The following is a 52,906-nucleotide window of genomic DNA, read 5'->3' as shown; positions in this document are numbered from 1 at the left end:
TTTTTCTCTTTCTCAATCACCGTTTCCGGCTTTCTCCATCCCCTCGTTTCGGGTTGCAAAGGTAATAACCTTTTCGCATTTTCCAAAACTTATTTGAGGTTTTTTTCAAGACCTCTTTTTGGATCCCAAACCGCCATTTTCATGATTTGTTTGGGGTTGCAAAGATGTGAATCTTTTTCCATTTTATCAAGTGATATTTTCACTTTTCTAAAGTTTATTTTATTCACTAAGTTTTCAAAAAACAACGCCCTTTTTCCTTGAGCGGCCACAAATGTACGCACAAAAAGAGTTACGTTCCAAAGGAAATCTGCAAATAATTAAAACAATTTCACAAGTGCCTGTAAACTACCCTTAAAATTGGTGTTGCAACTTACTATTATACCGCAAACAATAGCATTTTTGGATTTCGTATATTTGAATTGTATATGAACGAGCAACAGTTTCCACATAATTTCCTTTCGCTTTTAAGCGCGGAAAACGGATTTGATGAAGAAAGTTTTATAAAAGCGCATCAATTAAATGATGCGCCCACCGCTATTAGAGTTAATCCGTTTAAGCCATCGGCCCAAAAAACCGACCAGCAAGTGCCCTGGTGTGCCGATGGTTTTTATTTAAATACCCGCCCATCCTTCACTTTCGACCCGCTTTTTCATGCTGGTTGCTATTATGTACAGGAGGCATCGTCAATGTTTATCGATCATATATTTAAAAATATAAGGCAAAACGATGCCGAACCGGTAAAAGTGCTTGACCTTTGCGCTGCCCCTGGCGGCAAAAGCACACTACTTAATTCGGCAATTGGCCCCGCCGATCTGCTGCTGGCTAACGAAATCATTAAAACCCGCGTGCCCGTGTTAACCGATAACCTGAGCAGATGGGGACAGGCCAATGTTATTGTGAGCAATAACGACCCGAAAGATATCGGTCGACTTAAAAGCTTTTTTGATATTATGCTGGTTGACGCGCCTTGTTCTGGCTCGGGTATGTTCAGGAAAGATCCGCAGGCAATGAACGAATGGTCAGAAGCCAACGTAGAACTTTGTCACCAGCGACAGGAACGTATACTGGCCGATGTGTTGCCCGCCTTAAAAGAAGATGGATACCTTATATATAGTACATGTTCTTATTCGCAACAGGAAAACGAGGATATTTTAGATTGGCTTTGCCAGGAATTTGAAATGGAAAGCATCCGCATGCCTATATATAAGGAGTGGGGCATCGTTGAAACCAAATCGCCTTTGCAAAAAGCATGGGGTTACCGCTTTTATCCGGGACAGGTAAAAGGCGAAGGCTTATTTGCCGCCTGCCTTAAAAAGAAAACCAATACCGGCGAACTGGGCACCTTTAAAAACAACATGCAGCAAAAAATAAGTAGCAAGGAGATTGACCAGGTAAAGACTTACATTAATAACCCCGACAATTTTTACTATTTTAAAGTAAACGACGATTGGTTGGCCATTAACCGAGAGCATAAGGAAACCCTGAATATTTTACAACGACACTTATACCTCAAAAAATCGGGCGTGCGGGTTGGGAAGCTGATGGGCAAAGATCTTATCCCCGATCATGAACTGGCCCTGAGTACCATTATTAATAAGGATGCCGTTTTACAAACCGAGTTAAACCACGACCAGGCCATTCAATACCTGCGCCGTGATAACATCGACATAAATACTACCGAAAAAGGCTGGAGCCTGATGAATTTTGAAGGCCATGCTTTAGGATGGGCTAAGCTGCTGCCTAATCGGATAAATAACTATTATCCTAAAGAGATAAGGATATTTTCACAGGCACCGGGCAAGGATTAGCGACGGACTTATAATAACTTATGCTTTCAATTTATTTAATTGACTAATAATTAGTTAAGCGCATTATATTTGTTAAAGCCAAAAGATGTAGCCATGCTTAGATTTTATTATGAAATAACCAGCGCTTTTACAAAACGCGCCATTTACATCATACTATCTACCTTAATTATTGTAAACTTTATAAACACAGCGGCAAATCAAAAAACAACTCTCATACCAATAATTTGGTTGGTTATTGAGTTGGGCTTGCTCATCCCGCTCTATCAGCTGGCTAAATTCCTGAACAAAAAAATAATGAATCGTATTTATTTAAACGATGATTATTTTGATTTTATAGTCAAACACCAGGGTCAGCCAGCAATGGCGACAGTTAATAAGCTGGATAAAATGATGGTTGAACCTGCCAGGAATTATCCGGGATCTGTTAATGATCTAAAAGTTGGATTCATTCAGCACCAGATAAACGACGAGATGAAAATTGGTGTTATAGAACGTATTAAAACTGAAATTGCTTTTGATGGAAATTTGCTACAGCATAACGCCACCTCAAGCATTCCTGAAGAGATTCATCTCTCAAAAAAAATGAAAGCAAAGCTATTATCTACAGATGGTTTCTTTGAGATAATTTCACTAAATAGTGAAACACAGGTTGTATTAAATAACGATAAAACTAGCTGGAACTGGGATGTTAAGCCTTTAAAGAGCGGAAATAGTGTTCTGGAACTGGTATTAAGTGTTGCCATAAATGTAAAAGGTATAGGCCTTGAAATGAAAGACCTTGATACATATAGCAAAAAGGTGCTTATCCACGTTAACCCCGTTTATACCGTTAAGCATTTTTTAACAAAAAACTACCAATGGATCATTGGCACTGTATGTGGCTCTGGAATATTATTTGCGCTGCTTAAGGCATTCAAAGTGATAACATAAATATATTACACCACTAATACTTCTTTATAGAGTATCTACCTAAACTTCTTTTCCGTTTATAGCAGCCTGATTTTCTGTTTCAATTGTTTTTGAATTGGCCCGCGGTTTAAAAAGAAAATAGGACATTACGCCATATAAAACCCCACTTATAGCGCCTTTTATAATACCCGCTTTTAGGTTATCAGTATAAATATTGTAAAGCCCCATAAATACGCCAAATATCAACCCTGATATTACAGCTGTTCTTATACGGTTGTTGCGTTGTATATTTTCCATTTTTAATAATCCCCTATACTCAACAGCACCAGCGTACAGGCATACTCTGTTTCAATCCCTTTTTCGTTGGCCATGCGGCGCAGTTCTGAATTTTCGGTACCGGGATTAAATATAATTCGTTTGGGATTAGTATCCAATATATAATTATATAAAGGTGGCTGATTTTGCGGACCTATATATAAGGTAACGGTATCAATATCGTTATGGATGGTTTCGGCCTTTTCAATTGGCACGCCGGCGGCTTCACCGGTTTTTATGCCTACATTAACTATGGTATGCCCGCGGCCAACTAAACGATTGGCGGCAAGGTTTGCATACCTGCTGGCATCGGGTGTTGCCCCTAATATTAATGTTTTCTTGTTCATACATTTATAATTTGCGCCGATTCCAGGATTTCCTTAATCGCGCTGATAAACAGATGAAATCATCCTTATCAGTGAAATCCCAAAATCCTGTTCAGTAAAGCTATTTGCCCCGAGTGATAAATATGGTGTTGTATTAAGCCATTTATCAGTTCTTCGAAGGTTACTCCGGTTCCGAGTTCGCGGTTTCGCTCATCTGCTGTTGGCTCATTCCATTGTTCTTCGGGGAAGTTTTGGATAATACCAATCAAATTTACGTTAACCAGCTTCAGATCTTCAACATAGTTTTGCCATTTTTGTTCGTCGGGTGCGCCGGTTAGTGGCCAGTCGCCACTGGTGGGAATGCCCGATGGCAGGCCGTTCATCCTGTCCATTACTTCTTCCGTCCACGCTATCATATGCAGTACAATTTCGGCTATATTATGTACAGAATTTTGTGGCTTTTCATAGGCAGCCTCAAAACTGATGCCTTCAATAATGGTATAAACCGGCGAACCATACCAGGCATCGCCAGCTAAAATTTTTTGTAATTGGGTGCTTAATTTTTCGGAAGTACTCATGATAATATTTTTAAGGCTGCCACTGCGCAGTTAACACCATCAATAGCAGCAGAAATAATGCCACCCGCGTAACCAGCGCCTTCTCCGCATGGAAATAAGCCCTGTACCTGCGGATGCTGCAGTGTTTCTTTATCGCGCGGAATTTTTACGGGCGATGAGGTGCGCGATTCCACCCCTACCAATATGGCCTCGTTAGTATAATAGCCTTTCATTTTTTTACCGAATACCGGCAGTGCTTTACGCAGGCGCTCATTTATCCAACCGGGCAATACTTCCTTTAGCTCGATGCTTTTGGTGCCGGGTAAATAGGAGTTTACCGGCAGATCATTAGATAGCTTACCTTCCACAAAATCAACCATTCGCTGGCCGGGAGCTACAAGACTGCCGCCGCCCGCATTAAATGCCGCGCGCTCCACCTGCTGCTGAAAATGCAGCATCTTAAACGGATCGTTATCGTCGCCGGCAACATCTTCCATATTTATTTGTACCACCGTGCCCGAGTTGGCAAAGGGGTTGTTACGTTTAGACGGGCTCCAGCCGTTCACCACAATTTCATTGGCTTCGGTTGCACAGGGGGCAATGATACCACCGGGGCACATGCAAAATGAAAACACCCCCCTATCCGCCACCTGCTCAACCAGGTTATAGTAGGATGGCGGCAAATCCGGACCACGATACTCACAATGGTATTGGGCACGATCTATAATTTCCTGCGGATGCTCAATGCGCACGCCCAGCGCAAAGGGTTTGGCTTCAATTAATATATTTTGGTGATGCAGTATTTCAAACACATCGCGCGCCGAGTGACCTGTCGCCAGGATCACGGCATCGGCGGTCATTTTTTCGCCATTGGCCAGTTTCACACCTTTTATTTTACCAAACTCAACCAATAGTTCAGTAACCTTTGCATCAAATATAAATTCGCCGCCGGCATTCAAAATGGTTTCGCGCATGGCGGTAATAATCTGCGGGAGTTTGTTGGTACCAATATGCGGACGGGCATCTATCAAAATATCTTCGGCAGCACCATGGGCCACAAACATTTTCAACACTTGGTTAACATCGCCGCGCTTAGTTGAGCGGGTGTAAAGTTTGCCATCTGAATAAGTACCCGCGCCACCTTCACCAAAGCAATAGTTCGATTCGGGGTTTACAAGGCCTTGTTTATTGATGTTCGCCAAATCGCGGCGGCGCTGTTTTACATCTTTACCGCGTTCAAGAATTATAGGTTTTAACCCCAATTGAATGCATTGAAGCGCTGCAAAGATACCGGCGGGGCCTGCGCCAACTATAATAACCGGTCGGCCAAATTGAATATCGGGATAGTTAACGTTGAAAATTTCGGGCTGATAGATTTCATCTATAAAAACCTGCACCATCATGCGGTAAACCACCCTGCGACCACGGGCATCTATTGATCTTTTTAAAATTTTTACTGCCGATACCTTTTGAGGCTGAATATTTAAGGAAGCGGCTGCTAATCTTTTTACAACGGCTTCGTCTTCCTGTTGCCCGGGAGGGCATACTATTTCAATTTCTTTTACCATGGTTACGCCGGGTTTTTATCCCGGATGAGGCAAAGGTAAAGAAAAAACGCCTCACCCCGGCCCTCTCCAAAGGAGAGGGAGTTAAAATAGATAGGTCTATAATACTTAATTAAAAACATGATGATAAAGCCCTCTCTTTTGGAGAGGGTTTGGGTGAGGCTTCTTCAAAAACCGTTCGCACGTGCACAATCACCGTCCGGTATCGAACAGTTTATTTTGCTCGATAAATTTTATTTATTTAGTAATCAACAACTTACACATTGGCACTTGTATTGGCATGGGCATCATATATAAATACAACACACAATGACTACCGCCGACGAACGTTTACAGACTATTTGGGAAGGATGCTTAAGCAACGACCGTAAATGCCAGGAACAACTGTACAGATTATTAGCACCAAGAATGCTGGCTGTTTGCATGCGCTATGCAACCGATAAAGATGAAGCACAGGATATACTGCAGGAAGGCTTTATAAAAATGTTCAGAAACATGAAAAATTACCGTGGCGAGGGAAGCCTTGAAGGCTGGATCCGTCGTATCATGGTGCATTGCGCTATATCACGCTACCGTAAATTAAAGCCAATGGTTTTGGTAGAAGATTTTTCGGCAGAAACTGAAATGCCTATAAGTAAATCATACAATGATAACGGACTTGAAGCCAAAGACCTTATGAAGCTGGTTCAAAAACTGCCAAAAACCTACCGGTCTGTATTTAATATGTATGCTATTGAAGGCTATTCGCACCAGGAAATTGGCTCATCACTTGGTATGAGCGAACTTTTATCACGCACTACCCTTCATCGTGCCCGTGCAATTTTAAAAGAAATGATAGGTAAGCTTACCATGCGCGAAGAGCATTGCCTGGCCGGATAATATTTGTACAGATAAGCAATATTAGCCCTCAAACAATATTGCTGTATAGCTTAAATGTTTTAATTACCTTTAGAGGTGTAATATTGCCATGTTGGCATAACTATTAAAGATTGTAACAACGGTACGCGTTTTGTAATCTAAACAGAAAAAACATCACTAAAGTAAAACAAATGAAAAAGCTATTATCTTTTATATTGATCGCGGTTGCGGCTATGTCGCTTAGTTCATGCAGTTATAACGGCATGGTTAAGCTGGATGAAAATGTAAAAACTCAATGGGCTGCTGTACAAAGCCAATACCAACGCCGCAGCGATTTGATACCCAATTTGGTAAATACCGTAAAAGGTGCTGCCAATTTTGAAAAGAGCACATTAACCGCCGTTGTTGAGGCGCGTGCCAAGGCTACAGCCGTACAGGTTGACCCTACCAAGCTAACTCCCGAATCTATCAAAGCTTTCCAGGCTGCACAGGGCGAACTAAGTTCGGCATTGGGCAGGTTATTGGTGGTTACCGAAAACTATCCCAACTTAAAAACCAACGAAAACTTCCTTGGCCTACAGGCACAAATTGAAGGCACCGAAAACCGGATACAGGTATCGCGCCAGGATTTTAACACTGCCGTACAGGAATTTAACACCAAGATCCGTTCGTTCCCGGCCAATATCACTGCAAAAATGTTCGGCTTTAGCGAAAAAGGCTACTTCACCGCCGAACCTGGATCAGATAAAGCACCAAAAGTTCAATTTTAATTTCAGGGAGATTACACCGGTTTAAGGTGATTACACTGATTCTATTTGTAATCATCTCAAATATCGGTGTAATCATCATAAATCAATTTAATCACAATTATGCCAGTATTTAACGAGGAAGAGCAGCAACGCATCCGCAAGGGGATTGAGGAAGCAGAAAACCGAAGTTCGGGCGAGATACGGGTTTGCATTGAAAAAAAATGCAGCGAAGAGGTACTGGACAGGGCAGCTAAATACTTCTTTCAGCTGAATATGCATAAAACTGCGTTAAGGCATGGCGTACTTATATATGTAGCTACCGTGGATCGTAAGTTTGCCATCATTGGCGATTCCGGGATAAACCAGGTAGTGCCTGCCGATTTTTGGGATAGCACCAAGGAAGATATGCTGAACCATTTTAAATATGGCGATATAGTAGAAGGAATTGTTACCGGCTTAAAAATTGCCGGCGAACAGCTGCAAAAATATTTTCCGCATACGGCTGGCAACGTAAATGAATTGCCCGATGATATCGCTTTTATGGATGGCGATTAACCTTTAAAATGATGTTCAAAAAAATCATATTATTATTCGGCCTTTTGCTTAGCACCTGCATGGTGTTTGCGCAGGAATTACCCGAAAGATCAACCACACTGGTTACCGATTATACCAATACCCTATCGGCTGCCGATAAGCAAAAGCTGGAAGATAAACTGGTTGCATTTAATGATTCAACCTCTACCCAAATAGCGGTAGTGATGATGAAATCGACGGGCAATTATGACATTAATGCTTATGGTGTGCAGTTGCTCCGTAAATGGGGCATCGGTCAAAAAGATAAGAACAACGGCATTTTGGTGCTGGTTGCCATGGGCGACCGTAAAATGTCTATACAAACAGGTTATGGCGCCGAAGGCCCTTTGCCTGATGTAATTACCCAGGAGATCATCCAAAAGGATATGAAGCCTCATTTTAAACAGGATGATTATTACGGCGGACTTGATGCAGCAACAACCAGCATTATAAAATATACCAAAGGCGAATATAAGGCCGATAAAAAACAGGCCAAACAGAGCAGCAGCAACGGCGGTAACGGCTTTGTGGTGATCATTATAATTGTAGTGATCCTCATCCTCATATTCCGTAACCGTGGCGGCGGTGGTGGCCGGCAAATCATTGGCGGCCGTGGCGGTGCAAGCCCCTTCTGGTGGTTTTTAGCAGGCAATATGCTCGGCGGAAGTGGCCGCAGCAGCGGATCTGACTGGGGAGGATTTTCCGGCGGTGGCGGAAGCGGCGGTGGTGGTTTTGGCGGCTTCGGCGGCGGAAGCGGTGGCGGCGGCGGATCAAGCGGCAGCTGGTAGGTTTCTCAATTTGTCTGAACCACGATTAAACCGATTAATGGATTTATGGAAGAAATCCGAAAGCAACTAATCCAGCGGAAAGTCAGGTTGCAGGAAAGAAAGACTCAAAATGGATATCTACTTCTAAAGGCGAAGCTACAGCATTGGGAAAGTACGGCAAAAATGGATATGTGAAAATTAAGTTGACTAAAATAAATTCTAAAATAGCAAACTTCAGCAAGGGGGTTGCTGGTGAATCTGCTCACATCTCTAACTATGCAAAAAAAGATGCGGAAGTTCTTATTGTAGTCATATTCCACAAGACGCAATAATCTCAGTTCACAATGAAACAACAAGAATATATTGAAGCATTAGACAAGGCTTGGGGTTTTAACGGCTTTCTCGGTACCTTGAGAGACGGTAAGTTTGACAAAAAATTATACGATGAATTGTACCACACTCTTAAAGAAATAGACATCCAAGACGACGAACAAATAGTCAGGGAGCTTATTCAGCTTCTTTGGTTTATTCCAATATTTATGTACAGACAAAAAGAATACATTCCCGATGTTCCGTCTAAAGAATACGATGCCTTGAGGGAAAATTTAGAAGAAGAACTCGCACGAATTTTAATCTATCCTTAAATAATTATTAAACTTTCATTTTTAACCGAGCCGTTTATTCCCTCGCCTCAAACGTTGGCTACACTGCTAATTTTGAATGGCTGAAAAAGAACACCACAGCTCATCCTTCGAAAACATTAGAAAACAAAATACTATCTATCAATTTTACAAAACAACCATGTCTAAAGATCTTACCTGGAAACTACTTTCATCTCATTATATCCATAAAGGCCCCTGGGCTACCCTGCGAATAGACAAATGTGAAATGCCCGATGGCCGCATTGTTGATGATTATTATGTACTTGAATACAGCAACTGGGTAAACGCAGTGGCTGTTACCGAGGATAATAAAATACTGATGGTTAAGCAATATCGTCATGCTGCGGGTATTATTTCACTCGAAATTCCGGGCGGTGTGGTTGATCCGGGCGAAGAACCTATCCATGCCATTCGTCGCGAATTGCTGGAAGAAACAGGTTACCAGTTTGATGAATTTGAATTGATCTGCACCGTTTACGGAAACCCATCAACCGCCAATAACCAAACTTTCACGTATTTAACCAAGGGTGGTAAAAAAGTACAAGGCCAGGAACTGGATGACCACGAAGAACTAATTGTTGAAGAATACACCTTCGAAGAAACAAAGCAGTTACTGCTGGATAATAAAATTGTGCAGGCCATGCACTGCTCGGGCTTGTTTTACGGTATGCTTAAACTTGGCGCATTGTAATTACTCAGGGCAGTTGCCTTTACGCCGGGTATCTACCACGTAAATGATCTTCCAGCCTGCGGGTGTACGCATCAATGTAAAAACATCTACACCGCAATGACTAAAGGTTTTGCCCAGGTAAAATTTATATGGCGCCCAAACGCTGGCCAGGTCGCCATCAATTTTTATATCGTTAAAAGTTACCTGCTCGTCCCATACTTCTTTATGCGGTGTACCAACCGCCTTTATAAAATCATTTGGGTTATCCGTATCCAACACTACCGATCCATCCTTTTTATTGGCCACTCCCTGAAAAGCGATATCCTTATGAAAAGTTGATCTTAACAGCGTGCTATCCCCCTTGCGCATAGCATCAAACATATTATTAACGGTTTGTTTTACCGCATCCTTATCGGCCTGCTGGGCAAAGGTTTTTATAGAAGCAAATACAATGAGGCTTAAAAAGAGTACTTTTTTCATGGGACTTATTTGTTATGACTTGCTAAGGGTTAATTTACAGTATAAAGCTGATTAAATTGTGTAACGATATTTTTCCAATCCTGACCGAACTCAATGAGCAGCATTTTACCCCCGGGCGATATCAGGATCTTGCGGGGATAGCCCCCGATCTTATACTGCTGTTCAATCACTCCGTTTGACATCACAACCGGCAAATCAATTTTATTGGCCGCGAAATAAGACTTCACCCTACTTTCTTCATCATTACAGGCAATGCTTAAAAAGTTTATGCCATCGTGTTTACCGGCCTTAAGTTCCTGGTTAAAAACATTCAGGCCCGGCATTTCCTCACGGCATGGAGAACACCAGGTTCCCCAGAAATCAATAACCAGCCATTTGTTTTTAAAGTTATCCAACGTTACTTCTTTTCCGTCCATACCCTTTAAGGTAAATGCCGGCGCTTGCTGCCATGTGGGGACAATATTGTTTACAAAAAAAGCTTTAAAACTTTTCCCCGGAAAATGCGATTCGTAAACCTTTTGCATCTCGTTAATGCTGGCCGGTTCCACATTAATATGCTGAATAAAAACCTTCAAACCCTGCTCCTCATTGCCGCTGCTAAAAAGCTTCTCAATAAACTCATCCCGGTAACTTTCTTTTGATTGAAGAAAAGCCCTGTCGTAAAAACTGGTGTAGGCTTTGTCTTTCTCCGTTTTAGGCGAGTAAAGAGCGGCTTTTGATAAGTATTGCAGGGCGTTTCCCGGGTCTGCTACTTTTGCGTCACTATACTTTAAATAATAAGCATATGCCAAAATGTTTTGATCGGCATAATGGTTTTTATTAAGCGTGTCGGCGGTGTATCGCTCCAGTACTTTTATGTTGTTTGTTAGTAAACCATCAGCTTCCTTTGTTTTTCCGGCATTTTTTAACAACTGATAGGTTAACATGGTGTACCTGCCGCCATTACCAAGCTGCATATATTTATCATCCATGTGCATAAAACTGTTGCCTGTCTGGGTTAAAAAACTAGGTTCGTTAAGATGTATTTTGGCATTTACCCACATGTATAAGGCATTAATACGATACTGTACAAGCGGATCTTTATCCTGATGGAATAACTCCAGCAATTTATAAGCGTTTGCTTTCCCTTGGTTTTCTCCATGCTCATCCCCGGCATTAAAACTAATAAAGCTTTGGGCAAATGATTCCTGCAGCCAGGAATCAAACTGCGGCGTGTTTCTCAGATATGTACTTACCTCATAGGCCGAATCGGGCGAGATATCCAGCACCGATCCGATTTTATTGAACAAGTGGGACGTGTGATCTTTAATAAAATGGGTGGGTGTACGCACCAGCACGCTATCATATATTTTATACCCATTTCTCATCATTGCCTGCTGTACCAGGTCAAGTCGTTTCACTAAGTAATAAGGGTCATTCTGAAATTGGGCATCATGCGCTTTAAAGTATTTATATACTTTTGCCGAATCATACTCCACGTTATTTTTCATTAATGCAGCGCTGAAATAGCAGGTTTTAGCCGCCATGTTTATCCAGGCTGTATCAACCGCATAGCTACGAGCACCATAACGGATGCTTTGCGAATAACTAAATTCCGGCAACAGCTTCTTTTTACCGGCAATAGTTATTTCAGTTTTTTTACTCCCTGTATTTTTTACATGCTCAAGCAAACCGGTTACCGTGTTAAAGGAACTAATGCCACTTATATCGATACCTGTTTTATCGTCAGGCGCCTTGTCAGACAATTTTATGGTAAGCAGGGCACCATTAATAGTGGTAACTTTATGAAACATGCCGTCGGCCGCTTTCCACACCGTTTCATAACCAATCTCCTTTTCGGGTAATCGTAAAAGCATATTTTGAATAGTTGCCAGCGGAAAGCTTTTCGCGTTTTGTTTCATCTGATCAACAAATTCGTCTTTCAACACCCATTTGGCTGCCGCATCGGCAATAGCCTCATCAATACCGGCAATTTTAAGCACTTCGCCTTTGGGGCTAATGGTAATTGTCAATGTTTTCTGCAATAGAGTCAGTGGCAAAAAAACCTGGGTTGAATTAAATGAAGTATTCCTGATGCTGTCTGTATTAAACTTATTGGCATTGTTTCCTGATTGTTCGCTTATGTTGGCCCTCACCAGTTTGCAATCCAAAACGGTATTAGCGCCCTCTTTGCCAACCATCCTGAACCAGAAAGTATATTGATGATCGCTTATTAATTGGGGTATATTATTAACAGTACGGATATCAAACTCAAATTGGCTATTAGTTTTAAGATTGATGGATTGACCGTGAATACTGGTTACAGCAATTAGGTTTAGCAGCAGGATAAGTGTTTTTTTCATTGTGGTTTATAGGTTTACTAATATAACCATAAAACCATAGCTATATTATATGGGCGTTTATAAAAAGGATCATCACTCTCTGCCTTTTAACGTTTATTAACACTTACCCACTCACTCCTAAAATCTCTATAAAAATTTCGCTATACGCGTAGCGTTTTGATAAGCCCGCCCGTAATGTCAATATCGGATAAACATAAACTATAAAATGAAGCAAATTTTTACTCAGAGGGCAGGCATGATCGGGATGATATGTTTGCTCACCACTACCTTGTTAAGCTCATGTCTTAAAGATAGGAATGACAACCATTATCAACCACAACAATTTGCACTGGTATCGGCAATAAACGCCTCTCCGGATGCCCAGCCTGTCGATTTCTTTTTAGAGCCTAACCGTGCCAACAATTTTTATATAAAAAGCGGCGAAAGTTTGGATTATGTGAACGCCTACATTGGCAAAAGAACTGTAACTTTTAGGGTAGGTGGCAGTCAGCAGGTTATAAAAACAGATACCGTAACGTTAAAAAACGGCAATCTTTACTCTGTGTTTTTAGCTAATGTAGTAAGCACGCCCGATTTGCTTATCATAGCAGATTCTGTTGGTCACCCTGCTTTTGGAAAAGCCGGCATTCGCTATGTAAACCTTAGCCCAGATGCACAATCTACAGACCTGCTGATAAAAGATAACGCCACTCCATTGGTTTCGGCAAAAACCTATAAACAGTATTCTTCGTTTATTACCGTAGGAGGTAACGTAAGCTACACATTTCAAATTGTAAAACACGGCACAACCACTGTGCTTGCTACAGTAACAAACGTTACATTAAAGAGCAATACCTTGAATACCATTTGGCTACAAGGTCTATCGGCTGCTACAGATTCAAAAAAACTGAGCGCCCATATGCAAGAAAACGTATACTACGTTAACTAAACTAACGGTTTTAACTAAACCAACACGGGGTATGCAGCAATTGCCGCATACCCCGTTTTTCTTTACAGATCGCAGAGTCACCTACAATCCATGCTGATCTATCAGGTAGATCAAGGCAGCAATACCTGCCGCGCCTAACTGGAGCTCGCGTTTATTAACGTTTTCAAAAACATCTTTTGCCGAGTGGTGCAGGTCAAAATAGCGTTGCGAATCTGGGCGGAAACCTATTAACACCACGCCGGGTACTTTGCCCTTCATCGGCTCAATATCTGTACCGGCGCCACCAATAGTTAACTGGTCAACTTCATACGGTTCCAGTGTCGATTTCCAGTTATCATTCACCTTTTTTATAAAATCTTTTGATACATCGGAAAAGCTGAAACCGCGCGGGGTAAAACCACCTTCGTCAGTTTCGATAGCCGCTATGTGTTCCTCTTTGTTCTGGGCTGCCAGTTCGGCGTATTTGGTTCCTCCTTTATGACCGTTCTCTTCGTTCATGAAAAACACGGCGCGTACCGAGTTTTTAGGTCGATAACCCGTAGCCTTAAACAAACGCAATACCTCGGCAGATTGCATTACTCCCGTACCATCATCATGCGCTCCTTCGGCCAGGTCCCATGAATCAAGGTGGCCGCCTACGGTAATAAATTTATTGGGATGCTCGGTACCCGTTAATTCGCCAACTACATTATAGGATAATACATCGGGTAGTAACTGGCAGCTTTGTTTAAAGTAAAATTTGATAAGGGGCAGTTTACGCAGACGCAGCATATTGCTTAGCTTGTCGGCGGCTTTGGTGGAGATAGCCGCGGCCGGGATCAGTTTAGTACCGGGGTCGGCAAGCGTTGCGCCCGTGTGCGGGTAATCATCAATGATCTCCGTTAGCGAACGTACAATACAGCCAACGGCACCATATTTGGCGGCAACTGCCGGGCCCATAAAACGCTGATCGCCGGCGGTACCGTAAGCAGCGCCGGTTTCAATAAATCTTGGATCAAACGGGCGGTTAAAGAAAACTATTTTGCCTTTTATTACACTTTCGCCCAAGGCTTCCAGTTCTTTGAGGCTGCGTACTTCAATAATATTAGCGGTAATGCCATCCTTTGGCGTAGCTACAGACATGCCCAATGCCGCTATCGGCACCGCTATTCGGTTTTTACTATCAATGATAAAGGCGGTTTCTTTTGCGCCCCTTACCCAATGCGGCACCATAACTTCCTGCAGGTAAACTTTATCAAAGCCATAACCTTCCATTAGTTTTTTACTCCACTCCACTGCCTTTTGTGCACCGGCCGATCCGCTTAACCGCGGACCAATATTTTTACACAGGTAACGCAGGTTTTCATAAGCCTTGCCATTTACCAAAGCCTCATCATAAAATTTACGGATGGCTAAAGAATCCTGCGCCTGGAGAAGATTTGCCGACAGCAATGCGGACAGTATCAGTGTAAATGTTTTTTTCATGGGTATGCGTCAGTTAACGTTGATGTTGCCTGGTGGGGGCCACCTGTTTGTACAAAAACAAATTTAATATTTTACGCCGATTATGAAAGCCTCAGGAGATCTTATCCCAGCTTAGGCCGGCGTTTTTTGTTTGGAAGGAATGGTGCAGGATCTGGTTTTCGGGCAGGGCCAGCTGCGGGTCTTTTTCAAAAATTAGCTCTACAAATTTACGGATGCGGATCAGCAATTCCTGATCGGTAGCAAGGTTTGCCAGTTTCAGATCAAGCACGCCGCTCTGCTGGGTACCTTCTATATTTCCCGGGCCGCGTAATTGCAGGTCGATCTCTGAAATTTCGAAGCCGTTGTTGGTTTTCACCATCGTATCCAGTCTTATTTTACCATCATGACTTAACTTGTGGCTGCTCATTAAAATACAATAAGATTGATCGGCCCCACGCCCAACCCGCCCCCGCAGCTGGTGCAATTGCGAAAGGCCGAAACGCTCGGCATTTTCAATGATCATTACGGATGCATTTGGCACGTTAACCCCTACTTCGATAACGGTAGTGGCTACCATTATTTGCGTTTCGCCTTTGATAAAGCGCTGCATTTCAAATTCCTTGTCGGCAGCCTTCAACTTACCATGCACTATGCTAATGCGGTAATCGGGCAAGGGAAATTCCCGCGACATTACAGCTATACCATCTTCCAGGTTTTTAAGATCGAGCTTTTCACTTTCCTGGATGAGCGGGTATACAATGTAAATTTGCCTGCCCAGCGCTATTTCCTTTTTCATAAAGCCAAACACCCGCAAGCGCTGATTCTCAAAAAAGTGCAGCGTTTGGATAGGCTTACGCCCAGCCGGCAATTCGTCAATCACGGAAACATCCAGATCGCCATACAATGTCATAGCCAGCGTACGCGGAATTGGGGTTGCCGTCATCACCAGCACATGCGGCGGTACACTGTTTTTTCGCCATAATTTTGAGCGCTGCTCTACTCCAAAACGGTGCTGCTCATCAATTACTACGAAGCCCAAATTTTTAAACTGTACCTTATCTTCAATAAGTGCGTGCGTGCCTATCAGTATTTTAAGGTCGCCGCTTTCCAGTCGTTCATGTAATACCCTGCGGGCCTTTTGTTTGGTTGAGCCGGTTAACAAGGCAACCTCAATAAAATCATCACCCACCAAACTGGTTATGGTTTGGTAATGCTGGCTTGCCAGGATCTCGGTAGGCGCCATAATGCAGGTTTGAAAACCGTTATCCACGGCGATAAGCATGCTCATCAATGCCACCACGGTTTTGCCGCTGCCCACGTCGCCCTGCAACAAGCGGTTCATCTGCACACCGCGCTGGGTATCCTGCCGAATTTCCTTTAACACCCTTTTTTGTGCCGTGGTTAAAGCAAAAGGTAATTTATGGTGATAAAAATCATTAAAGTAATGCCCAACTGTACCAAACACATTGCCCCTGAACTTTTGGGTATGCAACAATTTATTCCTCAGCAGCTTTAATTGCAGCAAAAACAACTCCTCAAACTTTAAGCGCTGGATGGCCTCGTTAAGCAAATTAGCATCTGCCGGGAAATGGATGTTGCGGTAAGCCTCGGCCCTGCCTATCAGCTTAAACTGGTTAATAACGTAAAGCGGCAGGTTTTCCTTAATATCCTTTGCATGCAACTCCAGCAAGCTGGCTGTTAGCTTTTGAATGCCCTTGCTATCTAACTGAAACTGCTTTAGCTTTTCGGTAGAATTATAAACCGGTTGCAGCGTGGCATTTCCCTGGCGCTGGGTATTGCCGGGATTATAAATCTCCATTTCGGGATGGGCCATTTGCGCCTGCCCGTTAAAAAAGCCCGGCTTGCCAAATATGATATATACCTGGCCGGGAATAATTGTTTTCTCTATCCAATTGATGCCTTTAAACCAAACCAGTTCCAGCGTACCAGTATCATCGCGGGTTTGCACCACCAGGCGTTTGGTATGTTTTTCGCCAATAACCTGTTTGTTGACAACACGCGCCAAAACCTGCACATATGGTAAATCGGCCTGAATATCTTTTACCTTGTAATACCGCGTTCTGTCGATATACCTGAAAGGGAAATGACGCAGCAGGTCCTCGAAATTGGCGAGCGCCAATTCTTTTTTCAACACCTCGGCCCGTGCCTGGCCAACACCTTTTAAATAAACGATTGGTGTTTGAAAAGGATCCATAGGTTAAAGCCTCACCTAAATCCTCTCCAAAGGAAAGGACTTTTGATTTGCGCGATTGTTTTTGATAGTTTCAATATTTCATCTCCCTCTCCTTTGAAGAGGGCCGGGGTGAGGCTCTTACTTTACCGCTATCACCGAGATCTCTACATTAACGCCTTTTGGCAATGCAGATACCTGGACGGTTTCACGGGCGGGGAAGTTAGCTGTGAAATAGGTGCCGTATACTTCATTCACCTGACCGAAATTCCCTAAATCGGTTAAAAAGATGCTGGTTTTTACAATGTTTTCAAAGCCTATGCCCGCTTCGGTTAAAATGGCTTTTATGTTTTCCATTACCAGTACAGCTTCATCTTTAATGCCTGTGGTTACCAGTTCGCCGGTAGCAGGGTTAAGGGGTATCTGACCCGAAACAAATACAAAATTACCGGCAACAGTTGCCTGGCTATATGGCCCGATAGGTGCAGGCGCGTTAGTGGTGTTTATTATTTCCATTATTTTTTGAGTATGAACACTTGGATCAGTTTATAAATTATCCCTGCCAAAAACATAGTTATGGCAATGGCATTTATAATATGCATTGCCCGCAGGTTAAAATTGGTTGGCCGGTTAGGATCTTTTTTTCTGAAGAAATACATAATACAAAACTAATAAAAAAGCCCCTCTAAATCTCCCCTAAAGGGGAGACTTTTAAATTTTCAATTGCCTATGTTAATTTTTAATATTCGAATCGGACAATTGCAACGCTATTCTCCTTTCCAAAATATAATATAGCCCTGTTAAAATCAATGCGTAAAAAACCAATTCCACCGCATATGCTTTCCAATTAAACTTTTGAAATGTATCAGACAACCCGTAGGACAATACGGCCAAAATATCAATTAGTAGCCAAAAGGAAATTATTACTATTGTTGAAATAAAGGAGTGGCGAAGTTTCCTAATCCACAAAATTTGAGGTAAAAGTATGCTCTTAGCCAACAATGCAAGCGCAGCCCACCAATATGATCCAAAAAAAAGATTGGTAAATGTAATTTGTTCATAATCACCTTCCCAAAAATAGGCTTTAAAAATTTCCGTTAACCACATCAACACGTAAATCATCGCCCCTGAGAGCAATAACGTATTGACACTACTAACTAATATAGCCTTATTAATTTTATGCAATTTAATCTTGAAGAGCGCGACAACGATAACACACAGGGCGATTATAAACGTCCCATTGAAAATAGCCCTTGCTATAAAATTAAAAATAATACTCTGTTGCATATCTGCTTTTATCTTACCGGTTTTGGAAACACCGGCAAACTTTCGTGCCCATCGGCATCTACCGATTGCACGGCGAAAAAGTAATTGTCCTTTGAATAAGCCAGCGTTGTTGTGGTATCGGTTACGTAAAACTTCTTTTCCCAGTAGGGGCTGGTAGTTTCGCGCATAAGCACATAGTAACCGGCAGGTTTTTTGCCGATGGCCGGAACTTCCCAGGTAAGCTTTGTTTTATTGGTGAGGTCGCTGGTTACTATACCCACATTTTGCGGGCGACCCGGTGCCGATGCCAGGTTTGCCAGCACGGAAAGATTCATGCGCGCCACTTTTTGCACATAGTTAAAATCAACAAAATCGGGCAGATCGCCATAGTCAACGCCATTTTCGGTGCGGATGTTCTGGTGCTGGCGGTTAAAATCCTCATTCATCTCCGTAAACCTAACGGCGGTAAAACCCTGCTCTAAAAACGGCAAATGATCGCCGCCGCGCAGGTAGCGGTCGCGGCGGTAAATGAGTTTAACATCCAGTTGATCTACATAACGTTCGCCGGTTTCCTTGGCATAACGGGCCAGTTCGCGTGATGGACTATCGTTTTCGCCGCCCAATGATTTAAGCGCGGCAACCTGTTTATCCGTAGCATCGGTAGCTACACCATCGCTAAAAACACGTACGCTGCGGTTATCTTTCAGGTCGGTTTCCATGCCGTGGGTGTTGCCTACAATATCGTTATTGAGCATGGCATCTATGTTCCATTTTTCGGCTTTGGCGCGTTTGGCTACATTGGTTGAACCATACAAACCCTGCTCCTCACCAACTACGGTAGCAAAAATAATGGTAGCCGGGAAACTCCGCTTAGCCATCACTCTTGCCAGTTCCATAGAAAGCGCCGTGCCCGATGCATCATCATTGGCACCCGGTTCTGTACCGTTGGCATCCATCACATCATTAATACGCGAATCATAATGACCAGATACCAGGTAAACGCGGGTGTCGGTTGGGTCGGTACCTTTTAGTATGGCCAGTACGTTTTTGAGTTTTACAGGTTTATCAATACGGGTACCCTTTGGCTGCGTAAACGTATCAAACTGAACGGTCATGCGTCCGTTTGATTCTTTGGCATATTTTTCCATTTCGCCCTTTATCCAGTTGCGGGCCGCACCGCTCCCGGTTGTTTTGCTGCTGGTATCGCTAAGGGTATGCCTGCTTTTAAAAGTTACCAGCTTGCGAATAGTTGCCTCAATGTTTTTTGACGATACCTCATCAACCATTTGCTTAATGTTTGCATCGGGCTTAATGATGGTTTGCGCCGATGCAGAGGCGGCGATGAACAGGAGGATTAATGTTTTTATGTATTTCATAGTGTGGTGATTTGTCTGAACCTTGATTTATGGAATTAAAGGATTTTCATGATTTCTTTGCTTGCGTAACACACCCCTGCCATCGCTCCATCCTTCGTGCCCCTTCTCAAGAGGGGGATTTTTATATTATGATTATTAAAAAGCCTGGGGTAGTGCGATTCCCCTCTTGAGAGGGGCGAAGGGGTGTGTTCATCGCACGTATAAACACACCCCTGCTCGCGCTCTTTCCCCCTGCGCCCCCTCTCAAGAGGGGAATTAAACGTCTCTACAATTTTACTCTTCCTCTTCCTCGCTCACCACTGTCAGCATCTCCTCTACCTGTTTAAAATTACTTTTTACGAAATGGCACCAGTCGCATTCTTTTTTGCCGCAGCCGGTGTTAAAATCGTGAGCCATAATTTTCTTGTAGGTTTCGGTTATCTGGGTGGTTACCACTTCAATATCCTCAGGGGTTATCACGTATTTTTCGCGGTGGTACTCGCCTTCGCTTATGGGTTCTACAAAATCGAAGATGGTGCTTACTACCTCCCAGTCGTTGGTGCGGTCATGATCTACCAATATTTTGTAGAACACGCCCTGGCGCCAGTAGTCGCCGCCAATGGGGGCATCAAAGGTTGGGCGCAGGAGTTTGTCTTTGGCATTTTTCAGCTTACCCGTTTTATAATCAACCACGGTTACGTGCTTGCCATCAAATTCCATTTTGTCCAGGTTACCTTTTATAGGTACGCCATTTATCTCAATATTTTTGATGCTGCGCTCGGTAACGGCTACCTTGTTCCAGGTGTTTACATTTTGCTCATAGTATGGCGGCAGTATCTTTTCACCGTAGGCAACGCGCAGCTTAAATTCATCTTTGGTGAACGAATCGCGGTTGCGGCCCATGTACCACCTAAACTCGTTCATAAATTGTTCGGTGGATAGAAACTCGTCGTTATTCTCTTTAAGCAACCGGTAAGTTTTATTCAACGCCCAGTGAACGGCCTGCCCAAACGTTGCCGATGGACTTTTGCCCGATGGCACCCTTATCAAACACTGAAAATAAAACCGCAGCGGGCAATCTAAATAATTATTTAAATGCGTTACCGACAGCGTATAGCTTTGCAGCAACTGGGTAATATAATTTTTATCAAGTAGCTCTACCTTTGGCTTTTCGGCTTCGCTAAACTGGGTCATGTAAAAGCCCAGCATGGTATCTTCGGTAACTTTTGGATAGTGCACTTCCAGATCGGTACTGGCCAGTATCTCGCCCACAAACTGGCTCGATTCCTGGGCTTTTCCATTTTTGTCCTTCCCTGCGTATGATACCATGAGGCATTGTTTGGCGCGGGTAATGGCAACATAAAATAACCTCCTACCCTCTTCTTTTTGTGCAATATCGTCAGATGCTGCACGGGTAAGGGTATCGGGGTAGCTGAAACCACTGTTACGGCCCTTGCTGTCCCAGGTGCGTTTATCACAGCCTATAAAAAACACGTGCTCAAACTCCAGTCCTTTGGAGCCGTGAGCGGTTAAAAAGTTTACGCCGTTATCGCTGAAGATCACCTGGTTCAGATCAAGCCTGATGGTGTTTTTCTTCATCAGTTCGATGGTGGCAATAAGGTCTGATAATTTTATCTCGGGATTTTTGCGGCTTTCGTCCTTTAAAAAATCAAAAAAACTGGTGAGCATTTGCATGTGGCCGCCTTTATCAGCCTGCTGCATGATATAGCGCAGGATGCCCATTTTGGCTATTACATCCTGAAAAAAGGCTTGCAGCGTTTTACTCACCGCCGATTGCAGCAACTCATCAATATCATTAATGAGGTACTTCATCGCCACGTTTTTGGCGGGGTCGAACAGATCTGGCTGGGCTGGCACGCGCATTTCATGTATGTAGCGGCGCAGAGATGTTTTGGGTTTATTACTGCTGATGCTGCCGTAATTTTCTTTGGATACCGCTATACTGGCTTTGGCGACTTCGATAGGTGCAATACTAAAAAAATCGTAGTGCAGAATCTCGAACAACAGTTCATCGCCACTATAGGGCGAATCGAGCTCCATTGCCAGGTAACGTAAAATATTGATGATCTTTTCGCCAAATGGCTGGGTAAGGATGTCGATCTTGCGTTTGGTATTTACTGCTATCTTCTGGTTGTCGAGGTATTTGATCATTTCCTCCACCTGGCTATGGTTACGGTATATCACTGCAATTTCGCCGGCTTCGGTGCCGTTATCAATCAGTTGTTTTATTTGTGCCGATACATCCACCAGTTCCTGGTCGGGGTTTTCATACTCGCGGATGGTTGGTTTAACCGTAAGCTCGGCAAAGCGCTGGTGCGATGCACGGAGGTCTTTATCCAGCTTCAGCTGACTTGTTAACCTTTCAAAATTATTGTTGATGAGCGCCTTTGAAATATCAAGAATATGCTGGTTTGAGCGGTAATTGTGCTTTAATACCACCGTATGCAGGGTATCTACATAATCCGTAGCAAAATCAAGGATGTTTTTCATGTTGGCCCCTTGAAATTTGAAGATGGATTGGTCGTCATCGCCCACTACAAATACGTTAGGAACATCCCAATAGTTCAGTAAAAAGCGCAGCAGTTCGTTTTGCGAGCCGCTGGTATCCTGGAATTCATCAACCAATATATACTGGTAACGCTCCTGATATTTTCGCAGGATCTCTTCATTATCCCTAAAGGCGCGCAGTACCCAAATGATCATATCGTCATAATCATACCGCCCGCGGGCCTTCATCTTGGTATCGTAATTTTTGTATTCGCGAACCGCGGCAACCAGCTTTTTCATGAGCTCGTGCGCGGCGTCGATATCTTTTTGTTTGGGGTCGCCTACTTTAATGCCCGTTTTGGCGTTGGCGCGTTTATAAATAAACTCCTCGCGATTGGGGATATCATCAAGATATTCCTGCACGGCCGCCTCTATCATCCCAACATCCCAGTTCTCGCGTTTCATGGTGCTGAACAGGTCTTTGAGGCGCTTGGTATCATAATAAACATCGCCGGTGAAACGCTTCAGCAAATGGTCGTTATCAAAATCATCCACTAACTCGCGAAACAGCATGGCCGATTCCAGGTCAGACAGCGACTCGAGATTTAGCTTGCCAAAGTACTCCAGGTTTTCCTGGATGATCTCGTTACAAAAAGCGTGAAACGTGTATATGTTAATGCGGTAAGCATCCGGACCAATAAACTCAAACAAGCGCTTGCGCATGGCAACCGCCCCGGCATCGGTATAGGTAAGGCACAAAATTTCGCTGGCTAAGGCATCGGTGTCTGTAAGGATCTTGCCGATGCGTGCAGCCAGGATCTGCGTTTTGCCCGTACCTGGTCCGGCAACTACCAGCACGGGGCCATCCATTTTATTAACGGCCGCCAACTGTTCGGGGTTTAAACCCGCCAAAGCTGCCTGAAATTTTTCGTTATATTTATTAAGGTTTGATTGCATATTGTTTAGTAAATATAGCAAAGGATAGGCGGGATGGCAACCTGAACGGAGGTAATGTTTTTGTGATAAAGATAAAAAAGTGGGTTGTCATTCTGAGCGTAGCGAAGAATCTATTCGCCAACTTTTATATCGCATATTAGATTCTTCGCTACGCTCAGAATGACAAAATGGAGAATCTCTCCTTACTGCATCCCCGTACCCGTAGTAAAAAATGTATTTACACTAACCGGCAGTTTACCGGTAGGTTTTAACACACCGGCTATAACTTTTACTGCCGATTTTTGAAGTTCGGGACTCATTTGATAACATACTAACAAGGCGTTGCTTTTTTCGATACCGGGCAGACCGGCAATGGTGTAAGCATTAGCAAATACACTTATTACAGTGTTTTTGCGGGATGCGAGGTCGGCTATCATGAGTTTTACGTCGCTTGTGTAATCGAGTTTACTTTGGGGGCGCAGGCGGGTATCATGTACACCTACTATTATTTGCTGATATTGGTTAAGCAAGCCGAGTATGTTTTTAAGTTCGATAGCCGGAGTATTTTTATCAACCATAAATATCTTGCTGTTAGGAAAACTTCTGGCAGCCTCCTGCTGAAAAACAGTTGGCGATGATACGCCAATACTGAGGATAGCAGTTTTCAAAAACGGATTGAGCTTAACAGTTGCCGCATCGCCCTTAATTAATGTTACCGAGGCATCGCTCAGTTGCTGTACAAGTTCTTTTGCCGGCTGGCGGTTAAGATCCTCGCTTAAATTTACCGGCGAAGCGGATTTATATTGATTAAGTCCGGCCCAGTATTTAGCGGCCAATACCTTTTTCACCTTGGCTTCAAATTCCTCAGGACTTATTTGCCCTCTGCGTACCGCCTTGCGGATGAGCTTTATAGCGCGTTCGGAGTTCTCCGATAATTCGATGATATCATTACCGGCTATAAAAGCACGCACATCGGCATCGCCATTGGGAAAATATTTGGTAACACCTTTCATCTCCATAGCGTCGGATACTACAAGCCCCTTAAAACGTAATGAATCTTTTAACATACCGGTTACTATAGGGCGCGACAGGGTAGATGGCAAATTCTTTGTACTATCAAGCGCGGGGATGCTCATGTGAGCTATCATTACCCCACTGATGCCGGCATTTACCGCTTCGCGAAAAGGATATTCTTCCAGCGAATCGAGTCTGGCACGACTGTAAGGCAGTAAGGGCAGATCGAAGTGCGAATCGACATTGGTATCGCCATGCCCGGGGAAATGCTTGGCAGTGGTTAGTAAGCCGCTGGCCTGCATACCAGTAAAATAGGCAATGCCTTTTTTTGCCACATTATACATATTATCGCCAAAGGAGCGGTAATTGATCACGGGGTTATTGGGGTTGTTATTGATATCCATATCGGGGCCAAAATTCAGCTGCATCCCAATCCGTTTAAAATCATAGGCCACCTGCTGCCCCATTTTATAGATCAGCGTATTATCCTGTATGGCACCAAGCGTCATCTGGTATGGATATGATATGGTCGAGTCCAGGCGCATGCCTAATCCCCATTCGCCGTCCATTGCTATCAGCAGCGGTACTTTTGTTATTTTTTGGTATTTATTGATAAGGTTTAATTGCCTGCCCGGGCCACCCTGAAAGAACACCAATCCGCCCACTTCAAGTTCCTTTATTATCCTGCCAACAGAATCTTCGTATCGCGGTCCTTTATTGGTATGCGCCCTTACAAATATCAGTTGGGCCACCCGTTGCCTGCGGCTCATTTTATGGTATACAGAATCTACCCAATGGTTGGGCTTACCCAATGTTTGTATGTATGGTGCCCTGATGGCATCAGCGGAATTTTCGGCGGGTATTTTACGCTGCTGATTTTGAGCAACAGCACTCACTACAATAAAATTAAGGGCAATAATAAAGGTGCGGCACAAACGGGTATTCAATTTTGGCATGGTCAAATGTAGTATAAATGTGTTTTAGCGGGGGCCGGTTGAGCTATTATTTACAAAAATCAAACCGTAAATAAACCTTTGGCTTAATTTTTACTCTATGCCTATATAAAACATACTAACAAAGCAATAATCATGGACCACAAAACATGAAGGTCCCTGACAAACCATTACCATTAAAACGGCGAAGCCCTCTTGAGTACCTATTAAAAACAAATTATAACACGAAAAAAACATTAAAAATGAAAAAAATTATTTTTTTAGCGATATGCTTATTCACTGCCGGCGCGGCCAGCGCACAAAGGTATTACCGCCCCCACCGCAGGCCTCCGCAACGGGTTGTCCGTCATGAATCGAACAGGCAATATGACGATTTTTACCGTATTAAAGTTGGTTTAACCGCCGGGCTTAATATATCAAACACTATTGATGCTTATGACGCTAACTTTAGCACGGGTAGCATTGCTGGCCTAAACGCGGGTTTAACATTGGATATCCCGCTGGTGTACCCGTTATCATTTGCGCCCGAGCTGTTGTTTTCGCAAAAGGGCTATAGCGCCAATACCGATTATGGCAAGTTTACCCAGCGCACTAATTATATCGACGTACCACTGTTGGCCAAATTAAGGCTGGCCCCAGGCTTCGCAGTAGTAATTGGACCACAGCTAAACTTTTTAACATCAACAAAAAACACCTATGAAACGGGCTTTAACAACTCGTACCAGGAAAGCTACAACAACCGCGGCGACCAAAACGTGGTGAGCGGCGTTATAGGCGTTAGTATTGACTTGAACAGAAATGTGGAGTTAAGGGGCCGTTACAATATCGACCTATCGGCAAATCATCCGTATGCTGATTCATACCTGCCAGATTACCGCAACCAGGTTTGGCAAATTGGTTTAGGATTTAAATTCCAGTAATAAAAGAAATATAATGCCAATGAAAGCCATCCCCTAAACCGGGTGGCTTTTTTATTGCTGCACAAATACACGTTTAATGGCGTTTGTAAACTCTTCTTCTTCGCGGTACAGCGCTTTACGATAGGGTTCAAAATCGGCTATCAACCTGTCGTAATTGTTAAGGCATTCATTAATGCGTTCAATAATGGTGGGTATCTGATCCCTGCTTTTTTCAAACCTGTACTTATCGGGGATAGGCATATCTTCCTGGTAGGCGGCCGAACCACTTTTACCCACTATCATACTACAACGCATAATGCAGGCTTCGCGTGGCATCCGTTCTTTACCGGGATGGTAGCCAAAATCTATATATAATTTTGCGCGGTTCATTAATGCGGCTACCTGCACCGGTGTCATGCCTTGTATCGGCATCCAGCTAAGGGTTGGTGTAAGGCTCATGATCTCCGCTAAAAACTCATCGTTTTTTATGGGGTTGTAAATAATCAGGTCTTCTTTTACCGTGCTTTCATTAACTAGGTCAAAAAAAGCATGGTTCATATAATCTGATATTGCACCCACCGGTTTTATTCTGTTTTCCAGCAAGTGAACTTTTGAAAAATGCGAATGGCTGATATTTATAACATCGTTACGCCGGCGCAGCTTTCTGAATGTTGCCAGCCTGAAATCGCCAAAATAAGCTCTCAACTTAAAAAAAGGCCTATCTTTTATAGTGTCTGCAAAGTCGTTTTGGGTAATGTAATAATTAACTACGCTAAGCCACCAAATAGCCTTACGGATAAACTGATACTTGTCTTCAAAAATAGGCAGCAAGTGGGTTTCTGGCAAAACCATGATGTGCTGGGCCTTGTTTTCCAGTTCATCGGTCACGGGCACACCATATTTTTTATAATTTTCGTGTACAACATCTACACTATCGGGCGTGGTGTAGTAGTGCATAAAAGCATTAAAACCCAATTCTTTTAAGCGGGCCCCTAATTGGTGCAATGCTTCGGGCCCTCCCGTTGCAAACCCTGCCGGGCAAAATATATAAATTTTGGTGGCAGAATAACATGGAATAAAATCTGAGCTTTGCTTCAAAATTAGTTGGTTACGTTGTTGTAAATCGGCTTTTAAATATAAATGTTCTTGTTGTATTGCCAATAGTTCAATCAATTAATAATTGACATGGGGCACATAATTAAAAAATATGCCCTTCATGGTTAAAAAATAAAGCTTTAAATAAACAAACTCCATTCGCAATTCTGTTTAAAAAATTAAAAAAATATAACCGTGCAAATGTAGCGTATTGTATTTTTTTCACGTATTAGAGTTATTAGGAATAATTATTGCACTGATTTAACTGTTGGTACGTTATATTCCCGTAACATCACCTTTTACCAGAAAAACAAAAAATACTGATAATGATATCTATTATTATTTCATCGGCCAATAGCACCTTGCTGAAAAATGTAAGCCAAAACGTTGCAGAAACCATTGGCGTACCCTACGAAATAATTGCTACGGATAACAGTGGCGGCCAGCAAGGCATTTGTACAGTTTACAATAAAGGACTGTTAAAAGCCAAATATGATATCGTTTGCTTTATGCACGAGGATATATTTATAAAAACCAATGATTGGGGTAAGAAAATTTTAAACAGTTTCGAAAAAAATCCCGATTTGGGTTTACTGGGTGTTATAGGGAGTGCCTATAAACCAATGACTCCTTCCGGATGGGGCGGCTTAGGGTCAGACAGCTATTACTATAATCTTATTCAACACAATAAATATTCAGACGAGCCAACAACACACCTTTACCGTAACCCCAACAACGAAAAACTTACCCAGGTAGCCTGCGTTGACGGCGTTTGGCTATGTACCACCAGGAAAATTGCCCGGGAGTTTATGTTTGATGAGATAAACTTTACCGGCTTTCATGTTTACGACCTGGATTTCTCTTTGTCGGTAGGGCAAAAATATAAAGTGGCAGTTACCTACGATGTATTGATCGAGCATTTTTCGGAAGGGAAATTTGATCAGAAATGGATGATGGATACCTTAAAACTGCATGAAAAGTGGAACAGTATACTCCCAGTGAATTGTGAAAGCCTGTCGCACGAGCAGGTGGTACATTCCGAAAAAGCAACCTTTAAATATTTTCTTAAACGCCTGGCCTCATTAAATCTGCCGTTAAGCCACGCCTTTAAAATGCTGCGCTTCAACAACCGCTACCTGCGCCTGGATACCAAATTGTTTTTTAAACTGCAATACTATATTGTGATGCGCTATTTAAATTTGAAGAAAATATAGGTTAAATAGCAGCAAAGTAAAAAGCCCGGGTAATTGTATTACCCAGGCTTTTTACTTTCTATCCTCCGTTATTCCAATTTATTAATCGTTAAACGTTTGCATATCTATCAGCTTGCGGTACAAGCCATTATTTTGCATCAGCTCGGTATGTGTGCCTTGTTCTACAACGGTTCCTTTTTCCAATACAATAATGATATCGGCATTTTGAATGGTGCTTAAACGGTGGGCAATTATAAGCGATGTACGGTTCTTCATCAGGTTATTCAGCGCATCCTGCACCAGTTTTTCTGATTCGGTATCCAATGCAGATGTAGCCTCATCAAGCAGCATAAGCGGTGGGTTGCTGAGTACCGCCCTGGCTATGCAAATTCGTTGCCTTTGGCCGCCGGATAGTTTGGTACCCCTGTCGCCGGTATTGGTTTGGTAGCCACGGTCGGTTTCGGTTATAAAGTTGTGGGCATTGGCAATGCGCGCGGCAGCTTCTACCTGCGCTTGGGTTACATTGGGTTTGCCGAACGCTATGTTGTTAAATATGGTGTCGTTAAACAATATCGACTCCTGGTTTACCACGCCCATTAATGACCTTAACGATTCGGAAGTAACCGCTTTAATATCTACACCATCAACAGAGATGAATCCGGATTGTGGCTCAATAAATCGCGGCAGCAGATCCATCAGCGTTGATTTACCACCACCCGAAGGACCAACAAGTGCAACGGTTTTGCCTTTGGGAATAGTTATATTCAAATCTTTCAGTACGTACTTATCTAAACTTTCGCTGATGCTGCCATCTTTGTTAACAAGTGGTTTATCCTTGTAAGCAAAAGATACATTCTGAAATTTAACACTGTCATTAAATTCGTTTATGGTGATGGCATCTGGTGCATCATTTATTGCCGGCTTTTCATCAATAAGGGCCAATACACGTTCGCCGGCGGCTATGCCAGAGTGGATATTACTGAACGAATCGGAGATCGCTTTAGCCGGGCGCATAATCTGCGAAAACATAGCTATGTAAAGAATAAAGTTTGCTGCAGTTAATGAACCGTCATGATTAATGATCATAGAGCCGCCGTATAATACAATACCCGCCACCATTAAAACGCCCAAAAATTCAGATACTGGTGAAGCCATCTGCTGTCTTTTAGCCATGGCGCGGGTAATTCTTGAATACTCCCGATTTTCGTGATCAAACCTCTCTTTTATAAACGGCACAGCGTTAAAGGCCTTAATGATCTTAATACCCGAAAGTGCTTCGTCAAGATTACTGATCATATTGCTATAGGTTTGCTGCGATTCTGCAGCCTGCTCTTTTAACCGCTTTACTATCTTAGAGATTACGAAGGCTGAAACCGGGATAACCAGCATAGAAACTAAAGTTAATTTAACAGAGATAACAAATAAGGTTCCCAGGTAAAACAACAGTTGAAAAGGCTCTTTAAAAGCTACCTGTAGTGTACCAGTAACAGAAAACTGCACTACCTGCACATCGGCAGATATTTTTGAGAGAATATCACCTTTGCGCTCATTATTAAAATAGCCCAGGTGCAGGTTCATTACATTGTTAAATACGGTACGGCGTAGGTTCAGCAGGGTATAAATACGCAGGTTTTCCATTATCCGTTGCGAAAAATACCTGAACACGTTGCTAAGAAGCACTGAGGTAACGATAGCCACGCAAATAAATTTTAACGCCCCTGAAGTTCCCAATTGAAGATTGGCTTGTTGCGCAAGGTAGTTTAGGTCTTTTACCGGATTCCACCAGTTGTCAGGTTTAGCAATTACTTCAGTCGGATTGAAAATCGCTGTTAATAAAGGTGCCAGTAAGGCATAATTTAAAGTATTAAATACGATAGATAAAAAGGTTAATATAAAGTATGGGACAGCGAATTTCCCTATAGGGCGTGCGAAAGAAAGTAGTCTGAAATAAATTTTCATTTATAAGTATTTATAAAAATGCAAAGCTAATAGTAATTAGCTAATTAAATGTCTGCGGTTTGTATACTGTTGCTATGCCTTTTGCCCCATTGAAAATTTTATGGCGAACGTGATTTTTGCCAGATTTTTTAAAACCTTTTGGAACGGGAAAAGCAAATGATAATCTGCCGCTATAATTTTAAACAAGGGCGCCGATAACGTTTTAGTCAGTTTTAGTTTAAACGCATTATTAAGGTTATTGATATAATCGCTATCGGCCTTTTTTAAGTTGGGATAGGTTAAAAACACGTTGAGCTGGTTTAGTATCCGGTTAAAGTACATCCTCTTTATCCCCCTTTTGCTTAGGCGGGTATCATTGGTGGCAGCAAGTTCGTGCTGCCTGTATTTTGTGAGTACCTCATCGGCAAATGCTAAACGCTCGTGATACAAAGCTATGAATCCCATCCACCAATCGTAAAAACCCTGCTCAGGAAAAGGCAGTATATAACTCAAAAACTCGCGGCTAAACATGGCCGTATGGCCGCTTATATAATTATTGAGCAGCAGGGCTTTATAGTTTTTGCCGGGCAGGTTAACGTTTTCCAGTAGTTTGCGCCCAAAAGTTTTACCATCGGCGCTCATAAAAATTGAGTTGGAGTATACCATCCAGTTGTCGCCGATGGCATCCAGCAATACCTCAATCTTGTTCGGCTCCCAAATATCGTCCTGATCGCAAATGGCTATAAAATTGCCGGTGCATAGGTTCAGGGCTTTTTCAAAGTTTTTATTGAAGCCTAAATTAACATCGTTGGCGAAACATTTGATCCGCGCATCGCGGGTAGCAAAATCAGTGGTTACGGCAAATGTGCCGTCGGTTGAACAATCATCAACAATAATAACCTCAAAATGCCGGTAGCTCTGGTTCAGCAAGCTTTCTATCTGCTCCGCTAGGTATTTTTGGCCATTATAGGTACAAAGGGCTATTGATACGAGGGCTTGTTTCATGTATTACTAATTGCGCAATTTCCACCTTATCTCTTCGGCAGTTTTAACAATACGGCGAAACACACGTGAATGAAACAATATATTTTTAATTTTTGATCCCGACAGGTAAAAACGGGCAATTGTGGTGTTAACATATCGCCCGCGCATGAAGTAAGTATACTTGGCTTTAACCCGTTTTAGTATATCATGGTATGATTGATTTACATCGCCTTCGCTTTTATGCATCAACAGAAAATCAATAACCCATGCGGTGTAGCCCAGGTGGTTTGCCACCATACAAAGATCAAAGCCGTATAAATGATAACCGCCAATATCGCCGGAGAGGGCAAGGTTGGCGCTGTTTTTTACCAGCATAAAATTCTCGTCAATACAGCCTACCTCCTGTGGTACGGTTCCTTGAGTATCTATAACATTACCAGGGTAGGCTATTTTAATGGCCATACGTTTATAAAGGCGATTTGCGCCGCCGGCATTTCCCAGCACGCCCCATTTGGGGTCGCGCGCATCCATTTGGGCTATCTGTTCGTCCAGCAATTGTTTGCTGTTTTTATTGATCAGTACAATATCCTGGTGGCATAAAATAATGTATTCGCCGCTGGCCTTTTGTAAAAAAGAGTTGATGCCCTCATAGGCATCCATTTGGTTCACTTCGCTGTTATCAACAATAAGGTATTCACAAATATCGGGGGTAAAACCGGCTTCGGTAAAGGAGGTAAGCATCTCCAGGTATTCCTGTTTGCGGGTGACCAGCGTACAAACCGAATACCTGTATTTATAAACCGACCGGTTAACCTGTTTAATAAAATCGGGCAGCTGGTTCATTATTTATTCAAATTAATAGCGTTATCAAGCGCTTGTTTTATAGTTTTCTTTATGGCGATGAAGGGAGTATAATTCCCCTTGGCCATGGCTGTATTTATAAATTGCTGCTTGTAAGCACGCATAACCGGCCGTTTTTTTACAAACATTCGCCATGCGGTATAGTAATAAAACTTACCTCTTAGCCATTTAACGCTCAACGATAAAAAGGTAATAGCAAGCCACAAATATAAGCGCAATCCGCTCAGGTGAAAATAGTGCAACAGGTACCTGTTACGTGTGCTGATGGTTTTTATGTATTTTCTTGTGCTATGCGCCTTGATGGTTGCCGATACCGCATGCCAGCAAACGGCGCCATTTTGGTAGTAACATTTCCAGCCGCTTTCCCAGGCCCGCAGGGAAAGATCAAGATCCTCATGATAAAATGGCGAAAAAATTTCGTTGAAACCGCCAAGCTGCAACAGTTTTTGTCTGTTTACCAAAGCATTGGCGCCGCTTAAATAAAAAGTATAAACGTCGGCATCGCTTTCAATGGCAATGTTTTTTATATGATTTATCTTAAAAAAGGAATCGCGCGGGTATTTGCAGGCTTCGGCAACTTCGTTAGTGGTTTCATCTAAAATTATGCCCATTACGCCAAACGTATCGGCGTTGGCAAAATAACGCAGCTGGCTTTCAAAATAGTTGCCGGCCAGTTTAATGTCGCTATTTAACAGTAATACCAGATCAAGTTTGGCCGCGTATATACCTTTATTAATATTAACCGAAAAACCGCTGTTAACCTCGCTTGTAATTACTACAACCTGGGGATATTGCTGTTGCAAAAAGACTACGCTATCATCCGTAGATGCATCATCGGGTACAATAATTTCGTAATTGCTGCCGCTTGCGTTAAGCGCTGCCAAAACAAAAGGCAGGTTTTTAGCCAGCAAAGCTTTGCCATTATAATTAGGTATAACTACAGATATGCCGGGATTAGTTTTATTATTTTGCATTGGCATAAAGGTATTATTTGTGCCAGCCGTTAATCTTTTCGGCCACTATAGCTACTGTAATGGGTGTTAAATCGGAGGTATTGCTTTCTATATAATCCGCCTTTTTGCCCACAGGTGCCCACCTGCCTGGGTGTATTGGCCGTACCGATGGAAACAAACCCAAAGTATTAATACCCGATGCTGCCGCGAGGTGTAACGGACCGGTGCCCGATGCCAGTAATCCATCGGCATTGCTGATAAAGGCAATTAGCTGCGGCAGGGTCATTTTACCTGTCATATCCAATACGTGGTTTGGAAGCGTTTTTACCCAGTTCTCCAATAGCGTTTTTTCTTTATCAGATCCTGTTATAATAATATTGTACCTCTTGGCAGGCAAAGCATTAATTAATGCGGCAAAATTATCAAGCCCCCACTCCATACCGCTCCCATGAGATTTAGGGTGGATGATAAGGTTAAACTTGTTTGCGTTTAAACCTGCCGATAGTTCTGGCGATAATGGGACGATACATTCGAAATTGTAATGATCACCTACCTGCGCCAGCGAAGGCACATTATTTAAACCCAATGGATTTAATAATATAAGGTTAAGCTGCGCCTCATGCAGATTTGATTTTTTACGGCTTAACTTTACCAGTTTATTACAAGTAAACCAATGAAACAACCTGTTAGTAGTGCCAATCCGCAATTTTATGCCTGCCGATCGCGCTATGTTTGCCACATGCTTACTGGGAAAAACATGAATTATGGTATCTATTTTTTTGCTTTTCAGGTAACTTACCTGTTCGCCCTGTGGCAGTTTCTTTATTTCATCGTAATTAATGAAGATATCTACCGAGCTAAAAGAATTTACAACAGCCTTGGTATAAGTACGCCCCAGGAATGATACAACAGCGCCGGGTATCAATTCTTTTATATAAGCGGCCATGGGCATGGTAAGCACCACATCGCCAATAGCATCTGTGCGGCTTATAAGGATATGTTGCACTTTGGGTTGTTGAGTAAGGGACATTTTTGCTTATGGCTGCAATTTTGATGCAATTAATAGCTGTACAACTGCAATAATAAAGATTAAATTGCCTTATGTTATGATATTTTTCGTCATTTGCGTTAACAAATATTAATGTGGCTGCTACTTTTAATAAACCTATAGTAATTGATTGTGCTAACTTTAAGCAGGTTGCGCGCGCACTTACTATTGTTGAAAATGATTTGGCAGGCAGCCGCGAGCTCTTAAAATCGCTTACTTTTAATAAGGCTACGCCCATAATTGGCATAACCGGCCCGCCCGGAGCCGGTAAAAGTACCCTCGTAAATTCGCTGATAGACCTGTTGTTAACTGATGGGAGCAAAATAGCCGTTTTGGCTATCGACCCTACTTCGCCGTTTAACTTTGGATCGTTGTTGGGCGACAGGATCAGGATGGCATCGCACTTTAATCATCCCGATGTTTTTATACGATCATTAGCTACGCGTGGCTCTTTGGGCGGTTTATCTGCCAAGACCATTGAAATGGCCGATGTACTGCGCGCCGCCGGGTTTGATTACGTGCTGGTAGAAACCGTAGGTGTTGGTCAATCGGAAATTGAAATTGCCGGCCTGGCCGATATTACCATGGTTGTTTTGGTACCCGAAGGCGGCGACGAGATACAGCATATTAAATCGGGCTTAATGGAAATTGCCGACGCCTTTATCATTAACAAAGCCGACAGGGCAGATGCCGACCTTTTTGCCAATAATTTAACAAAGATAATAGCACAAAAAAACGGCGAACAGCCGCCCGTTTTCAAAACCATCGCCTCGCAGGCAAACGGCATTGCCGGGTTAGCAGCATTTATAAAATCATCAGCAATATTGCCCAACAAACGCCGTGAACTATTACTGACCGAAAAAGCATACAAACTTATTCAGCAAAACTTAACCCGCCATATCAACAAAGAAAAGCTCCGGCATGCTGTTACCGAAGCTTTGAATAATAAAGATTTTAATCTGTATAGTTTTGTAGATACTTATGTATAGTTAACTGACTATTTAAACCTTTTTTCATAAAGGGAAGTGCGGTTAACTATTCATAATTTCCTCAATATGCCCGGCCTCTACCGGAATATTGGCCATCAGATCGCGGTTACCATCCGCCGTTATCAAAATATTGTTTTCTATACGGATGCCTAAACCTTCTTCGGGTATGTAAATTCCCGGTTCGCAGGTTAATATGTTACCAACCTCAAAGTTTTTATATCTGCTTGCAAAATCATGCACGTCCAAACCAAGGTGATGAGAGGTACCGTGCATAAAGTATTTTTTATAGAGCGGTGCTTTAGGGTCCTGTTTTTCAACATCATGCCTGTCCAGCAAACCAAGGCCTACCAATTCACTGGTCATTATTTTGCCAACCTCTTCCTGGTAATCGTTCAAAACAGTTCCGGCCACTATCATGCTTGTGGCCTGGCGCATTACGCGTAATACAGCATCATAAACAGCCCGCTGACGTGGGGTATAACGCCCGTTTACGGGTACCGACCGGCTCATATCCGCATTATAGTTAGCATATTCGGCAGCCCAGTCAAAAAGTACCACATCGCCATCGTTACAAACCTGGTTATTATCAACATAATGCAATACATTGGCATTTTTGCCCGATGCAATGATAGGACTATAGGCGTGGCCCGTAGCACGTTGCCTTATAAACTCGTGAATGATCTCGGCCTCAATTTCATACTCGGTAACACCGGGTTTAAGGAATTTCAAAACGCGTACAAAAGCATCATTGGTAATATCGCAGGCCTTTTGGGTAAGCTCAATTTCAATATCAGATTTTACCACGCGCAAATCGCGCAGGATAAGCGCCGCACGCTCATACTTATGCAATGGATATTTTGCCTTAAGCACCTCATACATACGCAAATCCCGATAAGGAACCTGGTGTGCGTAGCGGTCGTTCTCGTTGGTATTTATATAAATATGCTCGGCATAAGTAATTATACTGTGCAAAATAGTATCGTATTCATGCAGCCAGTAAACGCTTTCGATGCCAGATGCCGCCCTTGCCTCTTCCTTAGTATATTTATGCCCTTCCCAAATAGCTATGTGTTCGCTGGTTTGTCTTAAAAAAAGTACTTCTTTGTATGCCTTATTAGGACAATCGGGATATAAAACAAGAATGCTCTGTTCCTGGTCGATACCTGTGAGATAAAAAAAGTCGGGATTTTGTTTAAACAGGAAAGCTTGGTCTCCACTACGTGGATATTCGTCATTAGCGTAAAAAATGGCAATCGAGCCGGGCTTTGTTCGCGAAACGAAATTTTTTCTATTATTTGTAAATAAGGCTTTAGAAATCGGCGAATATTTCATATTTAAGAGTTGATTATTTTTAGAAATCAATTTTTTTTACTTATTTGTGTAACTATTACAATTTTTGGAACAATGTTTGGTCATGGTTTCAAACATAATTACTAAATTTGAAAAAAATCACAATTAAAATCGTTTAATCTTAAAAACTATGAATTATTCTACATTAAAGAAAACAGTCGCATTGTCATTTGCTTCTTTGATGGCTGTTGGCATTGCAAATGCACAAACAGACTCAACAAAGACAGTAACTACAAGTTCGTCTGAAACTACAACACCCAAATTATTTGGTGGTTTAGGACAGTACAAAACCTTTAGTATCGGTATCAACGCTGGCGTTACATCTGCCCTTATCCCTGCAGGTACTGATGCGGTATCTCATTTCAAACCGGCCCTTGGTTACGGTTTATCATTGAGACAAGAGTTATCTCATTCATTCGGATTACAATTAGATTTCCACGGTGGAAAAGTTAAAGGTGATAACACCAAAGACGGTACCACAGTTGGAAGAGGATTTGATGGTAACAGCTTTGAAACAACTTTTTACTCAGGAACTTTAAGTGGTGTATATCAAGTTGGAAGTGTTAGCTTCTTACATCGCAAAAATGGTATAAACTTCTTCGGAACCGCAGGTGCTGGTTTAGCTTTTTATCATCCTACTTTTGTTGATAACACTGGCGCTCCTAAGACTTATAGCAATACAGATGGTTCTAAACATTATGTTAAAGAATTAGTTATACCAGTAGGTGCAGGTGCTAAAATCAGACTTTCTGACGCTCTTGCATTAAACCTTGGTTACACAGTTAACTTTATTGATGGTACTAACTTCAGTGGTTTCCATACCATAAGAGGTGGTCAATCATACAAAGATCATTACGCATATGCTTACGGTGGTTTAGAGTTAACTTTAGGTTCAAGCTCGAAAAAGAATATCGACTGGGTTAATCCTATTGCTACAATGTATGATGAACTGTATGATGCAGCTTTACGTCAGGAAGTTGAAGCTTTAAAAGGCCGTGTAACAAATGTTGAAACTGCTGTTAGCGACTTGAAAAAAGATTCAGATGGTGACGGTGTTGCTGATCAGTTTGACAAATGCCCAGGTACTGCTGCAGGTAGCGTAGTTGATGGTTCAGGTTGCGTTATCGTATTCCCTAAAGCTGATACTGTTGCTAAAGCTGTTGGTACTGCTTACTCAAACATCCAGTTTGAATTTGATAGCTCAGTATTACGTACTTCATCTTACCCAGTGTTAGATGCTACTTCTGCTGACCTGCGTGCTTCTGGTAAAGGTGTAGAAGTTGACGGTTACGCTTCATCTGAAGGTACTGCTGCTCACAACATCGCTTTATCAAAAGACCGTGCTAACTCAGTAAAAACTTACTTAGTTAACTCTGGTGTTGATGCTAAGAAAGTTAAAGTAAAAGGTTTTGGTGAAACCAACCCAATTGCTGATAACTCAACTGAAGACGGACGTGTATTAAACCGTCGTGTTCAATTCAAACAAAAATAATATCAATTAAATATTGTTTGCGAAGGCTCCGGATAACCCGGAGCCTTCTTTGTTTTATACGGTTTTTTTTGGCAACTATGTCTTTATTACCCCCCGTTCTTGCGAGATACGAAGCAATCGCTTAGTTATACCATTGCAGTAAAACAACTAATAATCTTGTCATTCTGAACGTAGTGAAGAATCTATTCTCCAGCTTGTATAGGCGCTAATAGATCCTTCGTACCTCAGGATGACAAAATGATTAAGGATTGCTTCGTACCCCGCAATGACGTTATTGTAAAGAGGTAATACCCGCAAGCATGCTGAAGGAGCCCAACCCGAGGGCCTTTAAAATTCCATACTTAGTTTTAAAAACTTCGTAAGTCTTCTACCGCACATCACAAATAATCTGTCGCACGTATTTAAGGCACGAGGCAATGACCTGTTCGTAATTAGCGACAATAGCCGGGCGCTTCTAAATATTCTTATCCTCAATAATCCTGAAGAACTCATCGCGATAGGTATCGCCTACAGGAATAATTTTATCGCCGATTTGGATGCGGCTGCGTTCAATACTATCTATTTTATTAAGCGCTACAATGTATGATTTGTGTACCCGTACAAAGTGTTTTTCGGGCAGGGCATCTTCCATCTTTTTCATGCCTTGCAGGGTAATGATACGCTCGGCGGGTGTAAATATGGATATATAATCTTTCAGGCCTTCAATAAACAAAATATCGTGCAGATATACCTTTTGTATCTTGTGTTCGGTTTTTACAAAAATAAAATCGGTGGAGAAATCGTCCTGCTGCATGGGTTCGGCCTGTACAACGTTTTTGGTAACCGGCTGTATAATGGTTTGCGCCTTTTGTACCGATTTAAAAAACCTGTCGAACGCTATTGGTTTCAGCAGGTAATCAACCACATCAAGCTCGTAACCTTCCAGCGCGTATTGCGGGTAGGCGGTAGTTAATATCACTTTAGCCTTACCGTTGGCAATTTTTAAAAACTGAATTCCTGTAAGCTCTGGCATCTGCACATCTAAAAACACCAGGTCGGCTTCGCCGGCCTGCACCAGCGTAAGCGCTTCAATGGGATTGGTTGTGGCTTTCACCAATTGCAAAAAGGGCATTTTGGATATATAATCTTCCAAAATATGCAGCGCTAAAGGCTCATCATCAACTACCAGGCATCTGATCATGCTGTAAAAATAAGTGTATTAATGTTTTAAAAACTAATATTTTAATATGCGCTATAACGTTATTGATAGTTCGCAGGTATAAGTATCCTCCTCATCCCGTATGTTTAAAGTGTATTTATTAGGATAAAGCAGGTTAAGCCGTCGTTGTACATTGTTTAAGCCAATACCGCCAATAGCATCGCGGTTATGGTTATGTTTTTTGTTTTGTATGTAAAAGTGCAGTTTACTCGCGTCTACATTAATCAATAATTTTATTGGTGACGTTACATCGTTGGCTACGCCATGTTTAAAGGCATTTTCAATAAAGGCTATGAGCAGTAAAGGCACAATTTGCTGGTTGGTTACATCGCCAATTACGTTAAAATCAATAAATGCCTTATTGCCAAAGCGGATCTTTTGCAGATCGATATAGTTGTGCAGGTATTGCAGCTCCTTGCTTAGGTCAACCCGGTTATCGTTACACTCATACAGCATGTAACGCATAATTTCCGACAGCTTTAAAATAGCCTCGGGCGTAGTTTCAGATCGTTGGTAGGCCAGCGAATAAATGCTGTTTAAGGAGTTAAACAAAAAGTGCGGGTTTATCTGCGATTTTAAAAAGGCCAGTTCGGCACTCAGGCGCTGGTTTTCCAGGTCGCGCTGTACACGCTCGTTTATAAACCAGTCTGTAGTAAATTTAAGGGCGGTGCTTAACACCACAAATATTAGACTTACAAATAGTGTATTAATGAAATACGATACAAAGGAGATTGTTTTCCCCTTCATATGGGTTAGCACTACATCCTTAAAAATTAATCCTATGCCATATTTAGCCAGACCGTAAACAATAATGGTAACTATAATAAACAAGGCATATGCCCAGTATCGTTTTTTATTTAAAAACTTAGGGATGTAAACTAAAAAGTTAAGGTAAAACAAACTGATGTTGATGGCAGGATACAGCACAAAAACTATCAGCAGTTCGCGGGTATTAAAATCAGAATCGGTACTGGCAAGGTAAATGAACAGCGAAACTATAGCTAGCCAAAAAAATACATGCCAGAATACACGCCAGCCGGTTTTTAAAATTGTTGATTGTTTATCTTCTATGATCTGATCTTGCATGCTGTTCAATTATACCTTTTATAAAAGGTTTAATGGCATCTAATTTAATATTTTGATTGTTATAAGGGCATATATTTATATGTAGCAATCCATTTTATCGATGAACGGGCGTTTACTACCGATGAACGGGTTGATTTGCCTAAAAACCTGTTCATCTATAAACTCGGTGTGTTGGTCTAATACTTTTTAGCAGGTGGTTTTTTTGACATTTCTTTGTTCTATCAAATCACTCACAATGAAAACGCTCATCAAAAATTCAAACCCTTTTATCATGTTATTGGTACCGGTAATGTTTGCCCTTATATTAGGTGTAAGCTACCAGTTTGAACAAAAAAGGGAATCGGCTGTAATTGGCACATCTGCCAAACATGCTACTTCATTGTTTTACAAAGGCGTAACCCTTGTTAAAACTGTTTGCTCAGTTGCAAAGAACAATAATGTATGGTAATTCGTACCGAAGGGTTATCCTTCAACTTCGGCGATCAGCAGGTTGTTAAATCATTAGCACTGCAAGTTCCCGAAGGAAGTATATATGGTTTTCTTGGCCCAAACGGTGCCGGGAAAACCACTACTATCAAACTCCTATTAAACCTGCTGCAAACCCAGGAAGGCAGCATCCGCATCTTCGATAAAGATCTTCGTACCAACCGCATTAGCATACTTTCACAAATTGGGTCGCTTATTGAGCAGCCCGCCATATACCAACATTTATCCGGTCGCGAAAACTTGCTTAACCGCGCCCTGCTTTTACAGGTACCCATAAAACGGGTTGATGAAATGCTGGCCCTTGTACAATTAACAAACGCTGCCGATAAAAAAGCCGGTCAGTATTCTTTAGGGATGAAACAGCGCCTGGGCATTGCACTGGCGTTGCTTGCCGATCCTAAACTGCTTATACTTGATGAACCTACCAACGGGCTCGATCCTAATGGGATCATAGAGATCCGCGAGCTATTAATAAAGCTGGTGAACCAGCACAATAAAACTGTTTTTATATCAAGCCACTTACTTGGCGAAATTGAGCGTATGGCTACTCACGTGGGCATCATAAACTTTGGCGAGTTGTTATTTCAGGGCAGCATAAGCGAGTTGCAGGCCCTGAGCAAGCCATTGGTGTGCGTAGAAACAAACAACACGGTTGACGCCGCTAATTTGCTTACCCGCAATAACTTTACTGTTACCGATGTTACCGAAAACTACCTGTACGTACCCTATACCACTAAACAGCAAACCAGCGAAATAAACGCATTACTGAATAATAATGGCCACGCCATTTACAGTATAGGCAAACAGCAAAAGGATCTGGAAAAGCTATTTTTAGATATCACTCAAAAAGCCTAAGCCATGAAAGGATTTATATTATCATTCCGCTCGGAGTTTTATAAAAGCCGCAAAACGCTGGGATTTTGGTCGGTTATATTGTTGCCGCTATTGCTTTGTACCTTGTTATTTTTTGGTTTCTATTCAAGAAGCGAGCGTTTACATGGTATGCCGCCAATGATGCTTTGGATACAATTTGCAGGTGGTATATTAGGCGTAATGGGTTCATTACTGTTGCCCATGTTCACCATATTTATCGCCTACTCGGTAAATAGCATGGAGCACCGGGCCGATACATGGAAAAGCCTGTTTAGCCTGCCCATATCACGCTGGGCGGTATACTCGGCCAAATACTTTTACGCGCTGTTCCTGATATTCTTATGCCTTGCGCTGTTTGTGCTGTTTACTATTGGCTTTGGTAATTTACTGGGCTTGGTAAAGCCCGATCTGCATTTGGATAATTATCACATGGAGGGTACACTTGCGCAGCTTTACTTTAAACTATTCCTCTCGGCTTTGGGCATATTATCAATTCAGTTTTTGCTAAGCCTGCTTTGGGCCGATTTTTTGAAACCTATGGGGATTGGCTTTGTGGCCACCATTACAGGTGTAATACTGGCTTCAAAAAGCTGGGAGTATTGTTACCTGTTTCCTTATTCGCATCCAATGATGGCTTTAAAACTGATGCCGCATAGCACAGGCAGTGCCGGTAATATGCAAATCAGTATAGAAATGTTTACCAAAGATGTTTATGTAAGTATGGCCGTAGCAGTGGCGGTATTTATAGCCGGTTACTTTATTGTATTAAGACGCAGCGTAAAATAGCTTTTCAAATCACTAACCTATCATAATTAAAAAAAGACGCAGCGTTTGCGTCTTTTTTGTTGGGGCTTCTACCGCACCATTAATTATTAAATAATTATTTAACCACTTCTTCGGCACTATACTTTTCGCCAATTTGCTGGCGCCACATGGCGTAGTACAACCCTTTTTGAGCTATAAGATCATGGTGCCTACCCGATTCAATGATACGGCCTTTTTCAAGCACGTAAATACAATCGGCATGCATAATGGTTGATAGGCGGTGTGCTATAAGTATGGTGATATGATTTTCAAGCTCCGATACATTACGGATGGTTTCGGTGATCTCTTCTTCGGTAATTGAATCCAGGGATGAGGTCGCCTCGTCGAACACCAAAATATCGGGTTTGCGCAGCAGCGCACGGGCAATGGAAAGGCGTTGTTTTTCTCCGCCGGATACTTTTACACCACCCTCGCCTATTACAGTGCTCAAGCCATTGTCGGCACGGGCCAGCAGGGTTTGGCAGGCGGCACGCTGCAGTACATCCATACATTCCTCATCGGTAGCACCGGGGCGTACAAACAGCAGGTTCTCGCGAATGGTACCCGAAAACAGCTGGGTATCCTGGGTTACAAAGCCTATCTTCTCGCGCAGCTGATCAAGATCAATATCCTTGCTTAAAATATTATTGTATAAAATATCACCTTCCAGTGGCTGATACAAACCAACCAGCAGTTTCACCAGCGTAGTTTTACCAGAGCCCGACGGACCAACAAAGGCAATAGTTTCGCCGGTATTGGTTTCAAAGCTGATATGGTTTAGCGCGTTGCGGTTGGCGGTTAAATGCTTAAAGGTAACATCGCTAAAGGTTAGCGTATTTACTTTTTCAAGCAGTACAGGCTTCTCGGGTTTTTTATCAATTGGCGTGCTCAGGATGCCTTTAAAGTTACCTAACGACACCTCGGCTTCTCTCCATGATAATATTACGTTACCAAGCTCCTGTAACGGATTAAATAAAAAGAAAGAGTAGAACAGGAAGCTAAAATACTGCCCCGGCGATAATGTACCTTTAAATATCAGCAACAGTAAAACCACCACCATAACACTACGCACAAAGTTTACCGTGGTACCCTGTACAAAGCTCATGCTGCGCACGTATTTTACCTTTTTAAGTTCCAGATCAAGGATCTTGTAGGTGGTATTATTAAGGCGTTCAATTTCCTGCTTGGCAAGGCCCAGGCTTTTTACCAGTTCAATGTTCCTTAACGATTCGGTTGTGGAACCTGCCAGCGCGGTAGTTTCTGATACGATGCGCTTTTGAATGGTTTTTATTTTGCGGCTCATGGCCATACTCACAAAAGTGATAATAGGTATAGCGGCAAAGTAAACCAGCGTTACCTGGTAATTGACACTTACCGAATACACAATTACAAACATCATCCCAATGAGTGATACAAATAATATGCTGATGAAGGAGGTGATAAACTTTTCGCAATCCAACCGTACTTTTTGCAAAATGCCCAATGTTTCGCCGCTGCGCTGATCTTCAAAAACCTGGTAAGGCAATTCCAGCGAATGGCGCAAACCATCGGCATACATTTCGGCACCCACTTTTTGGGTAATAATATTGGTAAAATAATCCTGGAAGTTTTTTGCTATCCGCGATACCATGGCAACACCAATGGCCGCCCCAACCAACAGCAATACCTGGTGCAGGTATTCCTCGTATTGCAGGTTGGTGCGTTTTTCGATCACCCTGTCAACTATACGACCGGTTATCCAGGGATCAAGCAGCGAGAAGCCGATATTCATGGCCGCCATTAGCAGTGCCAGCACTACAATCCAGCGGTGTTTTTTTAAGTAGGAAATTAATACATTCATGTTTCAACAGCAAAAATAAAAAAAGGGAATGGCTAAGTAGCTCATTCCCTTTTAATTTGACATAAGGTTAATATTAAACCGTCATGATATCTTTTTCCTTAGCTTCAGAAAGCTGATCAACCCTGATAATGTAAGCATCGGTAAGTTTCTGTACTTCAGCTTCGCCTACTTTAATTTCATCTTCTGAAACGCCTTCGGTTTTTAATTTTTTAATTTTTTCGTTGGCATCTTTACGGATATTGCGGATAGCAACTTTTCCAGTTTCAGCCTCGCCTTTAGCCCTTTTAACCAAATCGCGGCGACGCTCTTCAGTTAACGGTGGTACGTTAATACGGATGATGATACCATCATTCTGCGGATTTAAACCAAGGTTTGATTCTTTAATTGCTTTTTCGATAGGTATAAGCAATGATTTTTCCCATGGCTGTACAACAATAGTGCGGGCATCTGGCGTGTTTACACTACCAACCTGGCTTAAAGCCGTTGGGGTACCATAATAATCAACCTTAATATCATCTAATATAGATGGGTTTGCTTTGCCAGCACGTATTTTGTTTAATTCGCTGTCCGCATGCTCAATGGCTTTATCCATATTGGCCTTGGCATCGTTCACTTGTTTTTTAATGAGTTCGCTCATTGGTTTTAATTTTTCACAAAAATAATAAAATCTATCATTTTACCGTCACCAGATGTTGGAGTAATATGTTTACCATAACAACCGGCATATAAACCCTGCAAACATCGGTATGTTTTGGGTTAAAATGTTAAATAACTTTTTTTAACACTTTCATTTATTGTTTGTTAGTATATTAGTGTAAACTACCTCGCCATGAAAAAAATATCACTTTTAATTATCCTGGCCGCCTGCATTGGCCAGTTAAAAGCTCAAATTGTGGTTGTGCCTAAACTGGGTAATAAAACGCCAGAGAAATCATACCAGCTAAAACCAGATAGCAGCCTGTCGAAATTTATACCGGGCATACAGGATAATGTTATAAACGGATTATTTGACAACAGCATCAGCAAAGAAACCATCTACAGCAAAATGCCGGTTATTGGTGTAAGCTCGCTGGATAGGATGCCGATTGCAAAATTGGGTGAGCACGGTATGCACTATACCATGCTGATTAAGAAGTACGATATTATAAACCCCAATAATACTAAATCCCAAAAAACAGATCCCGTTCCTGTTAAAATAACACCTTAATTGGGTTAAAAATCCTTGTTGAGTACTTTTTCCAGTTCGGCAAAGCTGATGTTCATTTTTACGCGGCCTTGTTTGGCGTAAGAAATTTCGCCGGTTTCTTCGGATATGATGATGGCAGTGGCTTCATTGGCCTCGGTAACACCAATACCTGCCCTATGTCTTAGTCCGAATTGTGCGGGAAGGTCAGTTTTTTCGGTAAGCGGCAAAATACAACTGGCCGATTTAATTTTATTCTCGGATATCACAACAGCCCCATCATGCAGCGGACTGGTTTTTTGAAAGATACTTTCCAGTAACCGTTTGGAGATGCGTGCCTCTACCACCTCGCAGCTGTTCTGGTAAAATTGTTCGTCGTAGTATTTGGCAAATACAATAAGCGCGCCCGTACGGGTTTGCTTCATGCTTTTGCAGGCATCAATAATGGGTTTAATGCGGGCGTAGTTGTTTTTCTCCACATCTTTTTTGCCAAAAAAATACTGCCACCAGGCCTTGTTGCGCTGCAATGATGCATTTTTACCAACCAGCAGCAAAAACCGCCGCACCTCCTGCTGGAAAACCACTATTATGGCAATAATACCAACATCCACAAACTTACCCAGTATAATGGTAAGCAGTTTCATATCCAGCGCCTTAACTACAAAGTTGAGCCCAAAAATTACCGCGAAACCAATAAATATATTAGCGGCAATGGTACCACGGATAAGATTATACAGCTGGTAAATAAGAAAAGCCACCAACAGTACATCAAGCACTACAAAAAATGTAATTTTTGGAAAGCTGGAATATAAAGATTGCATTTACGAAGTTAACAAGTTTCGGTAAATCACAAATTCAATAAATGGAGATGATAAGCAGTTGAATTACTTGTTGCGCTCGGTAGTAAAGCGTACCAATTGCTCCAGACTGCGGCGCGATTCGCTCTCGGGGAAGGTATTAAGAATAGTAAAAGCTTCGTCCTGGTATTTTTTCATCTGCGTTTCGGCATATTGCAAACCGCCGGTTTCGTTCACAAATTTTACTATCTGTGCAATTTTGGCGGCATCATCATTATGGTTCTTCACCAGGTTAATGATCCTTTTCTTTTCGGACGAATCCACATTCGCCAGCGAGTAGATCAGCGGCAGCGTAACTTTCTTTTCCTTGATGTCGATACCAAGAGGCTTGCCTACGTCGTCGGTACCAAAATCAAACATATCATCCTTGATCTGGAATGCGATGCCTATTTTTTCGCCAAAAAGTCGCATTTTTTCAACCACCTCGTCGCTTGCCCCGGCAGATGATGCCCCACATGCGCAGCATGAGGCAATAAGCGAAGCCGTTTTCTGGCGGATAACCTCGTAATAAACAGGCTCGCCAATATCCATGCGGCGTACCTTTTCAATCTGCATCAGTTCGCCCTCGCTCATTTGCTTAACCGCGTCTGATACGATGCGCAGCAGCTGAAAATCATTATTATCGATAGAAAGTAACAACCCTTTCGAGAGCAGGTAATCGCCCACTAAAACGGCTATCTTATTTTTCCATAAAGCGTTAATGGAGAAAAAACCGCGGCGCTGGTAAGAGTTATCAACCACATCATCATGCACCAGTGATGCCGTGTGCAGCAACTCCACCAAAGCTGCGCCCCTGTGGGTAGCTTCATTGATACCGCCGCAAATGCTGGCCGCAAAAAAAACAAACATCGGCCTAATCTGCTTACCCTTGCGCTTAACAATGTAATGGGTAATACGATCAAGCAAGGGTACCGAGCTTTGCATAGAAGTTTTAAACTTCTCCTCAAATACATCAATATCGGCAGCGATGGGTTTCTTAATGTCGTTGATGCTCAGCATTAAACTAAACAAGGTTTTTAGTGTAAAACGGCCTTGTGGCAGTACAAGGCAAACATAAGCTAAAAATGTTTATCTGCATTAACACGTAATTTATTTTTACTCAAATTAAACCAAAGGCAAATATTATACTCTATACCAATGAGTGCCATATTTACATAAGTTGAGTTAAAGTTTTCGTGAGAGCGGGCCCCTTGAAAAGGGTCCGCTTTTTTATTAGCAGGAAAAAGCAATATTATTTTACCTTTGCAATCCATTTAACGCCGGGAGAGGTGTCTGAGTGGTCGAAAGAGCACGCCTGGAAAGTGTGTATACTTCAAAAGGGTATCGAGGGTTCGAATCCCTCCCTCTCCGCGAATAACCCTGTCAAAAACAGCTAAAAGCCTGCAAATCAAATGATTGCGGGCTTTTGTTTTGATGCCAAACTCCCAATTTATGCACCAATTAGCAACAAAAAAGTGCGTATTTCGGTGCGTCATTTTCCAGTTATACCCTACGCACCGAATTTGATATATCTCTTTAATTATCAGCATGTTCAATCACTAAACATCTTGACGAAAGTTAATTGCAGACTTAGTTTTGTTTCACTTTTAATGTTATTATTATGAAAACTAAATTCAGTTTGTTATTCTACATCAGGAAGCCAAAAAACTATGTAAGCGGCCCTATGCCGATATGGGTGCGTATTACCGTGAACGGTAAACGTTCTGAAACCCCGTCAGGCCGGGAATGTGAACCCGCGCAATGGAACAGTGCCGCAGGCCGCCAAAAAGGCACGAAGGAAGAAGTAAAATCCTTTAATGCTTATTTAGACGATCTGCAAAGCAAAGTCTATGAGGCATACCGACAGTTAACCGAAACGGACGTGCTTATCACTGCTGAAACCATCCGCAATAAGTTTATGGGCAAGACCGAAAAGCCCCGCTCCCTGATTGCTATTTTTACGGAGCATAATCAAAAAATGGAAGCCCTCTTAGGTAAGGAATACACCAAAGGTACTTTATGCCGATATAAAACCTCTTTAAAGCATACTCAGAACTTTTTAAAGTGGAAGTATAACCTCACCGATATTGACATCAAGCAAGTTGACCACGCCTTTATTACGGAGTATGAGTTTTATTTGCGTTCCGAAAGAAAATGCGCTAATAATTCTGCCGTTAAGTACATTAAAAATTTTGGTAAGATCATCCGTATTTGCCTGGCTAACCGTTGGCTCACCTATAACCCGTTCCTAAACTATAAGAACAAGATCAAAACTGTTGACCGGGTTTATTTAACAACCGAAGAATTACAGGAAATGGCGGTTAAGGATATGGCTACCGACCGTTTGACACAGGTGCGCGATATTTTTCTTTTTTGCTGTTTTACTGGACTGGCCTATGCCGATGTGAAGAAGTTGCGCAGGTGGGAAATCGTAACCGGCGTGGATGGCGAAAAGTGGCTTTCGATCAATAGGTTGAAAACCGATGTACCATCCCGTATCCCGCTATTGCCAGCCGCCATGACTTTGATACAACGTTATGCCGATCATCCGCATTGTGAGAACAGCGGACGGGTTTTACCGGTGTTGAGTAATCAGAAAATGAACAGCTATTTAAAAGAGATAGCGGACGTATGCGGCATTAATAAACCGATTACCTTTCATATTGCCCGTCATACATTTGCCACGACTGTAACGCTTTTAAACGGCGTACCTATTGAAACTGTTTCCAAGATGTTAGGCCATACCAATATTCAAACCACGCAGCATTACGCTAAAATACTCGATATTAAGGTTGGTGCGGACATGGCTTTGCTCAGGCAAAAATACTCAGCGGTGTAACAGATTGCTTTGCCCATTTCATCTAACAAGGGCGGTCATTAATTTGGCCGCCCTTGTTGCTTTAAGATCACATGGCCTTTAATTTTCTATTAATATCGGCTATCAGTTCCTGATCGGTGGTTATTCTCAATGCTTTGCGATAACTTTCTTTGGCTTTATCAGGTTGATTAAGGCCTAATAAAGCATCTCCGTAAACAGCAAGTAAGTCAGCATTATTAGGATAGTGTTTTAGCCCCTCATTCAAGTATTGCGCTGCTGTTTTATAATCCTTAGTCTCCAAATATGCTATACCCATATAATATTGATAATCTCCCGCATTCGGGTTAATAGTATAGCCATACCAGTTAGACAGTCGTTTATAATATTGATTGACTAATGTTGCCGGGTCACCGTTCTTGCCTGAAATACTATCACGCAAGTCCGGGCTTTTATGCCACCACTCACTGAATATTTGGCTCATGCCATCTACAAAAGCTATAGTTGGTGTGGTGTTATGCCCGTACCCCTTGCTATCTCTGAAGTAGTATTTTTGAGAAGAGGACGATTTAAAAATGGAATCCATTTTTTGATCTCCTGCCCTAAAGCCGTTTTCAGTTTGCCACTGGTCACCCACTGTTAAATAAATAAACCTGGAACGGATCATTTCAGGCTTTTCTTTGAGAATCATATCGAGGGACTTGTGAAAATTCCCATTGTTAATATTATAGTTTGGACTGGCGATCGGGTAGGCATTAAACAATTCTGGTTTATTAAGCAATGCATAGGTTGCTAATGTGCCACCTAAAGAATGCCCAAATAACATATTGAAGTTTGCAGCTCTATATGTTTTATGCATATAGCGGTTTATATCGCTCAGGTAAGCTAAAAATCCATCTACGCCGCTTACGCCATTGATCTTATTTCCAGACATTGCCGGATTAAGTTCTACAGCCCGGTTAACCTGCGGTATAACAATTATTATAAATGCAGGAACAGTATTATACCTGACAAGGTAATTCGTAGTTGAAACTACAAAGGTTTCCAGTTCCTTTCTTTGTCCGTCAAGGACGTAAAGTAAAGGATAGTCAACAGTGGTATTTTTATAAGCAGAGGGTAAGTAAATTTCACATCCCTATCCTTATCAAAAACCGCCGAAGAAATCTTGGCAGTTATGGGCTTTTCATAAAGTTCTAAATCATTAGCTTGGGCAAATGCCCCGAGTGTGCCGATGACATTTGCAATGACACAAAGTAAACCCCATTTTTTTATATCCGGATATTTGGTGCTAAAATACAAGTCCTCGGGCAGAAAAATTGTAATTCTCACGCCGTTTGTATATTTATAACCCAATCATTAACAAGGGCGGTCATTCGTTTGGTCGCCCTTGTTGCTTTTCTGATATTTATAATAAAGCATTATTTTTGAATATATCTATCTACTTATGAGCGTCACCTATTTTAAACCGCGTGATCGTTTTGACTTTTCAAAGGATACACTGGACATTGGCAATCCCTTGCAATGGGATCGTAAACATTTTTTGAAGCACCTTTTTAAAAGGGCGTTTGCTATCAGTGAAGACCGAATTGAAGAATTTTACCAACGCCACCTGGATTATTATTTGGAAAAACATTCAGATGGCAGTGAAGAAATATTCTTTAAGTATTTGTGGGGTTTGATCGAACGGCAGTTAAAGGTGTTGATGGGAAAAAACATTTACGATAAAGATCACATCGAAAACGAGCGGCAGATAAAACAACTGCAAAAGTTTACAGAAATGCTGATTTCTGTTGACCGCTGGAATGTCCATAAATCCAACGATACGGTCATTGCACAGCAGGAGTTTGAAATCATTGCGCTTAAACAACAGGTGGCAGATTTAGAAGCGGAACTGAAAGAAAACCGCGTCTGGGAGACAGATGGTTATATCATCATTAGGGATGGTCAGGCGTTGGCCGTGCTCGACCTCTGCCTGCAAATGCAAAAATTGAAAGCTACCGATGGCAAAGAATTGTTAATCACCCCTGCACAAAACGCCTGGGCCAAGATGATCAGCAAGTACTTCCGGGAGATTGACGAGGAAAATAAAGGGCAGGCCAAAGAAATAAAAATAGACAGGTTAAGGTATTATTTGAGGGGCCTTGACCCCAAAGACCCTTTAAAAAGGGAAAATGAAATCCCTGAAAAACACAAACTTTACACCATAGCTCCGGTTAAAAAACGAAAATAATCCCTTTGCTGTATATTTAGCATCTGCAAAAGCGTCAATTCCATATTAAATTGATATTGAGTTATTTAATTCACCAATACAGGCATATCCAAATCACTTCAAATTTACCACGCAGACGCCGTGGTAACAAAAAGCCGGTTTCATAGCATTCTTTTGTCCCAAAACAAAGGCTATGGAAATTATCAACACCGAAGCTCTTAGTCATTGCATCAGGGATGCAGTAAGGGCAGAACTACAACAACATAACTAATGGCAGCCAGCAAAGGGCAGCCGAAGAACGGCTATTGTCCAAGCAGGAACTGGCCGCCGAGTTGGGCGTGTCGCTTGTGACACTTACCGATTGGATGAAAAAGGGCCTGCCCTTTTTGCGCCTACACAAGCGGGTGTATTTCAAAAAGAGCGAAGTGCTGAAAATCATGCAGCAAAAAATTACAGATTAATTAAAGAAGGAAAGACTATGAATGTGGAGATCATCACTAAAGAGGATTTAAATCAATTAGAGAACAAGTTGCTTAGCGCAATCAAACAGTTAACGAACCCGGAACAAGGACAGGCTAAACAGTGGCTCAAAAGCGCAGAAGTGCGTAAGCTGCTCAATATCTCACCGGGCACTCTGCAAAATCTGCGGATCAACGGAACGCTCTGTTATACAAAGATCGGCGGAATGATGTACTATAAGTTGGAGGACATTACCAGGTTATTAGAGGGAGGCCAATCATGATACCAGCAATAGTCCACCGGGAAGCAGCCGACTATAGCCGATGGGTCAGGCGTATGAGCGCAGACGACAGAATGCTGGCCACCCATGTGAGCCTGTTCACTGGCCTGTTCGTCTGCTGGCAGCGGAGCGGATTTGAAAATCCGTTTTCTGTTAACCGGAAAATCCTGATGGCTTACAGCCGGATCGCATCGGTAGCGACCTATCACAAATGTGTCCGGGAACTGGACGAGTTTGGTTACATCCGTTACCAGCCATCCTACCATCCGACAAAGGGCAGTTTGGTTTACTGGCCGGATAGGTCGGGCTAATAATCGCTACGCCCACATCCAGCATCAAAGGTGCTGCATCTAAAAGAGTAAAGGGCAGATCAGAGATACCGCGAGTGGTATGTTGAAAGACCGACACCCGCGAGCGGGTGTATAACAGCACCGGTGGCAAGCCGCCGGATACAACGGGCGGCACCTGTGGTGCCACCGTTTGAACTGCCCGATAATCGCAATAGCGATTATCGAAAAACCGCGAAAGCGGCAGGCCGCTTTTGGCGGTAGCAGCACCAAAGGTGCTGCTTTAACAGCCTCGTATATATGGCTATAGCCATATATACCGATAGCGGAACAGGCCCCTGGCCTGTAAGGGGAGCCAGATACTATTATGAAATGCAAATTATTTCTTCATTTTTTTTATCAGAGCGGCTTTTGACGAGCAGCTGTACCGTCAAGGCCAAAAGGTTTCGGCATGGCGGAAACAGTTGTCCTTTTCTTGCAAAAGAAAAGGAGCAAGCGGAAGCTGGGCAGTGGCCCTGCTTTGCTTGCATTTGCGCTGCAAATGGGGTTTTGCGTATCCTCCGGGGATACTTA

General features: G+C 42.4%; 52 protein-coding genes and 1 tRNA gene. 23 read left to right on the top strand and 30 right to left on the bottom strand.

The annotated features are described in order from the left end of the window. Positions 1-89: 89 nt before the first annotated feature. Entirely contained in the window at positions 90-281 is a 192-nt protein-coding gene (locus BLS59_RS29585; protein ID WP_091157204.1) for a hypothetical protein, read from the bottom strand. A 144-nt stretch (positions 282-425) separates the two neighbouring features. Between BLS59_RS29585 and BLS59_RS29580 the strand changes: the two genes are divergently transcribed. Then, positions 426-1,808, top strand: a complete 1,383-nt coding sequence (locus BLS59_RS29580) for a methyltransferase RsmF C-terminal domain-like protein (RefSeq protein ID WP_091157200.1) — start codon at positions 426-428, stop codon at positions 1,806-1,808. Positions 1,809-1,901: 93 nt separating this feature from the next. Continuing rightward, the gene (locus BLS59_RS29575) at positions 1,902-2,738 is read left to right on the top strand and encodes a hypothetical protein (protein ID WP_143014279.1); all 837 of its coding nucleotides are present in this window, start codon (positions 1,902-1,904) and stop codon (positions 2,736-2,738) included. A gap of 39 nt (positions 2,739-2,777) precedes the next feature. Here BLS59_RS29575 and BLS59_RS29570 read toward each other — a convergent pair whose 3' ends face one another. The 4 genes from BLS59_RS29570 to BLS59_RS29555 all read right to left on the bottom strand — a co-directional run bounded on the left by BLS59_RS29570 (position 2,778) and on the right by BLS59_RS29555 (position 5,483). Beyond that, positions 2,778-3,014, bottom strand: a complete 237-nt coding sequence (locus BLS59_RS29570; protein WP_091157195.1) for a hypothetical protein — start codon at positions 3,012-3,014, stop codon at positions 2,778-2,780. 2 nt (positions 3,015-3,016) lie between these two features. Next, complete coding sequence (locus BLS59_RS29565; RefSeq protein WP_091157191.1) at positions 3,017-3,379, bottom strand: CoA-binding protein; 363 nt, start codon at positions 3,377-3,379, stop codon at positions 3,017-3,019. Between the two features lie 68 nt (positions 3,380-3,447). Then, positions 3,448-3,936 (bottom strand): DinB family protein, encoded by a 489-nt coding sequence (locus BLS59_RS29560; protein ID WP_091157188.1) that lies wholly within the window; start codon positions 3,934-3,936, stop codon positions 3,448-3,450. Next, on the bottom strand, positions 3,933-5,483 hold the full coding sequence (locus BLS59_RS29555) for an NAD(P)/FAD-dependent oxidoreductase (protein WP_091157185.1): 1,551 nt from the start codon (positions 5,481-5,483) through the stop codon (positions 3,933-3,935). Before BLS59_RS29555 ends, BLS59_RS29560 begins: the two co-directional genes overlap by 4 nt. Positions 5,484-5,789: 306 nt before the next feature. Here BLS59_RS29555 and BLS59_RS29550 point away from each other — a divergent pair, with 306 nt between their 5' ends. From BLS59_RS29550 to BLS59_RS29525, 6 genes are all read left to right on the top strand, one after another. Next, a complete protein-coding gene (locus BLS59_RS29550; RefSeq protein WP_091157181.1) occupies positions 5,790-6,359 on the top strand; it encodes an RNA polymerase sigma factor in 570 nt (189 codons plus the stop codon). 170 nt (positions 6,360-6,529) lie between these two features. Beyond that, positions 6,530-7,108 carry a LemA family protein gene (locus BLS59_RS29545; protein WP_091157177.1) on the top strand — a complete coding sequence of 193 codons (579 nt, stop codon included), beginning with the start codon at positions 6,530-6,532 and terminating at the stop codon, positions 7,106-7,108. A gap of 99 nt (positions 7,109-7,207) precedes the next feature. Next, positions 7,208-7,642, top strand: a complete 435-nt coding sequence (locus BLS59_RS29540; RefSeq protein WP_091157174.1) for a TPM domain-containing protein — start codon at positions 7,208-7,210, stop codon at positions 7,640-7,642. A gap of 8 nt (positions 7,643-7,650) precedes the next feature. Next, a complete protein-coding gene (locus BLS59_RS29535; protein WP_317039799.1) occupies positions 7,651-8,448 on the top strand; it encodes a TPM domain-containing protein in 798 nt (265 codons plus the stop codon). 323 nt (positions 8,449-8,771) lie between these two features. Next, entirely contained in the window at positions 8,772-9,071 is a 300-nt protein-coding gene (locus BLS59_RS29530; RefSeq protein WP_091157141.1) for a hypothetical protein, read from the top strand. Positions 9,072-9,228: 157 nt separating this feature from the next. Beyond that, on the top strand, positions 9,229-9,780 hold the full coding sequence (locus tag BLS59_RS29525; RefSeq protein ID WP_091157215.1) for an NUDIX hydrolase: 552 nt from the start codon (positions 9,229-9,231) through the stop codon (positions 9,778-9,780). Here BLS59_RS29525 and BLS59_RS29520 read toward each other — a convergent pair whose 3' ends face one another. Further along, complete coding sequence (locus BLS59_RS29520; RefSeq protein ID WP_091157138.1) at positions 9,781-10,239, bottom strand: nuclear transport factor 2 family protein; 459 nt, start codon at positions 10,237-10,239, stop codon at positions 9,781-9,783. It lies immediately after the preceding gene. 29 nt (positions 10,240-10,268) lie between these two features. Further along, a complete protein-coding gene (locus BLS59_RS31430) occupies positions 10,269-12,581 on the bottom strand; it encodes a DUF6263 family protein (RefSeq protein ID WP_143014278.1) in 2,313 nt (770 codons plus the stop codon). A gap of 205 nt (positions 12,582-12,786) precedes the next feature. Here BLS59_RS31430 and BLS59_RS29510 point away from each other — a divergent pair, with 205 nt between their 5' ends. After that, positions 12,787-13,509, top strand: coding sequence for a DUF4397 domain-containing protein (locus BLS59_RS29510; protein WP_091157135.1), 723 nt, complete (start codon positions 12,787-12,789; stop codon positions 13,507-13,509). 81 nt (positions 13,510-13,590) lie between these two features. Here the strand turns inward: BLS59_RS29510 and BLS59_RS29505 are convergent, their stop codons facing one another. The 8 genes from BLS59_RS29505 to BLS59_RS29475 all read right to left on the bottom strand — a co-directional run bounded on the left by BLS59_RS29505 (position 13,591) and on the right by BLS59_RS29475 (position 25,178). Continuing rightward, positions 13,591-14,973: a M20/M25/M40 family metallo-hydrolase gene (locus tag BLS59_RS29505; RefSeq protein ID WP_091157131.1), complete on the bottom strand. Its 1,383-nt coding sequence runs from the start codon at positions 14,971-14,973 to the stop codon at positions 13,591-13,593. A gap of 91 nt (positions 14,974-15,064) precedes the next feature. After that, entirely contained in the window at positions 15,065-17,167 is a 2,103-nt protein-coding gene (gene recG, locus BLS59_RS29500; RefSeq protein WP_091157128.1) for an ATP-dependent DNA helicase RecG, read from the bottom strand. Between the two features lie 117 nt (positions 17,168-17,284). After that, on the bottom strand, positions 17,285-17,662 hold the full coding sequence (locus BLS59_RS29495) for a RidA family protein (RefSeq protein WP_091157124.1): 378 nt from the start codon (positions 17,660-17,662) through the stop codon (positions 17,285-17,287). Continuing rightward, positions 17,659-17,802 (bottom strand): DUF6728 family protein, encoded by a 144-nt coding sequence (locus tag BLS59_RS32755; protein ID WP_394330859.1) that lies wholly within the window; start codon positions 17,800-17,802, stop codon positions 17,659-17,661. The genes BLS59_RS29495 and BLS59_RS32755 overlap by 4 nt, the downstream gene beginning before the upstream one ends. Before the next feature lie 73 nt (positions 17,803-17,875). After that, positions 17,876-18,430, bottom strand: a complete 555-nt coding sequence (locus BLS59_RS29490) for a hypothetical protein (RefSeq protein ID WP_091157121.1) — start codon at positions 18,428-18,430, stop codon at positions 17,876-17,878. Between the two features lie 8 nt (positions 18,431-18,438). Next, positions 18,439-19,785 carry a M28 family peptidase gene (locus tag BLS59_RS29485; RefSeq protein ID WP_091157118.1) on the bottom strand — a complete coding sequence of 449 codons (1,347 nt, stop codon included), beginning with the start codon at positions 19,783-19,785 and terminating at the stop codon, positions 18,439-18,441. Positions 19,786-20,058: 273 nt separating this feature from the next. Next, the gene (locus BLS59_RS29480; protein WP_091157114.1) at positions 20,059-23,229 is read right to left on the bottom strand and encodes an ATP-dependent helicase; all 3,171 of its coding nucleotides are present in this window, start codon (positions 23,227-23,229) and stop codon (positions 20,059-20,061) included. A gap of 182 nt (positions 23,230-23,411) precedes the next feature. Then, on the bottom strand, positions 23,412-25,178 hold the full coding sequence (locus BLS59_RS29475) for a glycoside hydrolase family 3 protein (protein WP_091157110.1): 1,767 nt from the start codon (positions 25,176-25,178) through the stop codon (positions 23,412-23,414). 239 nt (positions 25,179-25,417) lie between these two features. Here BLS59_RS29475 and BLS59_RS29470 point away from each other — a divergent pair, with 239 nt between their 5' ends. Further along, positions 25,418-26,095 (top strand): porin family protein, encoded by a 678-nt coding sequence (locus BLS59_RS29470; protein ID WP_240315381.1) that lies wholly within the window; start codon positions 25,418-25,420, stop codon positions 26,093-26,095. A 51-nt stretch (positions 26,096-26,146) separates the two neighbouring features. On the opposite strand, the gene BLS59_RS29465 is transcribed toward BLS59_RS29470, so the two are convergent. Next, the gene (locus BLS59_RS29465; protein WP_143014277.1) at positions 26,147-27,172 is read right to left on the bottom strand and encodes a polysaccharide deacetylase family protein; all 1,026 of its coding nucleotides are present in this window, start codon (positions 27,170-27,172) and stop codon (positions 26,147-26,149) included. 323 nt (positions 27,173-27,495) lie between these two features. Here BLS59_RS29465 and BLS59_RS29460 point away from each other — a divergent pair, with 323 nt between their 5' ends. Then, the gene (locus tag BLS59_RS29460; RefSeq protein WP_091157101.1) at positions 27,496-28,383 is read left to right on the top strand and encodes a glycosyltransferase; all 888 of its coding nucleotides are present in this window, start codon (positions 27,496-27,498) and stop codon (positions 28,381-28,383) included. Between the two features lie 81 nt (positions 28,384-28,464). Here BLS59_RS29460 and BLS59_RS29455 read toward each other — a convergent pair whose 3' ends face one another. From BLS59_RS29455 to BLS59_RS29435, 5 genes are all read right to left on the bottom strand, one after another. After that, positions 28,465-30,321 (bottom strand): ABC transporter ATP-binding protein, encoded by a 1,857-nt coding sequence (locus tag BLS59_RS29455; RefSeq protein ID WP_091157097.1) that lies wholly within the window; start codon positions 30,319-30,321, stop codon positions 28,465-28,467. A gap of 72 nt (positions 30,322-30,393) precedes the next feature. Then, on the bottom strand, positions 30,394-31,305 hold the full coding sequence (locus BLS59_RS29450) for a glycosyltransferase family 2 protein (RefSeq protein ID WP_091157094.1): 912 nt from the start codon (positions 31,303-31,305) through the stop codon (positions 30,394-30,396). A gap of 6 nt (positions 31,306-31,311) precedes the next feature. Beyond that, a complete protein-coding gene (locus BLS59_RS29445) occupies positions 31,312-32,127 on the bottom strand; it encodes a hypothetical protein (protein WP_091157091.1) in 816 nt (271 codons plus the stop codon). Then, on the bottom strand, positions 32,127-33,119 hold the full coding sequence (locus tag BLS59_RS29440) for a glycosyltransferase family 2 protein (RefSeq protein WP_162842809.1): 993 nt from the start codon (positions 33,117-33,119) through the stop codon (positions 32,127-32,129). Before BLS59_RS29440 ends, BLS59_RS29445 begins: the two co-directional genes overlap by 1 nt. A gap of 13 nt (positions 33,120-33,132) precedes the next feature. After that, positions 33,133-34,104: a glycosyltransferase family 9 protein gene (locus BLS59_RS29435; protein ID WP_240315380.1), complete on the bottom strand. Its 972-nt coding sequence runs from the start codon at positions 34,102-34,104 to the stop codon at positions 33,133-33,135. 137 nt (positions 34,105-34,241) lie between these two features. On the opposite strand from BLS59_RS29435, the gene meaB reads away from it, so the two are divergent. Then, the gene (meaB, locus tag BLS59_RS29430) at positions 34,242-35,135 is read left to right on the top strand and encodes a methylmalonyl Co-A mutase-associated GTPase MeaB (RefSeq protein ID WP_240315379.1); all 894 of its coding nucleotides are present in this window, start codon (positions 34,242-34,244) and stop codon (positions 35,133-35,135) included. Positions 35,136-35,177: 42 nt separating this feature from the next. Here the strand turns inward: meaB and BLS59_RS29425 are convergent, their stop codons facing one another. Beyond that, positions 35,178-36,467 carry an aminopeptidase P N-terminal domain-containing protein gene (locus tag BLS59_RS29425; protein WP_091157082.1) on the bottom strand — a complete coding sequence of 430 codons (1,290 nt, stop codon included), beginning with the start codon at positions 36,465-36,467 and terminating at the stop codon, positions 35,178-35,180. A gap of 148 nt (positions 36,468-36,615) precedes the next feature. Between BLS59_RS29425 and BLS59_RS29420 the strand changes: the two genes are divergently transcribed. Beyond that, positions 36,616-37,977, top strand: coding sequence for an OmpA family protein (locus BLS59_RS29420; RefSeq protein WP_091157078.1), 1,362 nt, complete (start codon positions 36,616-36,618; stop codon positions 37,975-37,977). A 454-nt stretch (positions 37,978-38,431) separates the two neighbouring features. Here the strand turns inward: BLS59_RS29420 and BLS59_RS29415 are convergent, their stop codons facing one another. Both BLS59_RS29415 and BLS59_RS29410 read right to left on the bottom strand, forming a co-directional pair. Continuing rightward, entirely contained in the window at positions 38,432-39,157 is a 726-nt protein-coding gene (locus BLS59_RS29415) for a LytR/AlgR family response regulator transcription factor (RefSeq protein WP_091157075.1), read from the bottom strand. Positions 39,158-39,208: 51 nt separating this feature from the next. Continuing rightward, positions 39,209-40,261 (bottom strand): sensor histidine kinase, encoded by a 1,053-nt coding sequence (locus BLS59_RS29410; RefSeq protein WP_091157072.1) that lies wholly within the window; start codon positions 40,259-40,261, stop codon positions 39,209-39,211. 235 nt (positions 40,262-40,496) lie between these two features. Here BLS59_RS29410 and BLS59_RS29405 point away from each other — a divergent pair, with 235 nt between their 5' ends. The 3 genes from BLS59_RS29405 to BLS59_RS29395 are packed head-to-tail and all read left to right on the top strand — an operon-like array spanning position 40,497 to position 42,406. Further along, a complete protein-coding gene (locus BLS59_RS29405; protein ID WP_091157069.1) occupies positions 40,497-40,709 on the top strand; it encodes a hypothetical protein in 213 nt (70 codons plus the stop codon). Then, entirely contained in the window at positions 40,703-41,602 is a 900-nt protein-coding gene (locus tag BLS59_RS29400) for an ABC transporter ATP-binding protein (RefSeq protein WP_091157065.1), read from the top strand. The genes BLS59_RS29405 and BLS59_RS29400 overlap by 7 nt, the downstream gene beginning before the upstream one ends. A 3-nt stretch (positions 41,603-41,605) precedes the next feature. Then, entirely contained in the window at positions 41,606-42,406 is an 801-nt protein-coding gene (locus BLS59_RS29395) for an ABC transporter permease (RefSeq protein ID WP_091157062.1), read from the top strand. 94 nt (positions 42,407-42,500) lie between these two features. Here BLS59_RS29395 and BLS59_RS29390 read toward each other — a convergent pair whose 3' ends face one another. Both BLS59_RS29390 and frr read right to left on the bottom strand, forming a co-directional pair. Beyond that, entirely contained in the window at positions 42,501-44,264 is a 1,764-nt protein-coding gene (locus BLS59_RS29390; RefSeq protein WP_091157059.1) for an ABC transporter ATP-binding protein, read from the bottom strand. Between the two features lie 73 nt (positions 44,265-44,337). Next, positions 44,338-44,901, bottom strand: coding sequence for a ribosome recycling factor (gene frr / locus BLS59_RS29385; protein ID WP_091157056.1), 564 nt, complete (start codon positions 44,899-44,901; stop codon positions 44,338-44,340). A 192-nt stretch (positions 44,902-45,093) separates the two neighbouring features. On the opposite strand from frr, the gene BLS59_RS29380 reads away from it, so the two are divergent. Further along, positions 45,094-45,471 carry a hypothetical protein gene (locus BLS59_RS29380; RefSeq protein ID WP_091157054.1) on the top strand — a complete coding sequence of 126 codons (378 nt, stop codon included), beginning with the start codon at positions 45,094-45,096 and terminating at the stop codon, positions 45,469-45,471. A 5-nt stretch (positions 45,472-45,476) separates the two neighbouring features. Here BLS59_RS29380 and cdaA read toward each other — a convergent pair whose 3' ends face one another. Further along, positions 45,477-46,268 (bottom strand): diadenylate cyclase CdaA, encoded by a 792-nt coding sequence (gene cdaA, locus BLS59_RS29375; RefSeq protein WP_091157052.1) that lies wholly within the window; start codon positions 46,266-46,268, stop codon positions 45,477-45,479. 63 nt (positions 46,269-46,331) lie between these two features. Continuing rightward, positions 46,332-47,303, bottom strand: a complete 972-nt coding sequence (locus tag BLS59_RS29370; RefSeq protein WP_091157047.1) for a polyprenyl synthetase family protein — start codon at positions 47,301-47,303, stop codon at positions 46,332-46,334. A 263-nt stretch (positions 47,304-47,566) separates the two neighbouring features. On the opposite strand from BLS59_RS29370, the gene BLS59_RS29360 reads away from it, so the two are divergent. Together BLS59_RS29360 and BLS59_RS29355 are read left to right on the top strand one after the other, a co-directional pair. Beyond that, positions 47,567-47,654: transfer RNA gene (locus BLS59_RS29360), tRNA-Ser, on the top strand. Between the two features lie 250 nt (positions 47,655-47,904). Further along, positions 47,905-49,122 carry a site-specific integrase gene (locus BLS59_RS29355; protein WP_091157039.1) on the top strand — a complete coding sequence of 406 codons (1,218 nt, stop codon included), beginning with the start codon at positions 47,905-47,907 and terminating at the stop codon, positions 49,120-49,122. Between the two features lie 67 nt (positions 49,123-49,189). Here BLS59_RS29355 and BLS59_RS29350 read toward each other — a convergent pair whose 3' ends face one another. Together BLS59_RS29350 and BLS59_RS29345 are read right to left on the bottom strand one after the other, a co-directional pair. Continuing rightward, a complete protein-coding gene (locus tag BLS59_RS29350) occupies positions 49,190-50,224 on the bottom strand; it encodes an alpha/beta hydrolase-fold protein (RefSeq protein WP_240315382.1) in 1,035 nt (344 codons plus the stop codon). Beyond that, the gene (locus BLS59_RS29345; protein ID WP_143014276.1) at positions 50,131-50,427 is read right to left on the bottom strand and encodes a hypothetical protein; all 297 of its coding nucleotides are present in this window, start codon (positions 50,425-50,427) and stop codon (positions 50,131-50,133) included. Before BLS59_RS29345 ends, BLS59_RS29350 begins: the two co-directional genes overlap by 94 nt. Before the next feature lie 115 nt (positions 50,428-50,542). On the opposite strand from BLS59_RS29345, the gene BLS59_RS29340 reads away from it, so the two are divergent. The 4 genes from BLS59_RS29340 to BLS59_RS29325 all read left to right on the top strand — a co-directional run bounded on the left by BLS59_RS29340 (position 50,543) and on the right by BLS59_RS29325 (position 52,357). Then, the gene (locus tag BLS59_RS29340) at positions 50,543-51,328 is read left to right on the top strand and encodes a hypothetical protein (protein ID WP_091157028.1); all 786 of its coding nucleotides are present in this window, start codon (positions 50,543-50,545) and stop codon (positions 51,326-51,328) included. Positions 51,329-51,645: 317 nt separating this feature from the next. Further along, entirely contained in the window at positions 51,646-51,768 is a 123-nt protein-coding gene (locus BLS59_RS32625) for a hypothetical protein (RefSeq protein ID WP_317039800.1), read from the top strand. A 17-nt stretch (positions 51,769-51,785) separates the two neighbouring features. Further along, a complete protein-coding gene (locus tag BLS59_RS29330; protein ID WP_091157024.1) occupies positions 51,786-52,049 on the top strand; it encodes a helix-turn-helix domain-containing protein in 264 nt (87 codons plus the stop codon). Continuing rightward, positions 52,046-52,357 carry a hypothetical protein gene (locus tag BLS59_RS29325; protein WP_091157020.1) on the top strand — a complete coding sequence of 104 codons (312 nt, stop codon included), beginning with the start codon at positions 52,046-52,048 and terminating at the stop codon, positions 52,355-52,357. The genes BLS59_RS29330 and BLS59_RS29325 overlap by 4 nt, the downstream gene beginning before the upstream one ends. Positions 52,358-52,906 lie beyond the last annotated feature (549 nt).

Origin of the sequence: Mucilaginibacter pineti (assembly GCF_900101875.1) — a bacterium.
Taxonomy (GTDB): domain Bacteria; phylum Bacteroidota; class Bacteroidia; order Sphingobacteriales; family Sphingobacteriaceae; genus Mucilaginibacter; species Mucilaginibacter pineti.
The sequence above is the reverse complement of the archived record's forward strand: the minus strand, read 5'-3'. Positions and strand labels throughout refer to the sequence as shown.

What these genes read in the sequence shown, in the direction of transcription:
- BLS59_RS29580 (WP_091157200.1), top strand. Translation starts at nt 426, where the DNA reads ATGAACGAGCAACAGTTTCCACATAATTTCCTTTCGCTTTTAAGCGCG.
- BLS59_RS29575 (WP_143014279.1), top strand. Translation starts at nt 1,902, where the DNA reads ATGCTTAGATTTTATTATGAAATAACCAGCGCTTTTACAAAACGCGCC.
- BLS59_RS29570 (WP_091157195.1), bottom strand. Translation starts at nt 3,014, where the DNA reads ATGGAAAATATACAACGCAACAACCGTATAAGAACAGCTGTAATATCA.
- BLS59_RS29565 (WP_091157191.1), bottom strand. Translation starts at nt 3,379, where the DNA reads ATGAACAAGAAAACATTAATATTAGGGGCAACACCCGATGCCAGCAGG.
- BLS59_RS29560 (WP_091157188.1), bottom strand. Translation starts at nt 3,936, where the DNA reads ATGAGTACTTCCGAAAAATTAAGCACCCAATTACAAAAAATTTTAGCT.
- BLS59_RS29555 (WP_091157185.1), bottom strand. Translation starts at nt 5,483, where the DNA reads ATGGTAAAAGAAATTGAAATAGTATGCCCTCCCGGGCAACAGGAAGAC.
- BLS59_RS29550 (WP_091157181.1), top strand. Translation starts at nt 5,790, where the DNA reads ATGACTACCGCCGACGAACGTTTACAGACTATTTGGGAAGGATGCTTA.
- BLS59_RS29545 (WP_091157177.1), top strand. Translation starts at nt 6,530, where the DNA reads ATGAAAAAGCTATTATCTTTTATATTGATCGCGGTTGCGGCTATGTCG.
- BLS59_RS29540 (WP_091157174.1), top strand. Translation starts at nt 7,208, where the DNA reads ATGCCAGTATTTAACGAGGAAGAGCAGCAACGCATCCGCAAGGGGATT.
- BLS59_RS29535 (WP_317039799.1), top strand. Translation starts at nt 7,651, where the DNA reads ATGATGTTCAAAAAAATCATATTATTATTCGGCCTTTTGCTTAGCACC.
- BLS59_RS29530 (WP_091157141.1), top strand. Translation starts at nt 8,772, where the DNA reads ATGAAACAACAAGAATATATTGAAGCATTAGACAAGGCTTGGGGTTTT.
- BLS59_RS29525 (WP_091157215.1), top strand. Translation starts at nt 9,229, where the DNA reads ATGTCTAAAGATCTTACCTGGAAACTACTTTCATCTCATTATATCCAT.
- BLS59_RS29520 (WP_091157138.1), bottom strand. Translation starts at nt 10,239, where the DNA reads ATGAAAAAAGTACTCTTTTTAAGCCTCATTGTATTTGCTTCTATAAAA.
- BLS59_RS31430 (WP_143014278.1), bottom strand. Translation starts at nt 12,581, where the DNA reads ATGAAAAAAACACTTATCCTGCTGCTAAACCTAATTGCTGTAACCAGT.
- BLS59_RS29510 (WP_091157135.1), top strand. Translation starts at nt 12,787, where the DNA reads ATGAAGCAAATTTTTACTCAGAGGGCAGGCATGATCGGGATGATATGT.
- BLS59_RS29505 (WP_091157131.1), bottom strand. Translation starts at nt 14,973, where the DNA reads ATGAAAAAAACATTTACACTGATACTGTCCGCATTGCTGTCGGCAAAT.
- recG (WP_091157128.1), bottom strand. Translation starts at nt 17,167, where the DNA reads ATGGATCCTTTTCAAACACCAATCGTTTATTTAAAAGGTGTTGGCCAG.
- BLS59_RS32755 (WP_394330859.1), bottom strand. Translation starts at nt 17,802, where the DNA reads ATGTATTTCTTCAGAAAAAAAGATCCTAACCGGCCAACCAATTTTAAC.
- BLS59_RS29490 (WP_091157121.1), bottom strand. Translation starts at nt 18,430, where the DNA reads ATGCAACAGAGTATTATTTTTAATTTTATAGCAAGGGCTATTTTCAAT.
- BLS59_RS29485 (WP_091157118.1), bottom strand. Translation starts at nt 19,785, where the DNA reads ATGAAATACATAAAAACATTAATCCTCCTGTTCATCGCCGCCTCTGCA.
- BLS59_RS29480 (WP_091157114.1), bottom strand. Translation starts at nt 23,229, where the DNA reads ATGCAATCAAACCTTAATAAATATAACGAAAAATTTCAGGCAGCTTTG.
- BLS59_RS29475 (WP_091157110.1), bottom strand. Translation starts at nt 25,178, where the DNA reads ATGCCAAAATTGAATACCCGTTTGTGCCGCACCTTTATTATTGCCCTT.
- BLS59_RS29470 (WP_240315381.1), top strand. Translation starts at nt 25,418, where the DNA reads ATGAAAAAAATTATTTTTTTAGCGATATGCTTATTCACTGCCGGCGCG.
- BLS59_RS29460 (WP_091157101.1), top strand. Translation starts at nt 27,496, where the DNA reads ATGATATCTATTATTATTTCATCGGCCAATAGCACCTTGCTGAAAAAT.
- BLS59_RS29455 (WP_091157097.1), bottom strand. Translation starts at nt 30,321, where the DNA reads ATGAAAATTTATTTCAGACTACTTTCTTTCGCACGCCCTATAGGGAAA.
- BLS59_RS29450 (WP_091157094.1), bottom strand. Translation starts at nt 31,305, where the DNA reads ATGAAACAAGCCCTCGTATCAATAGCCCTTTGTACCTATAATGGCCAA.
- BLS59_RS29445 (WP_091157091.1), bottom strand. Translation starts at nt 32,127, where the DNA reads ATGAACCAGCTGCCCGATTTTATTAAACAGGTTAACCGGTCGGTTTAT.
- BLS59_RS29440 (WP_162842809.1), bottom strand. Translation starts at nt 33,119, where the DNA reads ATGCAAAATAATAAAACTAATCCCGGCATATCTGTAGTTATACCTAAT.
- BLS59_RS29425 (WP_091157082.1), bottom strand. Translation starts at nt 36,467, where the DNA reads ATGAAATATTCGCCGATTTCTAAAGCCTTATTTACAAATAATAGAAAA.
- BLS59_RS29420 (WP_091157078.1), top strand. Translation starts at nt 36,616, where the DNA reads ATGAATTATTCTACATTAAAGAAAACAGTCGCATTGTCATTTGCTTCT.
- BLS59_RS29415 (WP_091157075.1), bottom strand. Translation starts at nt 39,157, where the DNA reads ATGATCAGATGCCTGGTAGTTGATGATGAGCCTTTAGCGCTGCATATT.
- BLS59_RS29410 (WP_091157072.1), bottom strand. Translation starts at nt 40,261, where the DNA reads ATGCAAGATCAGATCATAGAAGATAAACAATCAACAATTTTAAAAACC.
- BLS59_RS29405 (WP_091157069.1), top strand. Translation starts at nt 40,497, where the DNA reads ATGAAAACGCTCATCAAAAATTCAAACCCTTTTATCATGTTATTGGTA.
- BLS59_RS29400 (WP_091157065.1), top strand. Translation starts at nt 40,703, where the DNA reads ATGGTAATTCGTACCGAAGGGTTATCCTTCAACTTCGGCGATCAGCAG.
- BLS59_RS29395 (WP_091157062.1), top strand. Translation starts at nt 41,606, where the DNA reads ATGAAAGGATTTATATTATCATTCCGCTCGGAGTTTTATAAAAGCCGC.
- BLS59_RS29390 (WP_091157059.1), bottom strand. Translation starts at nt 44,264, where the DNA reads ATGAATGTATTAATTTCCTACTTAAAAAAACACCGCTGGATTGTAGTG.
- frr (WP_091157056.1), bottom strand. Translation starts at nt 44,901, where the DNA reads ATGAGCGAACTCATTAAAAAACAAGTGAACGATGCCAAGGCCAATATG.
- BLS59_RS29380 (WP_091157054.1), top strand. Translation starts at nt 45,094, where the DNA reads ATGAAAAAAATATCACTTTTAATTATCCTGGCCGCCTGCATTGGCCAG.
- cdaA (WP_091157052.1), bottom strand. Translation starts at nt 46,268, where the DNA reads ATGCAATCTTTATATTCCAGCTTTCCAAAAATTACATTTTTTGTAGTG.
- BLS59_RS29370 (WP_091157047.1), bottom strand. Translation starts at nt 47,303, where the DNA reads ATGCTGAGCATCAACGACATTAAGAAACCCATCGCTGCCGATATTGAT.
- BLS59_RS29355 (WP_091157039.1), top strand. Translation starts at nt 47,905, where the DNA reads ATGAAAACTAAATTCAGTTTGTTATTCTACATCAGGAAGCCAAAAAAC.
- BLS59_RS29340 (WP_091157028.1), top strand. Translation starts at nt 50,543, where the DNA reads ATGAGCGTCACCTATTTTAAACCGCGTGATCGTTTTGACTTTTCAAAG.
- BLS59_RS29330 (WP_091157024.1), top strand. Translation starts at nt 51,786, where the DNA reads ATGAATGTGGAGATCATCACTAAAGAGGATTTAAATCAATTAGAGAAC.
- BLS59_RS29325 (WP_091157020.1), top strand. Translation starts at nt 52,046, where the DNA reads ATGATACCAGCAATAGTCCACCGGGAAGCAGCCGACTATAGCCGATGG.